We start from the raw sequence: 55,462 nt of genomic DNA on the forward strand, positions 1-55,462 counted from the left end.
CCCTCACCGCCGCGGAGAACCGGGCCAACCGCTCCAACGAGCGCGTCGACCTGGGCAACGTCCCGCCGGCCTCCTCGCTCGCCGCCGCCGCCCTCTCGGCCGCCCAGAGCAAGATCGGTTCGCCGTACGTCTACGGCGCGACCGGCCCGAGCTCCTTCGATTGCTCCGGCCTCACCTCCTGGGCCTACGCCCAGGCCGGCGCCTCGATACCGCGCACCTCCCAGTCCCAGGCGAACGCGGGCACGCGTCTGTCGATGGGCCAGCTCGCGCCCGGCGACCTCGTCATCTTCTACGGCGACCAGCACCACGTGGCCCTGTACGCGGGCAACGGCATGGTGCTGCACGCGCCGCGCACCGGCACGGTCGTGCGCTACGAGTCCATCAACAACATGCCGTTCCAGTTCGGCGTCCGGATCTGACCGGAAGCGCCGACGCCCGTTGAACCTATCGGGTGATCTCGTACGGTGACGGTCCGGCGGTGACCTGCGCAAGCGGAGTCCCGCCCGGCCGCCCGGCGGTACCCGGTCTTTGAACTCCCCGTGTCCGGCTGACTACTGTCAGTCGACGTGCCATCTCATCGACGCATCCCGCAGCCCGGCCGGGCCCCGCGTACCTCCAGGGCCACGGTCCTGACGGCGGCGGCCACCGCCGCCGCCGCGATGGCGGGCGCGGCCGGCACCGCGCAGACGGCCGCCGCCGACCCGGCGGACACCCCCGTCGATGTCGCGGCCCGTATCGACCACCTCTACACCCAGGCCGAACGGGCCACCGAGCAGTTCAACGCCGCCCGTGAGAACACCCAGCGGCTCCGGCGCGAGGTGGAGGTGCTCCAGGACCGGGCCGCGCGCGGCCAGGAGCGGGTCAACCGGCTCCGCGACGACCTCGGCACGCTCGCCGGGGCCCAGTACCGCGGCGGGGGAGTGGACCCCACCCTCGCCCTGCTGCTCTCTGCCGACCCCGCGACCTACCTCGACCGGGCCGCCACCCTCGACCGGATCAGCAGCCGTGGCGACGCGCGGCTGGGCGAACTCCGCTCCGCCCAGCGGTTCCTGGACCAGGAACGCTCCCGGGCCACCGAACGTCTCGACGAACTCGAGCGGGCCCGCACCAGCCTCACGGCCCGCAAGAAGGCCGTGCAGCGCAAGTTGATGGCGGCCGCCCGCCTGGTCAACTCCCTCTCCCCGGAGGACCGGGCCCGGCTCGCCCGCCGCCTGGAGGCCCGTGCCTCCCGTTCCGGCCGGATGGTCGACATCCCCGACCTCGGCCCCCTGTCCGTACGCGCCGCGACGGCCGTCGCCGCCGCGCGCTCCGCCGTCGGCTCCCCCTACGTCTGGGGTGCCACCGGCCCCGGCTCCTTCGACTGCTCCGGCCTGATGGTCTGGGCGTACCGCCAGGCCGGCGTGGGCCTGCCCCGCACCTCCCAGGCCCAGCTGCACGCCGGGCGGCACGTGCCGCTCGGCCAGGCCCGCCCCGGCGACCTGGTCATCTACCGCGGCGACGCCAGTCACGTCGCCATGTACGTCGGCGACGGCCAGGTCATCCACGCCCCCTACCCCGGCGCCCGGGTCCGCTACGACCCCGTCGCCATGCTGCCGATCTCGGCGGTGACCCGGCCCACGTGACCGCCCCCGCCCAGACCGTACGATCGGCGGCGTGGCCCTCTTCCGCTCGCCGACCCGCGCCGTGGCCGCCGCGCTGTGCTGCGCGGCGGTGCTGCTCGCGGGCTGCGGACCGGCGGGCGACGGGACGGCGGGCGACGGGACGGCGGAGCACGGGGGGCCCGGGGACCCGGTCGTAAGGCAGCTGCTGGAACGGCGGGCCGACGCGGTCCTGGGGCACGACGAGAAGGCGTACCTGGCCGATGTGACGCCCGCCCGGCACGCCGCCGAGCGCCAGGTCTTCCGCAACCTGGAGGAGCTCCCGCTCGCCTCCTGGTCGTACCGGCTGGTCTCCACCGAGGGCGCGGACCCGGTGACCGCCCGCGTCCAGCTGCGCTACCGCCTGGGGGGCTACGACAGCACCCCGGTCACCACCGACGAGTCCCTGCTGCTGCGCGCGGACGGCACCGGACGCTGGCGGGTGGCCGGCGACGGCGACCCGGGCGGCCTGCTGTGGGAACAGGGCCCGCTGCACGTCGTCCGCGGCAGCCACAGCCTCGTCCTCGGCACCGGCGACCGAACCGAACTGGCCGGGTACGCCACCGACGCGGACCGGGCCGTCCCGCAGGTGCGGCGGGCCTGGGGCGGACAGGGCTGGACCGGGCGGGTGGTGCTGGAAGTGCCGTCCTCGCTGCGGCGGATGGGGCAGCTCCTGGACGCCCCGGCGCAGACGTACGCGGGCGTCGCGGCCGTCACCACCGGGGAGGTCGGCGGCAGCGGGAGCGTGCCCGCCGGACGCGTCATCGTCAACCCCGAGGCCTTCGCGGGGCTGTCGGCCTTCGGCCGCCAGGTCGTGCTCACCCACGAGACCACCCACGTCGCCACGCGCGCCGCGACGACCTCCCGCACCCCGCTGTGGCTCTCCGAGGGCTTCGCCGACTGGGTCGCCTACCGGGACTCCGGCCGTACGGCGGCGAGCCTGGCACCCGAGCTGCGCCGGGACGTCACGGCCTCGGGGCCGCCCGGTCACCTCCCCGCGGACTCCGACTTCGCGCCCGGTGCGCCCGCGCAGGCCCAGGCGTACGAGGGCGCCTGGCTGGCCTGCCGGCTCATCGCCGACACCTGGGGCGCCGACCGGCTGGTAGCGCTGTACCGTTCCGGTGCGGATCTGCGCGGCACGCTCGGCATCGACGGGGACGCCTTCACCGAGCGCTGGCGGGCCTACGTCAAGGGGGAGTTGGGATGAGCGCCACGGACGGGGACTTCACGCCGGAGGAGACCGCGCGCGGCAGGGCGCTGCGCCGCGCGCAACTGCCCTTCCTGCTCGGCGGCCGCCTCGTCGGGCTCGCGCTGCTGCTCGCGCTGGGGCTGACCCCTGCGGGCGCCGCCCTCACCGGGCTGTTCGGCGACGCCTGGGCCTCCCGCGTAGCGGCCGGCGGCCTGCTGCTGGTGCTGCTCCAGCAGGCGGTCACCCTGCCGTTCTCCGCCCGGGTCCGCGTCGTCCGGCGCCGCTACGGGCTCGTCACCCAGGGCTGGGGCGGCTGGGCCGTCGACGTCCTGCGCGGGCTGCTCGTCTCCGTACCGCTCGTGCTGGCCGCGCTGTACGGCTACTACGGCCTCGGCTGGGCCTGGGCCGCCCTGGGTGCCGTCTGCGCGGCCGTCGTGCTGTCCTGGCTCGCCCCGGTCGTGCTGGAACCGCTCTTCAACCGCTTCCGGCCGATGGAGGACGGGCCCCTGCGCGACGGGCTGCTGGCCCTGGCCGAGCGCGACGGGGTCCCCGTGCGGGCGGTGCTCGTCGCCGACGCCTCCCGGCGGACGACCGCGCTCAACGCGTACGTCTCCGGCTTCGGTCGCACCCGGCGGATCGTCGCCTACGACACGCTGCTCGGCACGGCCCCGGCGGAGGAGGTCGAACTCGTCGTCGCCCACGAACTGGGCCACGTCAAGCACCGCGACGTACCGCGCGGCACGCTGCTCGGCGCCGTCGGCGCGGGGGCGGGCGTCTGCGTGCTCTCCGCGGTCATGGCCGCCTCCTCCTACGGCACCGGTGACCCCCGCGGGCTGTTCCTGCTGGCCGCGGTGGCCGCGGTGCTGTCGGCGTGCGCCGGGCCGTTCGGCTGCGCCCTGAGCCGGCGGATCGAACGGCGGGCGGACGTGCACGCGCTGGAACTGACCCGGGACGCCGAGCGGTTCATCGCCATGCAGCGCCGCCTCACCGTCACCAACGTCTCCGACCCCGACCCCCCGCGCGTGCTGCACGTCCTGTTCGGCACGCACCCCACCCCCGTCCAGCGCATCGCCGCCGCCCGCGCGTTCGCCTCCGCCACGGGGTAGCGCCCGGCGCGGCGCAGGCGCTCCGCGCGGAACGCGCGACCCTCGCGCCCGGCGCGGTCTGTGCCCGGGAGGTGGGGTCCGGGCGAGGCCTTCCGTGAGCCGTTCGCGGTCCGCGTGGGCCGTGGCACGGGGCACGTCCTGGCGGCGGGGGCCGTCCGCCTTCTCGGCGCGCACCGGTGGCAGGGAAGGACGCCGCCGCAGTTCGTCGTACGGGCGGGGCTGCGGGCACCGTGCGCCTCCCCGGCGGGGCGCCTCGATGCCGGGGCCTCGTGCGCGTCCGCGGGCGGCCCGGGCTCAGGCGGTGAGGTCCGCGAGGGCCTCCGTGAGCCATTCGCGCTCCGCGTGGCCCGTGGCGCGGGCTACGCGGAGCATGCCCTGGCGGAAGGGGTCGTCCGCCTCCTCGGCGCGCACCGGCCTGCCGCGGTCGTAGAAGAAGCTGGAGGGGGTCTCCAGGAACTCCAGCCGGCGCCGCAGCACGGCCGCCTGGGCCGTCGCGTCGGGCAGGTGCCTCAGGAAGGCGAGCACGGCGAAGAAGCGGGTGGAGTCGGTGATCTCGATCGGCTTGGGGTCGCGGAGCCGGGCGAGCAGCCGCGCGCGCCCGGTGTCGGTGAGCGAGAGCACGCGGCGCGGTGCGGCGCCGACGCCCGGCTCGGTGTGCTCGCTGACCAGTCCTGCGGCGGTGAGGCGGTTGATGGCCGGGTAGAGCGCGCCGTCGCTGACCGGGCGGACGTGGCCGTTGAGCGCGGCGATGCGCTCCTTGAGCTCGTAGCCGTGCAGGGATTCCTTGAACAGGAAGCCCAGGATCGTCAGCTCCAGCACCGTTCGCCACCTTTCCCGATCATGCGTTCGCACTTGCCCGTGTGGTGCCATGATGGTACCTCTAAACGTGGTATCTCGAATCGAGGTGCCAGACGGGAGGGGACCCATGACGCACCGCGCCCGGCTGGTCGCACTGGCCGGCCCGGTCTACCTGGAACTGCTCGCGGGTGTCGTCGCCGGGATCATCGACGTGCTGTGGGTGGCGCGGCTCGGCGGTGGGGGAGCGGCCGTCGCGGCCGTGGCGGTGGCCACGAACACCGAGAACGTGCTGCTCGGGGTGGTGCTGATGGCCGCGCAGGGGACGACGGTGCTGGTCTCGCGGGCCGCCGGGGCGCGGGACCCGGCGGCGGTCAGGGCGGCGGTGCGCGGCGGGTGGGCGCTGTGCGCGCTGCTGACCCCGGCCGTGGCCGTCGGCGGCTTCCTGTGCCGGGAGCCGCTGGCGGCGCTGCTGCTCGGTGCCCACGGCGACCCGGTGGCGGTCCGTCTCGCGGCCGGGTACTTCGCGGTCTCGCTCCCCGGCACCGCGGTGTTCTACGCACAGAACACCCTGGACGGGGTCTTCAAGGGGGCCGGCGACACCCGCACCCCGATGCGGCTCGCCCTGCTGGCGGGCGGGCTGATCCTGCTCCTCGACCCGTTCCTGATCCACGCCCTCGGGGTGCGGGGCGCGGCCGTCGCCACCGTCGCGGGCCGGGCCGCGGCCCTCGCCGCGGGGCTGGCGCTGCTGCGCCGCAACCCCCTGGTGCGGCAGGCCGCGCAGGTGCCGCCCGCAGAACCGGTGGCGGCCGCGCTGCGCCGTACCGCCGTGACCGGGGCCCCGATGGCGGCGGACTTCCTGGTCCGGATGGGCGGCACGCTGACCCTGGTGGCGATCGTGGCCCGGCTGGGCGTCGCCCAGGTCGCGGCGTACGGGATCGCGACCAAGGCGATGTACGTGGCGACGATGGGCTTCTACGCCGTGCGCCAGGCGGCCTCGATCCACACCGCGTACCACCTGGGCGCCGGCCGCGACGAGCGGTACGCGATCGGGCGCCGGGCCCTGCTGCTCGGCGGCGGGCTCGGACTCCTCGCGGCGGTCGTCCTGCTGCCCGCCGCGCCGTGGGTCATGGCCGCCTTCGGCGCGGAGCCCGGCGTGGCGGCGGCCGGGACGGTCTTCCTGCGCACCCTGGGCCCGTACCTGGTGCTGCTGGGGTGCTTCATCGCGCTGGGCGGTGTCTTCCAGGGCGGCGGCGGGGCCACCCTGCTGGTCCGGGTGACCCTGGTGGGCACGGCGGTGCAGTTGCCGCTGGCCTACGCGCTGGCGGGCCCGGCCGGGCTGGGGCTCGTGGGCGTCGGCGTGGCGCTGGCCGTCGCGGCGGGCTTGCAGTGCCTGGCCGTGACGGTGGTCTTCACCAGGTCAGCAGCTTCTCGGCGTCCTGGCCGTGCTCGGGCTCAGGCGTGGCCTGCGCCCTGCGCGCCCTCTCCGGCAGGCCCGTCGAAGCCATCCACAGCCGGCGGCAGGCGATGACGGAGGCGGCGACCAGCAGGCCGTTGCGGAGCAGCAGCAGGGCGATGCCGAGGTCGGTGCTGCCGACGACGTCGGCGAAGCGCACCGGGAACTCGTACAGGGTGAGCACCGTCGCCGCCAGCACCAGCACCGCGGGCAGCGCCATCACGCTGGCCCGCAGCGTGAGGCAGACGGCCGCCAGGCCGATCAGCCAGATCATGTACTGGGGGCTGATCACGCGGCTGGTCGTGGTGAACAGCAGCACCGCGGTGAACGCGGCGTCGAAGGGCGTGCTCGGGCCGTACGTCCGGGTCCGCAGCCGCCACAGCAGCAGCCAGGCGAAGGCCACCGCGGTCAGCCCGAGGGCGACGTCGCTGACCAGGCCCACGTAGGGCCCGAGGAACTCCACCGAGCCGTAGTTGAGCAGGACCTGCCCCTGCCAGCCGTGGTGCCGGGCGATGTGGAAGACCAGTGAACCCAGGGACTCCACCTCGGTGCCCCGCTCGCCCTGGAAGCGCAGGAAGGCGAAGGCCCCCGGCATCCACAGCCAGAAGCCCAGGGCGAGGACGCCCGCCCCGGCCACGGCCGCCGTCCAGATCCGGCGGTCGCGGACCCCGGTGAGCAGCAGCACCGGCCAGACCTTGAGCATCGCGCCGAACGCGATCAGCGCGCCCGCGACCCTGGGGCGGCGCACCGTCGCCAGCAGCGCGGCCATGGCGACGGCGGTGACCATCACGTCGTAGCGCGCGTACGCGGTCGGCCCGAGCAGTGGCACGCCCAGCACCCACACGTAGGCGCCGGCCACCCGCCGTCCCTCGCCGCGCGAACCGCGCAGCAGCAGCGCGAAGGCGACGAGGTCGGCGGCGCAGGCGAGCCAGAAGAACGCGGTCGCGTAGTCGAGGAACGGCAGCATCGCGGGGGCGAGCACCGCGAGCGCGGCGGCGGGCGGGTACTGCCAGGTGACGTCGTGGTGGGGGAAGGTGCCGGTCCGCAGGACCTCGTACCAGCCGTGGTAGATCACCGAGACGTCGGTGGTCACGTCCAGCGGGGACAGGGTGAGCACCTTGAAGACGTAGAGCAGCAGCACGACCCGGGTGGCCGCCCAGGCGAGGACCGGCCCGACCGGGAGCCGCTTGCCGCTGTCGCCTGCCATGTCCACCTCGTCGAATCGGTTCTGCTGTGATGATGCACGATGCCGGTCTCACCCGTGGACAGGCTGTGGAGCTTAGACGCGCGGGGGGCCGCGGTCGGTTGCCGCGGACCGCACCGGATACCCTCGGCGACGTATGGACAAGACCTTGATCGTCACCAACGACTTCCCGCCACGCCCCGGTGGCATCCAGGCGTTCGTGCACAGCATGGCGCTGCGCCTCGATCCCGGCCGGGTGGTGGTGTACGCGTCGACCTGGCGGGACGGCTCCGAGGTCGCCGCGTTCGACGCCGAGCAGCCCTTCCCGGTCGTACGTGATCGTACGACGATGTTGCTGCCGACCCCGAGGGTGACCCGGCGCGCCGCCGCGCTCCTGCGCGAGCACGGCTGCACCTCGGTGTGGTTCGGGGCCGCGGCCCCGCTCGGGCTGATGGCGCCCGCGCTGCGGAAGGCCGGGGCCCGCCGGCTGGTGGCGACGACCCACGGGCACGAGGCGGGGTGGGCGCAGTTGCCCGCGAGCCGCGGGCTGCTGCGGCGGATCGGCGAGGGCATGGACACGATCACCTACCTGGGCGAGTACACCCGGTCCCGGATCGCCCGGGCGCTGACGCCGCAGGCCGCCGGGCGCATGGTGCAACTGCCGCCGGGCGTGGACGAGAAGACCTTCCACCCGGCCTCCGGCGGCGAGGCGGTGCGCGCCCGGCTGGGGCTCACCGACCGGCCGGTGGTCGTCTGCGTCTCCCGCCTGGTGCCGCGCAAGGGCCAGGACACCCTCATCGAGGCGATGCCGACGATCCTGGCCGCCCAGCCCGACGCCGTCCTGCTCGTCGTGGGCGGCGGCCCGTACGCGGACGACCTGAAGCGGCTCGCCGAGCGGACCGGGGTGGCGGAGTCGGTGCGGTTCACCGGGGCCGTGCCGTGGCAGGAGCTGCCCGCGCACTTCGGCGCCGGTGACGTCTTCGCCATGCCGTGCCGCACGCGCCGCGGCGGGCTGGACGTCGAGGGGCTCGGCATCGTCTACCTGGAGGCCTCGGCCACCGGCCTGCCGGTCGTCGCGGGCGACTCCGGCGGGGCGCCGGACGCGGTGCTGGACGGCGAGACCGGCTGGGTGGTGCGCGGCGGGGAGCCCGCGGAGGCCGCCGAGCGGATCCTGGTGCTGCTGGGCGACGCGGAACTGCGGCGCCGGATGGGCGAGCGCGGACGCAAGTGGGTCGAGGACGCCTGGCGGTGGGATCTGCTCGCCGAGCGGCTCAAGGCCCACTTGTAAAAGACCATGAGCGCACGGTATGGGCGGAATCCGCCGTTCCGCCCATGATGCGCCCATGACAGCAAACCTGACGCGTCGTCAGATTCTGGGCATCGCCGCCCTGCAGACGGCATCCGTGATGGGTCTCACCCGCATCGGGCTCTCCCCGGCCGCCGCGGCGGACCGGGAGCCCGCCGGCTACGCGCCGGCCGTCGTCGTCGGCTCCGGCTACGGAGGCGCGGTAGCGGCGTTACGCCTGGCCGAGGCAGGCGTGAGCACCCTCGTACTGGAGATGGGGCGGGCGTGGGACACGCCGGCCCCCGACGGCAAGGTCTTCTGCAACACCGCCTCGCCGGACCGGCGCTCCATGTGGTTCCGCACCCGCACCGCGGCGCCCCTGGCCACCTTCCTCTGGCTCGACGTGGTCAACAAGGACATCACCCCCTACCCCGGCGTCCTGGACCGCGTCGACCACCCCGGCATGTCCGTCTACGTCGGCCGCGGAGTCGGCGGCGGCTCCCTCGTCAACGGCGGCATGGCCGTCACACCGGACCGCGCCTACTTCCGGGAGGTCCTCCCGCAGGTCGACGCGGACGCCATGTACGGCACGTGGTTCCCGCTGGCCAACCGCATGCTCGGCGTCAACACCGTCGCGCCCGACTGGTTCGAGGGCACCGAGTGGTACCAGTTCACCCGCGTCTCCCGCGCCCAGGCCGCCCGGGCCGGGCTCGCCACCACCTTCGTGCCCAACGTCTACGACTTCGGCCACATGCAGCGCGAGGCCGCGGGCACCGCCACCAAGTCGGCCCTGGCCCAGGAGGTCATCTACGGCAACAACTTCGGCAAGCGCAGCCTCGACCGGACCTACCTCGCCACCGCGCTCGGCACCGGCAACGTCACCATCGAGACGCTCAGCCACGTGAAGGCGGTCCGCCGCGACCCCGACGGCACCTACGTGCTCACGGTGGCGCAGACCGACCTCACCGGCGCCGTCGTCGCCACCCGCGAGGTCGGCTGCCGCGCCCTGTTCCTTGCCGCGGGCAGCCTCGGCACCACCGAACTGCTGCTGCGCGCCCGGGAGACGGGCGCCCTGCCCGACCTCAGCCCCGCCGTCGGCAAGGGCTGGGCGGGCAACGGCAACATCATGCTCGGCCGCGCCAACCACCTGTGGAACCCCACCGGCGCCCACCAGTCGACCATCCCCGTGATGGGCATCAACGACTGGAACAACGCCGCCAACCCGGTGTTCGCCGAGATCGCCCCGCTCCCCATCGGCCTGGAGACGTGGATCAGCCTCTACCTCGCGATCACCAAGAACCCCGAGCGGGGCACCTTCGTCTACGACCCGGCCACCGACGCGGCCGTGCTGAACTGGACCCGCTCCCAGAACCAGCCCTCGGTCGCCGCCGCGAAGACCCTCTTCGACCGTGTCAACCGGGCCAACGCCACCATCTACCGCTACGACCTGTTCGGCGGCAACCGGGTCTTCGCCGACGACTTCTGCTACCACCCGCTCGGCGGCTGCGTCCTCGGCAGCGCCACCGACGCCTACGGCCGCGCGGACGGCTACGACGGCCTGTACGTCGTCGACGGCTCGCTCGTCCCCGGCTCCGTCGGGGTCAACCCGTTCGTCACCATCACCGCCCTGGCCGAGCGCACCATGGCCAGGGTCCTGGCCCGGGACGGCATCACCTAGGAACGCCGGTGGCCGCCGTACGCCCGAGGGGTACGGCGGCCACCGTCGACGTGGGTGAGGGCCCGTCAGCGCGGGCTCACCTGCCGTAGATCGCGGCGATCTCGTCCGCGAAGTCCCGCAGCACCACGTTGCGCTTCAGCTTCAGCGAGGGCGTCACGTGACCGGACTCCTCGGTGAACTGCGTCGCCAGGACACGGAACTTCTTGACCGCCTCCGCCTTGGACACCGCGGCGTTGCCGTCGTCGATCGCCGACTGCACCTCGGCCAGCAGCTCCGCGTCCTCGCGCAGCTCCGCGACGGTGCTGCCGGACTTGCCGTGCTGCTGGGCCCAGCGGGGCAGGAACTCCTCGTCCAGGGTGACCAGCGCGCCGATGAAGGGCTTGCCGTCGCCGACCACCATGCACTCGGCGACCAGCGCGTGGGCCCGGATGCGGTCCTCGATCACGGCCGGGGCGACGTTCTTGCCGCCCGCGGTGACGATGATCTCCTTCTTGCGGCCGGTGATGGTGATGTAGCCGTCCTCGTCCAGCGTGCCGACGTCGCCGGTGTGGAACCAGCCGTCGGTGACGGCCTCGGCGGTGGCCGCCTCGTTGTTCCAGTAGCCCGCGAACAGGTGCTCGCCGTGGAGCAGGACCTCGCCGTCGTCGGCGATGCGGACCGTGGAGCCCGGCAGCGGCTGACCGACGGTGCCGATCTTGGTGCGGTCCCAGGGGTTGAAGGCGGTGGCCGCACAGGACTCGGTCAGGCCGTAGCCCTCCAGCACCGTGAAGCCGATGCCGCGGTAGAAGTGGCCCAGCCGCTCGCCCAGCGGGGCCCCGCCGGAGATCGAGTACTCGGCGCGGCCGCCGAGCACGGCGCGCAGCTTGCTGTAGACCAGCCGGTCGAAGACCTTGTGCTTGAACTTCAGGCCGAGCGAGGGACCGCCGGCCGAGTCCAGCGCGCGGCTGTACTCGATCGCCACGTCGGTGGCCTTGTCGAAGACCTTCCCCTTGCCGCCGGCCTGCGCCTGGGCGCGCGCGGAGTTGTAGACCTTCTCGAAGACCCGCGGCACGCCCAGCAGCAGCGTCGGGCGGAAGGCGGCCAGTTCGCCGGTGAGGTTCTTGGTGTCACTGACGTGCCCGAGCTTGATCGGCGCCATGATCGCGGCGACCTCGACCAGCCGGCCGAAGACGTGCGCGAGCGGCAGGAAGAGCAGGATCGAGGAGTCCCCGGTGCGGAAGAGCGGCTTCAGGCGCTCCACGACGTTGCCGCACTCGGCGAAGAACGCGCGGTGCGTGAGCACGCAGCCCTTGGGGCGCCCGGTGGTGCCCGAGGTGTACACGATGGTGGCGGGGGAGTCGGCCTTGGCCCAGGCGCTGCGCTCGTCCACGGTCGCCTCGGCGACGTCCGTGCCGGCCGCGCCGAGGGTCTCCACCGCGCCCGCCTCGATCCGCCACACGTGCTTCAGCTGCGGCAGGCGGTCGCGCACCGATTCCACGGACTTCTCGTGGGCCTCGGTCTCCACCACGGCCGCGACGGCGCCTGAGTCGCCGAGGATCCACTCGATCTGCTCGGCGGAGGAGGTCTCGTAGACCGGGACGGTGACCGCGCCCGCGCTCCAGATGGCGAAGTCGAACAGCGTCCACTCGTAGCGGGTGCGGGAGATCAGGGCCACCCGGTCGCCGGGCTGCACGCCCGAGGCGATCAGGCCCTTGGCGGCGGCGCGTACCTCGGCGAGGAAGGTGGTCGAGGTGACGTCGGCCCAGTCACCGGTCACGGTCTTCCGGGCGATGACGGCAACGTCCGGGTGCTGAGCGGCGTTGCGGCGGATGAGATCCGTCAGATTGCCGTCCGCGGGGACCTCGTAGAGAGCCGGAAGGCTGAACTCGCGCAAACTGCTGCTCCTCATCGGCGCCGGCGGCGGTGCTGGCTGCGTCCACTGCATGGTTGAGCGTGGAACGGACGGCCTGGACGTTACCCACCGGTAAAGCTTCAGCGGTAGGGGGTGCCGTGTAGATGTTTTGTGTGTCACATCGTCGTCACACGCCGCAGGCCCGCCGCGACACCGTGCGGATCCACTGGTCGGAAGCCTAGTCGAGGCCCCCGGTGACCCGCAGGTAACCGCAGCCCCGGTGTGCCCTCCCCAACCCCGCCCGGCGCGTCCTACAGTGATCGTCATGCGGGTCCATGTCGTCAGTGACGTCCACGGCGCCTCCGAGGCCCTCGCCGAGGCCGGTGAGGGCGCCGACGCGCTGATCTGCCTCGGCGACCTGATCCTCTTCCTCGACTACGCCGACCACTCGCGGGGCATCTTCCCCGACCTCTTCGGGGCCGAGAACGCCTCCCGCATGGTCGGGCTGCGCACCGCCCTGCGCTGGGACGAGGCCCGCGCCCTCGACCGCGAACTGTGGGCGGGGCTCGGCACCGACCGGCGCACCGCCATCGAGGCCGCCGTGCGCCGCCAGTACGCCGAGCTGTTCGCCGCGTTCCCCACCCCGACGTACGCCACCTACGGCAACGTCGACATCCCCGCGCTCTGGCCGGAGTACGCCCGGCCCGGCACCACGGTGCTCGACGGCACCACCACCGAGATCGGCGGCCTGGTCTTCGGCTTCGTCGGCGGCGGGCTGCGCACCCCGTACCGCACCCCGTACGAGATCGACGACGAGACGTACGCCGCCAAGGTGGCCGCCCTCGGCGAGGTCGACGTGCTGTGCTCGCACATCCCGCCCGCCGTCCCCGAGCTCTGCTACGACACCGTCGCCCGGCGCCTCGAACGCGGCAGCGAGGCACTGCTCGACGCGATCCGCCGGGTGCGCCCCCGCTACGCGCTCTTCGGCCACGTCCACCAGCCGCTCGTGCCGCGGATGCGCCTGGGCAGGACCGAATGCGTCAACGTCGGCCACTTCAACTCCACCCGGACGCCCTGGGCACTGCAATGGTGACCGCCCCGGCGGTCTCCGGCCGCCCGACCAGGCGGTAGCCTTCACCAGCAGACATACAACAGCAGGTACGACGCGACGTCCCGGAGGGGCCACGGCGATGGCGGAACACACCAGGTCGAGCATCACCATCGACGCGGCCCCGGCCGATGTCATGGGCGTCATCGCGGACTTCGCCCGGTACCCGGAGTGGACCGGCGAGGTGAAGGAGGCGGAGATCCTCTCCGCCGGCGGCGACGGCCGTGCCGAGCAGGTCAGGCTCCTCCTGGACGCGGGCGCCATCAAGGACGACCACACCCTCGCCTACACCTGGGTCGGCGACCACGAGGTCCGCTGGACCCTGGTCAAGTCCCAGATGCTGCGCACCCTGGACGGCGCCTACATCCTGGCCCCGCTGGAGGACGGCAAGCGCACCGAGGTCACCTACCAGCTGACCGTCGACGTCAAGATCCCCATGCTCGGCATGATCAAGCGCAAGGCCGAGAAGGTCATCATCGACCGCGCCCTCGCCGGCCTGAAGAAGCGCGTCGAGTCCCAGGGCTGACGTGCGCACGCTCCTGGTCACCGGCACGGGCGGCGCCGGGCGTACGACGGTCGCCGCCGCCACGGCCGTGGCCGCGAGCACGCCCGGGCGGCGTGTGCTGCTGCTCTCCACCGACCGCGACGCCTCCCTCGACGGGGTGCTGGGCCCGGTGCCGCCCCCGTCCGGGGACGGCGGCGGTCCGCAGCCGGACGGGACGGCGCCCCTGCCCATCGCGCCGGTCGGGTCCGTACCGGGTCTGTGGGCCGCGCGCGTCGACGCGGCCGCCGCCTTCCGGGCCGACGCCGGGGCCGTCCAGCAACGCCTGGGCTCCCTGCTCGACCTGCTCGGCGCGGCCCCGCTGGACCCCGAGGAACTGACCGAACTCCCCGGCGCCGACGCCTTCGCGCTGCTGCGCGCCCTGCGGGACACCGCCGGCGGCTGGGACTTGGTGGTCGTCGACCTCCCGCCGGTCCACGACGCCCTCGCCGCACTCGCGCTGCCCGCGCAACTGCGCCGCTACATCGCCCGGCTGGTCCCCCAGGAGCGGCAGGCCGCCCGCGCCCTGCGCCCCGTCCTCGCCCAGCTCGCCGGTGTGCCCGCGCCGGGCGCCTGGGCCTACGAGGCCGCCGCCCGCGCCGACCGGGAACTGGCCGGTGCCCAGGCCGTGATCGAGGACGCCGCCACGACCGTCCGGCTCGTCGTGGCCCCCGGCACGCACGCCGCCGACGCCGTGCGCCGGGCCCGCACCGGACTGGCCCTGTACGGCCACCGCCTCGAGGCCGTGGTCGCCAACCGGATGCTGCCCGCCGAGTCCCCGGACCCCTGGCTGACCGAACTGGCCGCCCACCGCCGCAAGGAAGTGCGCGCCCTGCGCGCGGAACTCGCCGGAACGCCCACCGCGCTCCACGAACTGCCCCACCTCGGCCGGGAACCGCGCGGCGCCGAGGACCTCGCCCGGCTCGCCGCGCAGCCGCCCGCCGACGCGCCCGAGGGCCCCGCCGCGTCGCCGTGGACCACCGAGGACCGGCTCGCCGCCGAGGGCCACTTCCTCTGGCGGCTGCCCCTGCCGGGCGCGACACGCGACACCGTCGACCTCGTACGCCGCGGCGACGAACTCGTCGTCGACGCCGAGGGATACCGCTGCATCCTCCCGCTGCCCTCCGCGCTGCGCCGCTGCACCGTGGCCGGTGCGGCGCTCCGCGACGGCGCGCTGCAGGTCCGGTTCGCCCCGGATCCCGGTCTTTGGCCCCGCTGAGCGCTGAAAGTGCCGCCCCCGTTCGGGTACCGTCGTGGGTATCAAGCCCGGAGCCTTACGGAGCCACCATGAGCGAATCCACGGACCGCGCGGGCCGCCCCGACACCGATTCAGACGCCTGGGCCAAGGCGAGCGCGGAGGACACCGCCGCGGAGAACGCCCGCCGGCGGCAGCAGAGCGGACAGACCCCCGGCAGTGCCGGCGAGGAGCTGCGGCGTCTCGCGGAAGCGGTCACCGACCGCCTGTCGATGCTCCGCACCCCCGCCGCCGAGATGGCGGCGCAGGGGCTGATCTCGCAGGTCAAGCAGGCGGTTGAGCCGATCGTCGAGCGCAACCCCGAGGTCTTCGACCACCTCGCCGCCGCGGGCGCCGAACTGCTGGCCGCCTACCGCGCCGCGGTGAGCGGGCAGGAACGACGCTGGACCTCCGGCGGGGACACGCCGCCCAGCGAACGCATCGACCTGGACTGAACGGCGCGACGCGGACCCGGGACGAGCATCGGGCCCGAACAGGGCGCGGGTCGCCCTCCGGTACGGTTGGACACAGCGGGGCTCGACCGAATACTGAGGGATACATGGGACTCACCATCGGCGTCGACATCGGCGGCACGAAGATCGCGGCCGGCGTGGTCGACGAGGAAGGCTCGATTCTCGAAATCGTCAAGGTGCCGACCCCGCAGACCTCGGAGGGCGTCGTCGACGCCATCGCGAGCGCGGTGCACGACGTCAGTGTCGGCCACACGGTCGAGGCCGTCGGCATCGGTGCCGCCGGCTACGTCGACGACAAGCGTGCCACGGTGCTCTTCGCGCCCAACATCCGCTGGCGCCACGAGCCGCTGAAGGACAAGGTCGAGCAGCGCGTCGGACTGCCCGTCGTCGTCGAGAACGACGCCAACGCCGCCGCCTGGGGCGAGTACCGCTTCGGTGCCGGCGCGGGCCACGACGACGTCATCTGCATCACCCTCGGCACCGGGCTCGGCGGCGGCATCATCATCGGCAACAAGCTGCGCCGCGGCCGCTTCGGCGTGGCCGGCGAGTTCGGGCACATCCGCATGGTGCCGGACGGTCTGCTGTGCGGCTGCGGCAGCCAGGGCTGCTGGGAGCAGTACGCCTCCGGCCGGGCATTGGTGCGCTACGCCAAGCAGCGGGCCGTCGCCCAGCCGGAGAACGCCACCCTGCTGCTGTCGCTCGGCGACGGCACGCCCGAGGGCATCCAGGGCCAGCACATCAGCCGGGCCGCGCGTGACGGGGACAAGGTCGCGATCGACTCCTTCCGCGAGCTGGCCCGCTGGGCCGGCGCCGGGCTCGCCGACCTGGCCTCGCTCTTCGACCCCTCCGCCTTCATCGTCGGCGGCGGTGTCTCCGACGAGGGCGAACTCGTCCTCGAGCCCATCCGCAAGTCCTTCCGCCGCTGGCTGGTCGGCGGCCAGTACCGGCCGCACGCCCAGGTACTCGCCGCCCAGCTCGGCGGCAAGGCCGGCCTCGTCGGCGCCGCCGACCTCGCCCGCCAGGGCTAGCCCCGGCGGTCACCCGCCCGGCACCGGTGCCCCCGTCACTCCCGGCGAAGGAGTGACGGGGGCGCCCGGCTTCCCGGCCGGGCACACGCCGCCCCCGCGCGACCGCGCCGCCGCTACAGTGAGCCCGTGAGCGAGGGCCCGCTGCCGGAGCTGCCGGCGTCCCGTACCGAGCCGGACGGCTCCGCCGTCGTCCGCGTGCTGAGCTACAACATCCGCTCCATGCGGGACGACACCGCGGCGCTCGCCCGGGTGATCCGCGCCTGCGACCCCGACCTCGCGCTGATCCAGGAGGCACCCCGCTTCTTCCGCTGGCGCAAGGCCGTCGCCCGCCTCGCCCGCGCCTGCGGCCTGGTCGCCGTCACCGGCGGGGCCAGCGCCACCGGCCCCCTCGTGCTGTCGTCCCTGCGGGTGCACGTGGAACGCGCCGAGGACGTCCTGCTGCCCCGCACACCCGGTCTGCACCGGCGCGGCTTCGCCACCGCCGTCGTGCGCGTCGGCGGCGCCCGCCTGTCCGTCGTCAGCTGCCACCTCTCGCTGCAGGCCCGCGAGCGCTACGACCAGGGCGGCATGCTGCTGGACCGGCTCGCCGCCATGGGCGAGCCGTACGCGGTCGTCGGCGGCGACCTCAACGACCGCCCCCACGGCCGCACCTTCCGCCGGCTCGCCGACGACCTCCAGGACGCCTGGGCGGCCCGGCCCTGGGGCGGCGAGTACACCTCCACCCCGTACGACCCGCACCAGCGGATCGACGCGATCTTCACGACCCCCGGCATCGAGGTCCTCGGCTGCGGGGTGCCGCACGGCCTGCCCGGCATCACCCCGTACGACCTGAGGGCGGCCACGGACCACCTCCCGGTCCTGGCCGCCCTCAAGGTGCCCGCGTCCGCCTGACGGCGGCGCCGGTCAGACCACGGCGCCGCCGCCCGGCAGGTCGTCGTCCTCGTCGCCGCCCGGACGCATGCGCGTCACCAGGGTGGCGAAGCCGCCGAGGAAGCCGCCGACGCCGACGGTGAGCGCCCACCACGGCATCGGCTCCTGGAAGAGGACGAAGCCGAAGATCAGCAGCGGGCCGCCCACGGCGGCCAGCCATGCGAACTTCGTCGTCACGTCCGCCTCCGGCAGCGGCGGCGGCTCCGGCGGCTCGTAGTGCCCCTCGTCCGCGTCCTCGTCGAGTGCGTAGTCACGGGGACCGGACAGCACGGGGTGGATGACGATGCGCGTCGCGTCCGGCGCCGCGGGCAGCGCGGACGGGTCCGCCGTGCCCTCGCTCCCGTCGCGCTCGCCGTCGGCCCCGCCCTCGCCGTCCCGCTCCGCGGCCGGGACGTCCTCGGCCTCGGGCCAGGAACCCGTCCCGGGCTCGGGGTCCTTCTCGTACGCCGCGACGATCTCGGCCCACGCCGACTCCTCGTCCAGCGGCGCGCGCTCCGGCTCGCCGCCCTCCGGCACCTGGCGGCGCTCCTCCTCGGGCTCAGCCACTGGCCGCGTCCTCCTTCTCCGCCCGCTCTCCCGCACCCGACAGCCGCTCGACGAAGGCGTACGACTCCTCGAAGACCGTCTCCGCGTCGTGGTCCAGCGTCGCGACGTGGTAACTGCGCTCCAGCACCGTCTCCGTGACGTCCGTCGACGACACCCGGCTCAGCACGACCGCCGAGTTCGACGGGTGCACCACGTGGTCGACCCGGCTGTGCAGCAGCAGGAGCGGCTGCGTCACCTGCGGCAGCTCATGGCGTACCAGCGTCCAGAAACGGCTCAGCGAGTGCACCGCCCGCAGCGGGGTGCGGTCGTAGCCCACCTCCTGCGAGCCCTCCTTCGCGATGTCGCTCGCGATGCCCGGCACGGTGGGGACGAAGTGGCGCAAGAGGGGAACGACCTTCAGCTGATGGCTGTCGGCCTTGACCGAGGGGTTGACCAGGGCGATGCCACTGACCGCGGCGCCGTGCTGCGCGGCCAGCCGCAGGGTCAGGGCCCCGCCCATCGACATTCCGAAGACAAACACGCGGTCACAGCGCTCGGACAGCGCGCGGAATTCCCGGTCCACCTCCGCGTACCAGTCCTCCCAGCCGGTCAGCTGCATGTCCTGCCAGCGCGTGCCGTGCCCCGGCAGCAGCGGTACGGACACGGTCAGGCCCCGCTCGGCCAGGTACTCGGCCCACGGCCGCATGGACTGCGGTGTGCCGGTGAATCCGTGGCACAACAGGACGCCGACCTTGCCGCCGTCGTGGCGGTAGGGCTCGGCTCCGGGCATCAGCGGCACCGTGCGTCTCCTGTTCGGTGGAATGCGCGAAAAGCGATACCTCACAGTACGCGGACGGCCGACACCGGGGGAGAGCACCGGCGGATCTGGCGTTAAGGTCTTCCCGTCAGACACAGGAGGTCATCGGTTGTTGTACGGCGTGATGAAGATCGCCATCGGGCATCCCCTGCGGGCCGCGTTCCGGCCGTGGGTGGAGGGGATGGAGCACATCCCCAAGCAGGGAGCGGCGATCCTGGCGAGCAACCACCTGTCCTTCTCGGACTCCTTCTTCCTGCCGGCCGTGCTCGACCGCAAGGTCACCTTCATCGCCAAGGCCGAGTACTTCACCACGCCCGGCATCAAGGGCAAGCTCACCGCCGCCTTCTTCAAGGGCGTCGGCCAGCTCCCCGTGGACCGCTCCGGCGCGCGCGGCGCCGGCGAGGCCGCGATCAACAGCGGGATAAAGGTCATCGAGGCCGGCGAGCTCTTCGGCATCTACCCCGAGGGCACCCGCTCGCCCGACGGCCGCCTCTACCGCGGCAAGCCCGGCGGCCTGGCCCGCATCGCGCTCGCCACCGGCGCGCCCGTGATCCCGGTCGCCATGATCGACACGGAGAAGATCCAGCCGCCCGGCCAGGTCATGCCCAAGCTGATGCGCCCCGGCATCCGGATCGGCAAGCCGCTGGACTTCACCCGCTACATGGGCATGGAGCACGACCGCTTCATCCTGCGCTCGGTCACCGACGAGGTGATGTACGAGATCATGAAGCTCTCCGGCCAGGAGTACGTGGACATCTACGCGACCGCCGCCAAGCGGCAGATCGCCGAGGCGGCGAAGAAGCAGCAACAGCACGGCGAGTCCTAGCCGGACGCGCCCGGGGGAAACGGGGGGACGGCCCATGGCCGGGGAGAAGACCGGCGCGACCGGGGGGAGACCCGGCGGGTCCGCCGCCGCGCGGCCCGCACGCGTCGCCCGCATGTCCGTCGAGCAGCCGCTGTGGCGCGCCCTCACCGGCTACCGGCTGCTGACTGCGGCGTACGCCATCGGGCTCTACGCCGCCGCCTACCACGAGCACGCACACCCCCTGGCGGGCGCGGCCTACATGGCGGTGCTCGCCGTGTGGACGCTGGCCACCGTCGGCAAGGTGAGCTCGCCCCAGCGCTGCACCAGGCCCTTCCTCATCGTCGACCTCGGTGTCGCGATCACCGGCATCCTCATCACCCCGGTCGTCGAGGCGCACCAGCGCATCCTCGACGGCGGGCCCACCCTCCCGTCGATCTGGACCGCCGGCTCCGTGCTCGCCTTCGCCATCAAGGGCGGCTGGCGCTGGGCGGCCGCCGCCTCCTGCCTCGTCGGCGGCGCCAACCTCGTCGAACGCGGCGCCCCGGCCCGCGACACCCTCCACAACGTGCTGCTGGTGGCCATCGCCAGCATCGCCATCGGGTACGTCGTCGAGGTCGCCCGCGCCAGTGAACGCACCCTCGCCCGCGCCCTGCAGATCGAGGCCGCCACCCGCGAGCGGGAGCGCCTGGCTCGCGACATCCACGACAACGTGCTGCAGGTGCTCGCCATGGTGCAGCGGCGCGGGGCCGAGATCGGCGGCGAGGCCGAGGCCCTGGGCCGCATGGCGGGCGAACAGGAGGCCGCCCTGCGCGCCCTGGTCACCGACGGCGCCGCCGCCCTGCCGTCCCCCCGCGGTGCCACCGGCACCGACGCCGACGCCGACGCCGACGCCGAGGCCGAGGCCGGCGCCGGCCAGGACCCGGACGCGCCCCGCGACCTGCGCCCGCTGCTCTCCCCGTACGGCAGTGCCCGGGTCACCGTCGCGGCCCCCGGCACCCCCGTCCTCGTCCCGGCCCGCGCGGCACGTGAACTCGCCGCCGCCGTGGGCGCCGCCCTGGAGAACGTCCGCCGGCACGCCGGTGAGGACGCCCACGCCTGGATCCTGGTCGAGGACGAACCCGAGGCCGTACTGGTCAGCGTCCGCGACGACGGCCCCGGCATCCCCGAAGGCCGCCTCGCCGCCGCCGAGGCCGAGGGCAGGCTCGGGGTCGCCCAGTCCATCCGCGGCCGGCTCCGGGACCTCGGCGGCACGGCGGAACTGGTGTCGGTGCCCGGGCAGGGGACAGAAGTCGAGTTGAGGCTCGCGAAGTGAGGGAGGAGATTGGGGTCATGGCGGTGAAGGTGATGGTGGTCGACGACCACCCCATGTGGCGGGACGCGGTGGCCCGCGACCTCACCGAGGCCGGATACGTGGTGGTCGCCACCGCCGGCGACGGTCCGGAGGCGGTACGGCGCGCCAGGGCGGCCATGCCCGAGGTGCTCGTCCTCGACCTCAACCTCCCCGGCCTGTCAGGTGTCCAGGTCTGCAAGGACGTCATCGCCGACAACCCCGCTCTGCGGGTGCTGGTGCTCTCCGCCAGCGGCGAGCACGCGGACGTCCTGGAGGCCGTGAAGTCCGGCGCCACCGGCTACCTGCTGAAGTCCGCCGGCCGCGAGGAACTCCTCGACGCCGTCCGCCGCACCGCCGTCGGCGACCCCGTCTTCACCCCCGGCCTCGCCGGCCTCGTCCTCGGCGAGTACCGCCGCCTCGCCTCCGACCCCGCTCCCGTCGCGGCCGACACCCCCGAGGCGCCCCGCCTCACCGACCGCGAGACCGAGGTCCTGCGGCTCGTCGCCAAGGGGCTCAGCTACAAGCAGATCGCCGAACGGCTGGTCATCTCCCACCGCACCGTCCAGAACCACGTCCAGAACACCCTCGGCAAGCTCCAACTCCACAACCGCGTCGAACTCGTCCGCTACGCCATCGAACGCGGACTGGACGAGGAATAGCCCCGACGCCGCCTTCGGGGGCGCGCCCGTTCCAGTGCCGCGCGCCGCCCGGAAGGGTGAAATCGGCGGACCAACATCCCCGCGGATCAAGGGATTTCACCGAACGGCCCATCCCACCTGTGACGCCGGTCACGCTAGCGTCGTGGACGCAGGCAAATGGTGCGAACGGGAAGGGATGGATCATGCGAGTTGGCGTGCTGACCGGCGGCGGAGACTGCCCCGGGCTCAACGCGGTCATCCGTGCCATCGTGCGCAAGGGTGTCCAGGAGTACGGATACGAGTTCACCGGTTTCAGGGACGGCTGGCACGGTCCCCTCGAGGGCGACACCGTGCCGCTCGACATCCCCGCCGTGCGCGGCATCCTCCCGCGCGGCGGCACGATCCTCGGCTCGTCCCGCACGAACCCGCTCAAGGCGGAGAACGGCGTGCGCCGCGTCAAGGAGAACCTCGCCAAGTACGAGGTCGACGCACTCATCGCGATCGGCGGCGAGGACACCCTAGGCGTCGCCACCGCCCTGTCGGACGAGTACGGCGTCCCCTGCGTCGGCGTGCCCAAGACCATCGACAACGACCTGGCGGCCACGGACTACACTTTCGGCTTCGACACCGCCGTCAACATCGCCACCGAGGCCATCGACCGCCTCCACACCACCGCCGAGTCGCACATGCGCGTCCTCGTCGTCGAGGTGATGGGCCGCCACGCCGGCTGGATCGCCCTCCACTCGGGCCTCGCCGGCGGCGCCAACGCCATCCTCATCCCCGAGCAGCGCTTCGACGTCGACCAGGTCTGCGCCTGGGTGGAGAGCCGCTTCAAGATCCGCTACGCACCCATCGTCGTGGTCGCCGAGGGCGCCATGCCCAAGGACGGCGACATGGTGCTCAAGGACCAGTCGCTCGACTCCTTCGGCCACGTCCGGCTCTCCGGCGTCGGCGAGTGGCTCGCCAAGGAGATCGAGAGGCGCACGGGCAAGGAGGCCCGCACCACCGTCCTCGGCCACATCCAGCGCGGCGGCACCCCCAGCGCCTTCGACCGCTGGCTCGCCACCCGCTTCGGCCTGCACGCCATCGACGCGGTCCGCGACCAGGACTGGGGCAAGATGGTCGCCCTGCGCGGTACGGACATCGTCCGCGTCCCGCTGCGCGACGCGACGGCCCAGCTCAAGACGGTCGATCCGCGGCTCTACACCGAGGCGGCGGTCTTCTTCGGGTAAACACGGCGTTTCCCCGGCGCCGTCTGCGCTTTCCCCGCTTGCCATGGGCGATCACGCGGCCGTACATTCCCTGCACCCGGCTTGTCCGGCCGCTTCGTTTATCCCCCTTGAGCACATGAGGAGCGCCCGGCATGACGGGTGTACTGGCGGTCGCAGGCGGCACCGCATCCGGCAAGTCCACCCTTGCCGAGGCCCTGTCGCTGCAGTGTCCCGAGAGCATCGCACTGGTCCATCTGGACGACTACTACGTGCCCGCGCACGATCCCCTCAGGGGCGTGTGGACGGTCAGCGCCGGCGGGCACGCCATCCTCGACTGGAACCACCCCGGCTCCATCGACGAGGCCGCCGTCAGCGCCGCGATCGACGCGGCGCTGACGCGGCCCGGCGTGCGCCTCGTGGTGGTCGAGGGCCTGTTCGCCCTGACCCTGCCGTCGGTGCGGGAACGGGCGGACTGGCGGGTGTACGTGGACGCCCCCGACGACGTCCGGCTGGCCCGCAAGATCCTCCGCAAGATCGAGGTCCAGCGGCAGGACCCGCGGCTGTCCCTGCTGAACTACCTGCAGAGCGGGCGGGACCGCCACGTCGCCCACGTCGCCCCCTCGCGGGCGCTGGCCGACCTCGTGGTGGACGGCCTCAACGAGGGCCCCGACATGGTGGCGGCGGTCCTGGGTCTCATCGGCCCGCTCCTGTCGCCCGTCCCCGCGCCCGTGCCCGACCCGGTCCCCGCCGCCCGCCCCCGCCGGCCCCGCGCGGTCACCCCGCGGACGCACCAGCTCCCGGCGGCCGCGGTCTGACCTGCCGGGGCCGCGTGCGGGGCGGCGGGTCGCGGGCGTCAGCCCGCCACCGTGACCCCCGCCAGGAGGTCCGCCACGATCGCCGTGCCGCCCAGCGTGAGCACGGACTCGGGGTGGAACTGGACGCCCGCGAAGCCCGGGCCGCGCAGGGCGTGGACGTCGCCGGTGGCGGGGTCGCGGCTCAGTTCGATGCGGTGCATGGCGAGCTCCTCCGCCGTGGCGTCGTCGCAGCGGGCGGTGAAGGAGTTGTAGAACCCCACGGTCTCCGCCTTCCCGAACAGGTCGACGGATGTCTGCGCGCCCTGGAAGGGGACGTCCTTGCGGACGATGTCGAGGCCGAGTTCGGCGGCGATCAGTTCGTGGCCGAGGCAGACCCCGAGCAGGCCGTGCCGGTGGCCGCGGACGAGTCCGGAGGCGAGGCCGCGCAGGAGGGCCATCTTGGGGTCGCCGGTGTCGGACGGGTCGCCGGGGCCCGGACCGAGGACGACCGGGCCCTGGTGCGCGAGGGCGGCCTCGTGCAGTCCCGGGGCGTCGAAGCGGCGCACGGTGACCTGCAGCCCGGACGACCTCAGCACGTGCGCGAGCATCGCGGTGAAGGTGTCCTCGCCGTCCACCACGAGGGCGTGCCCGGTCAGCGTGCCGGGCTGCTCCGCGGTGCGCATGCGCAGCCAGAACGGGGCCAGGTTCCGGCGGCGTCCGTCCAGCGCGGCCCGCACCCGGATGTCGTCGCCGAGCGGTGGCCGGTCCGCAGCCTGGCCCTGCGCCCGTCCGGGCCGGACCCCCAGCGCGGCCAGCACGGCCGCCGCCTTCGCGTGCGTCTCGGCGACCTCCGCGTACGGGTCGGAGCGCCGCACCAGGGTCGCGCCCACCGGGACCTTCAGGCCGCCCGCGGCGTCGACGTCCGCGGTGCGGATCAGGATGGGCGAGTCCAGGGTCTGTGCCCCGCCGGCGTCCCGCCCGATCAGGGCGAGGGCGCCGGCGTAGTAGCCGCGGCCGCCCGGCTCGTGGCGCTCGATCACCCGGCAGGCGTTCTGCACCGGCGAGCCGGTCACCGTCGCGGCGAACATCGTCTCGCGCAGCACGTCCCGCACGTCCATGCTGCTGCGGCCGCGCAACTCGTACTCGGTGTGCGCCAGGTGCGCCATCTCCTTCAGGCGCGGGCCGACGACGACGCCGCCGAGGTCGCCGACGGTGCACATCATCTTCAGTTCCTCGTCGACCACCATCGTCAGCTCCTCCACCTCCTTGGCGTCCCGCAGGAAGGCGAGCAGCCCCTCCGCGTCCGGCCCCTGCGGGGGGTAGCGGTAGGTGCCGCTGATGGGGTTCATGACGACCGTGCCGCCGGCCATCCGCACGTGCACCTCGGGGCTCGCGCCGATCAGGGTCCGCTCCGGGGTCCGCACCACGAACGTCCAGTAGGCGCCGCGCTCGCCGTCGAGCAGCCGGCGGAACAGGGCGAGCGCGTCGGCCGCCGCGAACCCCGGGACCTCGCCGCGGAAGGTGCGCCGGATGACGAAGTTCGCGCCCTCGCCGCGCCCGATCTCGTCCTCGATGACGCGCTCCACGATCCCGGCGTACGTGTCGTCGTCGACGTCGAAGGCCCCGCCCTCCACGCGCACCGCGTGCGCGGGCAGGGCCGCCATGAGCTCGGGGAGCGGCAGCTCGTACGCCTCACGGGGGCGCAGCACGACCAGCGGCGTCCCGTCGTCGCGCACGTCGAAACCACGCTCCCTGATCTGGCGGTACGGCACCAGCGCCAGTGCGTCCACCGCGGGGCGCTCCCCTTCGGGTGCCCCGGTCGGCAGCGCGATGTCGGTCAGCCGCTCCGCCGTCGTGACCGGGCCGAGCAGCACTTCGACGGTGTCCGTGTCCCGGCCGGGCGCTCTGCGCCTGAGCAGCGCGAAGGGCGGGCACGCGGGGTCCAGCAGCCGTTCGACGAGCGCGGCGGCGGGGGGTGCGGCGGCGGGATCGTGGTTCTCCACGGCGGTTCCTTCCGGTCTTCGGCGAGGGAAGGGACGGCCGCGCAAACACCGAAGGCCGCCCCTCGGGCGGCCTGAGCGTCTGGCTGTGCGTACGCGCTGCTAGTGGGCCGCCGGATCCGCGGTCCACCACCACTGCAGGTGCGTCTGCTGCGCGTACATGTTCCGCACCCTAACGCATCCGTCCACGACGCGGCGGCCGCGTCTCACGCTTTCGGGGCATCGTGGGGACGTAGGGCCCCGGTACTCTCGGGGATGCGTCCGGAATCCCGTCCATGGGAGGAACCATGACCGCCGAACCGCTGCCGGCCTGGGCGATTCCGCCGCGTGGCGGCTTCACCTCGGACGACCTGGACCGCATTCCCGACCTCCCGCCGCACACGGAGTTGATCGACGGGAGCCTGGTGTTCGTGAGCCCGCAGAAGAGCTTTCATTCGCTGGCCATGTATCTGCTGGAGCAGGGCTTGCGAGCGGCGGCCCCGGAGGACCTGCGGGTGCGGCGGGAGATGAGCGTCGTGCTGAACCGGCGCAACCGGCCCGAGCCGGATCTGGTGCTGGTGCGGGCCGAGGCCGCGAGCGACGGCGCGGACGAGACGGGGTACCAGGCGGCCGACGCCGTGCTCGTCGTGGAGGTGGTCTCACCCGACTCCGAGGAGCGGGACCGCAAGCGCAAGCCGCAGCTGTACGCCGAGGCGGGCATCCCGCACTTCTGGCGGGTCGAGAAGGGCGAGGGCCGGCTCCCCGTCGTCTACGTCTTCGAACGGGAGCCGGCCACCGGCACCTACGTCGCCACCGGCATCCACCACGAACGCCTCAAGGTGTCCGTGCCGTTCGCCGTGGACATCGACCTCGCGGAGATCGAGCGGCTGTAGCCGCCGCCCCTCACCTCACCAGCCGCCACAGGGACGCCCACTGCCTCGCCGTGAGGTCCTTGGGGAGGGCGTGCGGGGGGACGCGTTCGGCACGTAGCCAGTCGCGCAGCGCCGTGCGGTCGAAGTGGCCGGTGCGGGCGAGGACTTCGCGCAGGCCGCGGCCCGGGCCGGTGAACACCCGCTGGACGAAGGCCTGGTAGGCCCGGCGGTCGCCGGTGACGAGCGGCTGCGGGCGCCGGGTCATGGTCAGCAGTCCGCCGTCGACGGAGGGTGCCGGGCGGAAGGCGCGGGCGGGGACGCGGGAGTGGAGGGTGAAGTCGTACCAGGGCCACCAGGAGGCGGTGAGCATGCTGGCGCCGCCGACGCCCGCGCGGCGGCGGGCGACCTCCCACTGGACGAGCAGCACCGCGCACTCCCACCGGTCGGCGGCCAGGACGCGCCGCATGATGGTGGTCGTCAGGTGGAAGGGCAGGTTGCCGACGATCACGTGCGGTTCGCGCGGGAAGCGGTAGCGCAGGACGTCGGTGGTGACGACGTGCGCGCCGCGCGGGAGCCGCCGCCGCAGGCGCTGTGCACGCCCGGGGTCGATCTCCACGGCCGTGAGGGGGCGGCCGGTGCGGCTGAGGGGGAGGGTCAAGGCGCCGTCGCCGGGGCCGATCTCGACGATGGGTCCGCTGGTGGCGGCGACGAGGGCCTCGATGGAGGCGATGACGGTGCGGTCGGTGAGGAAGTTCTGGCCGAGCTCGTGCCGGCCGCCCACCATGGACCGGTGGTGAGGCATGGGTGTGCACTCCGCGACATGAGAGGTTCCGACGATGGACCCGATGCCGCGGCGAAGAGCGCCGCGGCTATGCCCGGCGCAGCCTGATGTAGTAGGTGCAACCCATGGCCGCACGGTATCCCGGCCCCGTTCGCTTCCGCACGCGGTTTTCCGCGCTCTCCGTGTGGACGCGCGCGTATGGGACGGAGCGTCCGGGCCATGTTCCGTCTCACCGGGCGCGGCTTCACTGGTCGCATGACCTCCCGAGACGCCGTCCTCGTCGCGGCCACCATCGCCGTCGGCCTCATGGCCGGGCTCTTCTTCGCCTTCTCCGTCGCCGTCATGCCGGGTCTGGCCAAGGCGGCCGACCGTACGCTCGTCGACGCCATGCAACGCATCAACGTCGCCATCCAGAACGGCTGGTTCCTGCTGGTCTTCGGCGGTTCGCTGCTGCTGTGCGCCGCCGCGGTGGCGCTCTGCCTGCGCGACGGAGGCCGCGGTCCGCTCCCGTGGGTGATCGCCGCGACCGTGCTCTACCTGGGGGTGCTCGTCGTCACCTTCGGCGTCAACATCCCGTTGAACGACCGGCTGGACGCGGCGGGCGACCCCGGGAGCCTCGCCGATCCCGCCGCCGTGCGCGAGCGGTTCGAGGCGGCCTGGGTCCGCTGGAACCTGGCGCGCACGCTCCTGTGCACGGGGGCGCTGGGCTGTCTGGGCCAGGCGCTCGTCCTCAGCGGCCGCGCCGCCGTGGAAGCGGCGCGTCGCACAGGGCGCATGTGAAGTCGTCGTCCTTGACGAGGTTGCGCTCGCCGCACCGCGGGCAGTGCCGGAAGACGACCGCCCGGGTGAACCAGCCGGGGCGGGTGAGCCCCGCCCGGTCGAGGGCTTCCGCCAGCGCGGGCCAGGACGCCTCGGGGTCGGGGCAGTAGCCGGTCGACTGGTTGCCGACCTCGGTCACCTCCCACCCGCCGTCCTCCCGCGCGGCGAACGTGATCTCCCCGGCGGCCGGCACGGGCCCGCCCCCGGCGCACGCCACGTGCTCGCTGCGGCGGGGCGCCAGACGGAGCGTGCCGGTCGGGTCGACGACGTAGGTGAAGGGCTCCTCGCGTTCGGCGGCGGCGGTGCCGTCCAGCCACTCCCGGACGCCGTCCGGTGACCGCACCGCCCGGCCCGCCGCGTCGAACCGCACCACGGCGGCGCGGATGTCGTCCGGTCCCACGTACGTGAACGCCTCCGGCGGTGTCGGCATGACGGCGGCCCCTCCTGTCCGGGCTTCGGTGTGCGGGCCGAGCGTATGACCCCGGGCGCGGGCCGTCTCACTGGGTGGACTCCGCGGTGGTGGCGTGGGCCGCACGCGCCGTCGCCGTACGCCGGGCGGCGCCGGCGCGCGGGGCCGGGGAGGGCTCGCCCTCCGGGCCCCGCGGGCCTGCACCGGGCGGGTCGGACGGGGCTCCGAGGGGGTCACTCAGTCGTCTCATCCTCTGGTCCGATGCGCAAAGGAACGGACACGACCACGTAATGTGGGCTGCGTGACCGTGAACGCTGAAACCCACGCCGGGCGCCAGACCTGGCGCTCACTGCCCGCGGCGCAGCAGCCTGAGTACCCCGACCCCGAGGCTCTGCGCGAAGTGATCGCGGACCTCGAGTCGTATCCGCCGCTCGTCTTCGCAGGCGAGTGCGACCAGCTGCGCGACCGCCTGGGGGCCGTGGCCCGTGGTGAGGCGTTCCTGCTGCAGGGCGGCGATTGCGCGGAGGCCTTCGACCAGATCGGGGCCGACCAGATCCGCAACAAGCTGAAGACGCTGCTGCAGATGGGCGCCGTCCTCACCTACGCCGCGTCCGTGCCGGTCGTGAAGGTGGGCCGGATCGCCGGTCAGTACAGCAAGCCGCGTTCGAAGCCGACGGAGACCCGGGGCGGGGTGACCCTCCCGACCTACCGCGGCGACTCGGTCAACGGCTTCGAGTTCACCGAGGCGGCCCGCGTGCCGGACCCGGAGCGGCTCAAGCGCCTGTACAACGCGTCCGCCGCGACGCTGAACCTCGTCCGGGCCTTCACCACCGGCGGCTACGCCGACCTGCGTCAGGTGCACGCCTGGAACCAGGACTTCGTGAAGTCCTCGCCGTCCGGGCAGCGCTACGAGGCCCTGGCCCGGGAGATCGACGGCGCGCTGAACTTCATGCACGCCTGCGGCGCGGACCCCGAGGAGTTCAAGACCGTCGAGTTCTACGCCTCGCACGAGGCGCTCCTGCTCGACTACGAGTCGGCGCTGACCCGCGTGGACTCCCGCACCGGCCGGCTGTACGACGTGTCCGGCCACATGGTCTGGATCGGTGAGCGCACCCGTCAGCTCGACCACGCGCACATCGAGTTCGCCTCGAAGATCCGCAACCCGCTCGGTGTGAAGCTCGGCCCGACGACCACGCCCGAGGAGGCGCTGGCGCTGATCGACCGGCTGGACCCGGACCGCGAGCCCGGTCGGCTGACCTTCATCACGCGCATGGGCGCCGGCAAGGTGCGCGAGCTGCTGCCGAACCTGGTGGAGAAGGTCACGGCCTCGGGCGCGCAGGTCGCCTGGGTGTGCGACCCGATGCACGGCAACACCTTCGAGGCGGCCTCGGGTCACAAGACGCGCCGTTTCGACGACGTGCTCGACGAGGTCAAGGGCTTCTTCGAGGTGCACCACGGCCTCGGCACCCACCCGGGCGGCATCCACGTGGAGCTCACCGGCGACGACGTGACCGAGTGCGTGGGCGGCGGTGACGAGATCTTCGTCGACGACCTGCACCAGCGCTACGAGACGGCCTGCGACCCGCGGCTCAACCGCAGCCAGTCGCTCGACCTGGCGTTCCTGGTGGCGGAGATGTACCGCGGCCAGTAGCGGCGGCCGTCCCTGCGGACCCTGAGAGGGGCGCGGATCACATCGATCCGCGCCCCTCGTCGGTTTTCAGCCACTCGCCCGGCGGGTAAGGTTAGGTTAACCTCAGGCCGGGATCGAGAGAGAGGGGAACCGCGTGTACGTCTGCTCATGCTTCGGCATCACCGAAGAGCAGGTCAAGCAGCATGCGGACGCCGGCCGCTGCACCCCTCGCCAGATCGCCTCCGCCTGCAAGGCGGGCACGGACTGTGGTTCCTGCGTGCGCCGGATACAGGCGCTTCTCGGCCGCGGCGACGGCTGTGCCACCCGTACGAAGCTCGACACGGCGAAGCCCGGAGCGCCCGCGGAGCCCCTCGGCGCCCCCGCGCCGGCCTCCCTGCCAGTCCCGCCCGCACTGCCGGTCGTGGTCCCGCTGCCCGCGGCGGCCAGCGCCGCCTGAACGGCTGCGGCCCGGCCGGCGGCCGTCAGCTGTCGGGCTGCTCGACGAGCTGGGCGATGTACAGCGGCTCCCCGAGCTTATCGATGAGTTCGAGCTGGGTGTCCAGGTAGTCGATGTGGTGCTCCTCGTCGGCGAGGATGTCCTCGAAGATGTTGGCCGACGTGATGTCGCCCTTCGTCCGCATGACCTCGATGCCGCGCCTGAGGCGGTCGATCGCCTCGACCTCGACCTGGCGGTCGGCCTGGAACATCTCGGTGACGGTCTGCCCCACCCGGACGTGGAAGAGCCGCTGGTAGTTCGGCAGTCCGTCGAGGAAGAGGATGCGGTCGGTCAGCACCTCGGCATGCTTCATCTCGTCGAAGGACTCGTGCCGCGTGTACTTGGCGAGCTTCGTCCAGCCCAGGTTCTCCTGCATCTTGGCATGCAGGAAGTACTGGTTGATCGCCGTCAGCTCGCCCGTCAGTTGCTCGTTCAGGAACTCGATGACCTCGGGGTCGCCCTGCATGGCAAGCCCGTCCTTTCCGGAGGAATCCACACGATGGGCGCATCTTCGCACCGCCGGTGGAAGCGATCCAGTAAGTTCACACTTACTCCGGTGGCCCGGGTTGTCATACTTTGACCTGGTGCTGGTCGGTGGCACTGCATCCGGTCTGTCACCATGGACGCATGGGTCAGTCCGAACGCCGCGAAGGGGAGCTTCCTCCCGGACAGCGGCTCCAGCGGGGCTGGCCGGTCACCCACTACGGTCCGGTGCCCAGGTTCAAACCCGAGCGCTGGGAGTTCCAGGTCTTCGGCGCCACGGCGGACGGCGGCAAGCGTGCTTGGGGCCACGAGGAGTTCGCCGCGCTGCCGTACACGACGGTCACAGGCGACTTCCACTGCGTGACCAAGTTCAGCATGCTCGGCGTCGAGTGGGGCGGTGTCTCCACCGGCGAGATCCTGCGGCTGGCGCCGCCCGCGCCGGACGTCACGCACGTCATGGTGTGGGCCGAGTACGGCTTCAGCTCCAACCTGCGGCTGGCGGACTTCGCCGACCCCAAGTCGATATTCGCGACCCACCGCGGCGGCGAGCCGCTGACCGCGGAGCACGGCTTCCCCGCCCGGCTCGTCGTGCCCCACCTCTACGCCTGGAAGGGCCCCAAGTGGGTCAGGGGCGTGGAGTACATGACGTCCGACCGCCGCGGCTTCTGGGAGGAGCGCGGCTACCACAACCTCGGTGACCCCTGGAGCGAGCAGCGCTACTCGTACCAGGAGGAGCCCGGCGACGGGCCTGAGCTGTAGCCGCCGGGCCTCCGCCGCGGGTCAGTGGTACCGGTGCACGACCGCGTGTCCCTTGCCGCGGCCGATCATCCACTTGTTGACGGGTGTGGTCACCAGGAAGGCGACCACGAAGGCCAGCGCGAGGCTGATCCAGAACAGCGCGTCCGACAGCGTGGCGTCCATCGCGCCCGGGAACAGCAGGATCGTCCCGTTGTCCGCGAGTTCCATGAAGACGATCGAGACGGTGTCGGCGGCGAGCGCCACCCGTACGGCGCTGCGCAGGTCCAGGCCGGCCCGCAGGACGCCGCGCATGGTGAGCGAGTAGCCGAAGACGAAGGCCAGGACGATCGCCAGGGTCATCGTCGGGACGTTGTGCCAGCCGAGGGCCGTGCCGATCAGCATGCCGAGGACCTCGCCGATCGCACAGCCGGTGAGGCAGTGCAACGTGGCCTGGACGGCGGTGCCCCAGGAGGCCGGGCCGGTGTGGTGGGCCGCCGTGTGGTGCTCGTGCTGGGACGGCTCGTGGTGGGACTGATGCCGTTGGGAGTGCTCGACGTGCTGCATCCTGTGTCCCCCAGGGATGAGTGCGGGTGTCGTGCGTGCTGGAGCCTCAACGCAGTACCCCCCGGGGGTATTCCCGCCGATCCGGTCAGGCCGGACGCAACGACTTCAGCACGGCCACGTCCGTGGCCATCCCGGTGCCCTTGGGGCCGCCGTTCGGCGTCTCCACGACCAGCGGCACGCCCTGCGTGGCGGGGTGCCGGAACAGCTCCCCGAAGGCGGTGGCACCGATGTGACCGGCGCCGATGTTCTCGTGGCGGTCCTTGTGGGCGCCGGCGACGTCCTTGGAGTCGTTGGCGTGGACGAGCTTCAGCCGCCCCTCGCCGACCGTCGCCACCAGCTCGTCCAGGACGGCCTTGACCCCGCCGGCCGCCGCGAGGTCGTGCCCGGCCGCGAACACATGACAGGTGTCCAGACAGACCCCCAGCCGTGGGTGGTGGTCCAGGGCGTCGAAGTACGGGCCCAGGTCCTCCACCAGCGAGCAGAGCGAGAAGCCCTGCCCCGCGGTCGGCTCCAGCAGCAGCCACGGGTCGTCGTCGTGCGTCAGCTCCTCCAGCAGCGGCAGCATCCGCTGCCGTACCTGCGCCAGCGCGGTGGCCCGGGAACGGCCGCCGGTCGCCGACCCGGTGTGCACGACCGTGCCCAGGGCGCCGATCGCCCGCCCGCGGCGCAGCGAGTGACGCAGCGAGTCCACCGAGTGGTCGACGGTCGCCTCGGTGTGCGAGCCGAAGTTGATCAGGTACGGCGCGTGGACGTACGCGGGGAGTCCCCGCGCGGCGCAGCGCTCGCGGAACTCCTCGTCCTGGCGCGGACTGCCGGGCGGGGTCGCCCACCCGCGGGGGTTGGCGACGAAGACCTGCACGGTCTCGGCGCCCATCCGCGCGGCCTCCGCCAGCCCGGTGGTGGCCAGGCCCCCGGCCACGGCGACATGGCCGCCGACGGGGTTGCGGAGCGCGGCGGCGGCGCCGCCATCGGACGTGACTATCGCACCCACAGTGTGATCGTGCTGCCCTTCGGTGCCTCGGTGCCGCCGGCGGGCGACTGGTTGTTGACCTGGCCGGTGAAGAAGAACTGGATGACGCGCACGTCGAAGCCCGCGGCCTCCAGCTTCGCCTTCGCCTTGTCGACGTCCAGGCCCTGCACGTCAGGTACCACGACCATCTCCTGGCCCTTGGAGACCTGCAGCGTGACCGTGTCCCCGGCCGCCAGCCGCGTGTTCGCGCCGGGCGTCTGCCCGGCGACCGCGCCCTCGTCCGCCTGGTCGGAGTAGACCTGCCGCGGGTCCACCTTGACCCGCAGCCCGGCGTCCTCCAGCTGCCGGCGGGCGTCCTCCAGCGGCTGCCCGACCACGTCGGGGGCGTCGACGGGCGCGCCCTTGCTCACCACCAGCGACACGGCCGAGTCCGGCCGGCGGCTCGCGCCCGAGCCGGGGTCGGTGGAGATCACCCGGCCCCGCGGCACCTCGTCGCTGAACTCCCGGGAGACCGTCCCCGGACTCAGTCCGGCGGCCTTCAGGCGTCGCTTCGCCTCCGCCAGCTCCTCGCCCACCACGCCGGGGACCTTCACCCGCTCCGGGCCCTTGGACACGGTGATCGTCACCGTGCCGTTGTCGCGGATGCGCTCGCCGGTGCCCGGGTCGGTGGAGGCCACCTTGCCCTTGGTCATGGTGGGGTCGAACGCCTCGACGACCTCGACCCGCAGCCCGGCGTCGCGCAGCTGGCGCTCCGCCTGCGCCTGCGGCAGCCCGACGACGGCGGGGGTCCGGGTGAACTGGCCGTCGTTGATGTACCAGACGCCCGCGCCGACGCCGAGGATCAGCAGCAGGGTCGTCACGACGGCGATCGCCCCGGGACGCCGCCGGGGCCGGGTCGCCGTCCGGGACGCCGCCCGGGGCTGCTGCCGGGTCGGCTCGGGCGAGAACTCCAGGCGCGCGGTGCGGTGCACCACCGTCGTCGGTTCCTCGGCGCCGGCCGGTGCCGCGGGGGCGTGCGCGGGGGTCCGCGCGCCCGGCGGCACCAGGTCCAGCTGCTCGGGCGTCATGCCCTGGCGCACCGCGTGCAGCCGCCGCAGCAGCTCCGCGGCGTCGGCCGGACGCCGGGCGGCGGCACGCGCGGTCGCCTCGGCCACCAGCGCGTCCAGCTGCGGGGGCAGCCCGGGGGAGGCGGCGGACGGGGCGGGCACGTCCTCGTTCAGCAACTGGTAGACCACCTGCACGGGCGTCCCGCCGGTGTGCGGCTTGCGGCCGGTGAGCATCTCGTAGAGCAGCACCCCGCACGCGTACACATCGGTGCGCTCGTCGGTCGTGGGGCTCTCGACCTGCTCCGGCGCCATGTAAGAGACCGTGCCGAGGACTCCGCCGGCGGAGGTGTTGGTGTGCGTGCCCGCGATCCTGACCAGGCCGAAGTCCGCCACCTTGACGCGGCCGTCGTCGCCTATGAGGACGTTCTCCGGCTTCATGTCGCGGTGCACCAGCCCCGCGCGGTGCGCCGCGCCGAGCGCGGCCAGGACGGGCTCCAGGATGTCCAGCGCGGCGCGGGGCGGCAGGGCGCCGCGGTCGCGCAGCACGTCGCGGAGGGTGCAGCCCGCGATGTACTCCATGGCCAGGTAGACGTAGGTGCCGTCGGCGCCCTGGTCGTAGACCTGCACCACATTGGGGTGGTCGAGGCGCGCCACCGTCTTCGCCTCGCGGATGAAGCGCTCCACGAAGCCGGGCTCGGCGGAGAGGGCGGGGTGCATGACCTTCAGGGCCAGCACCCGGTCCAGGCGGGTGTCCAGCGCCCGGTACACCGTCGCCATGCCGCCGACCGCGATCCGGGACTCCACCCGGTAGCGGCCGTCGAGCGTCTGCCCGACGAGCGGGTCCTGAAGCGTCGTATCCACGAAGGTGCAGTTTACGGTGCCGACATGACCCTTCTGGGCTAAGCCGCCCAAGTTGTACCTCACCCGTGCGGTACCGCGACCGCCCCATGACCCGCGCTGCCGTGTGCCACGGGGCGGGAGCGGCCCCGGTCCGGCGCGGGCCCCGCAGGTCGTGGCACGGTGCCCGGGCCGGGGTCAGCAGGCGCCGAAGGCGGGGCGCTCGGGGTCGAACGTGGCGAGTCCCACAGCCGGCGAGGACGCGTTCGCGTGGTGGCGGCGGGGGATGCGCCCCGCCCGGTAGGCCAGGCGCCCGGCGTCGACGGCGTGCCGCATGGCCTCGGCCATGAGCACCGGTTCCCTCGCCCGGGTGACGGCGGAGGCCAGCATGACGGCCGCGCAGCCCAGCTCCATCGCCAGGGCCGCGTCCGAGGCCGTCCCGGCACCCGCGTCCAGGATCACCGGCACCGTCGCCCGCTCGACGATCAGTTCGAAGTTGTGCGGGTTGCGGATGCCGAGCCCCGATCCGATGGGCGAGCCCAGCGGCATGATCGCCGCGCAGCCCGCGTCCTCCAGCTTCCGGGCGAGCACCGGGTCGTCGTTGGTGTACGGCAGCACCGTGAAGCCGTCGTCCACGAGGGTCTCCGCCGCGTCCAGCAGTTCCACCGGGTCCGGCAGCAGGGTGCGCTCGTCGGCGATGACCTCCAGTTTCACCCAGTCCGTGCCCAGCGCCTCGCGCGCCAGGCGGGCGGTGAGGATGGCCTCGCCCGCGGTGTAGCACCCGGCGGTGTTCGGCAGCACGCGGATGCCGTGCCGGGCGAGCACGGACAGCACGGAGCCCTTGACCGTGGGGTCCAGCCGCCGCATGGCGACCGTGGTCAGCTCGGTGCCGGAGGCCAGCAGTGCCTGCTCCATCACCTCCAGGCTGGGCGCCCCGCCCGTGCCCATGATCAGCCGGGATCCGAAGGCGGTGCCGCCGATGGTGAGCGGGTCGTCGGCCATGGGGGTCAGCCTCCCTGGACTGCGGTGAGGACCTCGACGCGGTCGCCGTCGCGGAGCGGGGTCGCCGGCCACTGGGCGCGGGGGACGACCGTCTCGTTGAGCGCGGCCGCCACTCCGGACGGGGCGACCGTCAGGGTCGCGACGAGGCGGTCGAGGGTGACGCCCTCGGCGACCTCCCGCGCCTCGCCGTTGACGGAGACGGACAGAAGGAGGGGCGCGGTCATGCGTGCTGCTCCTGGAGGGTGAAGCGGTCGGGGGAGAAGGGCCGGGCCTGCGCGGGGACTTCCGACCCGGTCAGGACCTCGGCCATCACGTCCCCGGTCAGCGGGGTCAGCAGCACGCCGTTGCGGTGGTGGCCGGTGGCCAGCACCAGGCCGTCCAGCGCGCCGCGGCCGAGCACCGGGGCGTTGTCGGGCGTGCCGGGGCGCAGGCCCGCCTGCGTCTCGGTCAGCGGGAGTTCGGTGATGCCGGGGATCAATTCGTGGGCGTCGCGGAGCAGTTCGTACACCCCACCGGCGGTGACGGTGGTGTCCCAGCCCATCTCCTCGCTGGTGGCGCCGACGACCAGCTCGCCGTTCTCGCGCGGCACCAGGTAGACGTGACCGCCGCGCACCACGGCCCGTACCGTCCGCGACAGGAACGGCGCGTACGCCGCCGGCACCCGAAGCCGCAGCACCTGCCCCTTCACCGGCCGTACGGGCGGCAGCGCCCGTGCGGGCAGCCCCTCGACCCGGCCGCTGAGGCTCCCGGCGGCCAGCACCACCTGCCCGGCGGCGATCCGGGTCCCGTCCTCCAGGACCACCCCGCGGGCGCGGTCGCCCGTGACGTCCACCCGTGCCACCCGCGACCGCCGGAACTCCACCCCGGACAGCTCGCAGGCGCGCACCAGCGCCGCGGCCAGCCGCCGCGGGTCGATCTGGTGGTCGCCGTCGACCCGCAGCCCGCCGTGCACGCCGGGGGCGAGCATCGGCTCCAGGCGGCGGCACTCGCGGCCGCTGAGCCACTGCGACGCCAGGCCCAGGGACTCCTGGAAGGAGTGGAGTTCGCGCAGCTGCGCCCGGTCGTCGGCGTCGAGGGCGACGGCGAGGGTGCCGCACGTGCGGTAGCCGAGGTCCAGCCCCGTCGTCTCCTCCAGCTCGGCCACGAAGGACGGATAGCGGCGGGCCGCCGCGAGGTTGAGCTCCAGCAGCGGCTGCTCGCCGTACTGCACCTCCGTGACCGGTGCCAGCATCCCCGCGGCCACCCGGGCGGCCCCGCCGCCCGGTTCGGGGTCCGCGACCGCCGTGCGCAGGCCACGCCCGCGGGCCCGCCACGCGGTGACCAGTCCGATGATCCCGCCGCCGACCACGACGACGTCATGACGGTGCATGATGTTCCCGCTCCTCCCTTCGCCGGCATGACCCGGATCAGGTTCGTACGGTCGGCGGCCGCTCCAGCCGCCCTCTCAGCCCGGTGCGCCGGGCTCCCGCGAGTGCTCCTGAACCACCTTAGTACGCGCCATCCACGGCGAGTAGGGCACCGGTACCGGCGGGCGCCGCCCCCGCGGCGTTACGGTGATCGCGTGACCAGCAGCGAGCAGCGCGTCGTCGTCGTCGGGGCCGGGATGGCCGGAGTGCAGACCGCCGTGTCCCTGCGCGAGCAGGGCTGGGGCGGGACGATCACGCTGATCGGCGCGGAGCCGCACGCCCCCTACGACCGGCCGCCGCTGTCCAAGGGCGTGCTCTTCGGCGCCGAGGAGGGCCCGGCGCTGGACGTCGACTTCGCCGGGATCAACGTCGAACTGCTGCTCGGGCGGCACGCGAGCGCCCTGCGCCCCGGGGAGCGGCAGGTCCACACCGACGCCGGCCCGGTCGGCTACGACAAGCTCGTCCTGGCCAGCGGCGCCGAGCCGGTCATGCTGCCGGGCAGCGAGGGCACGCCGGGCGTGCACGTGCTGCGCACCCTGGACGACGCCACCGCGCTGCGCCCGGTGCTGGAGAACCGGCACCGGGTCGTGGTGGTCGGTGCGGGCTGGATCGGCGCCGAGTTCGCCACCGCGGCCCGTCACGCCGGGTGCGAGGTGACCGTCGTCGAGGCCGCCGACCACCCGCTCGCCGGGGTGCTGCCCGAGCACATCGCCGAACGGATGCGCGGCTGGTACGCGGAGGAGGGCGTGGAGCTGCGCACCGGCGCGGTCGTCTCCTCCGTCGAGCCGGGCGCGGTGCGCCTGGCCGACGGCAGCGTGCTCGCCGCCGAGGCGGTCGTCATCGGGATCGGCGCCCGGCCCGCCACCGGGTGGCTGGCCGGCTCCGGCGTCGAGCTGGGGCCGGACCGCTCGGTCCTCGCCGACGACCGGCTGCGCACCTCGGTGCCGGACGTGTACGCGGTGGGGGACTGCGCCTCCTTCCCGTCGGCGCGGTACGGGGAGCGGCTGCTGATCCACCACTGGGACAACGCGGTGCAGGGGCCGCGCACGGCCGCCGCGAACATCCTGGGCGGTGACGAGCCCTACGACCCCGTCCCCTACTTCTGGTCGGAGCAGTTCGGGCGGTTCGTGCAGTACGCCGGGTACCACGTGGACTCCGACCGCATGCTGCTGCGCGGGGACCCGGACGGGCCCGCCTGGTCGGTGCTGTGGCTGCGCGACGGCCAGCTGGTCGCGCTGTTCGCCGTGGGCCGGCCCCGCGACCTGGCGCAGGCCCGCAAGCTCATCGCCCGCGGCGCCCACCTCGACGACACCCTGGCCGCCGACCCTGCGGTGCAGCTGCGGGCGGCGGTCGTCTGACGCCCGTGGTGGTGCCGGAGGCGTAGCGGACCCGTCAGGACGGAGCAACGGGTGGCCTGAGCGGTTCCATGGTGTCGGTCCGGGATGGCACGCTTGTCCTGTGACCGAGATCGACGCAAAGATTGACTCCCTCGTCCCCTCCTGGCTGTACGTCCCCGACGTCGCCGAGCGCCTCGGCGTGGAGGTGACCCGGGTCCGCCAGCTCATCAAGGAGGGCCAGCTCATCGCCGTGCGCCGTGGTGAGAACCGGGTGCTGATGGTCCCCGCCGACTTCATCGGCGAGGAGAAGATCGTGAAGGGCCTCGCGGGTACCCTCACCCTGCTCAAGGACGACGGGTTCAGCGACGAAGAGACCCTGGAGTGGCTGTTCACCCCGGACGAGAGCCTGCCCGGCACCCCCGTCCAGGCGCTGCGCGACAACCGCGGCACCGAGGTGAAGCGCCGCGCCCAGGCACTCGCCGTCTGACCGAACGACCCGCCACCGCCGCAGCCACCCGAGGGGGACCCGCCCGTATGAGCACGAGCACGAGCACCAGCACGGGCGTCCGCGCCCAGCTCGCCGACGCCCGGCTCTACCTGTGCACCGACGCGCGCAAGCGCCACGGCGGCCTGGCGGAGTTCGCGGCGTTCGCGGACGCCGTGCTGGCCTCCGGGGTCGACGTCGTCCAGCTGCGCGACAAGAGCCTGGAGGCCCGCGAGGAGCTGGAGTACCTCGCGGTCCTCTCGGAGGAGTGCGGACGGCACGGCAGGCTGCTCGCGGTGAACGACCGTGCCGACATGGCGCACGCCGCCGGGGCGGACGTCCTGCACCTGGGCCAGGGCGACCTGCCCGTGCCGGCCGCCCGCGCGATCCTCGGCGACGAGGTGGTCATCGGGCGGTCCTGCCACTCCGAGGCCGAGGCGGCCGCGGCCGCCGTGGAGCCCGGTGCGGACTACTTCTGCACCGGGCCGGTGTGGCCCACCCCGACCAAGCCCGGCCGGCCCGCACCGGGCCTCGGCCTGGTCCGGTACGCGGCGGGCCTGGGCACGGACCGGCCGTGGTTCGCGATCGGCGGGATCGACCTCTCCAACGTGGAGCAGGTGCTCGACGCCGGGGCCCGCCGGATCGTGGTCGTACGGGCCGTCACCGAGGCGGCCGACCCGGGTGCCGCGGCGGCCGAGCTGGCCAAGCGGGTGCGCTCCTACGAGGACTGAGCGAGGACCGGGCGAGGACCGGACGACGGCGCAGCGGCGGGCCGCAGGGGGGCGGGCGCCGTGCGGGGCCGTCTCGCGCCGCGAGCGCGGGATGTCCAAGGGGTGGACTTTTGGGCGTCGTCTGTTGGGACGGCCCAGTCCTCGCCGATAGCCTGAGGCCCATGGCCCTCGGAACCGCCTCCACCAGGACCGATCACGCGGTCACCATCCGTGAGCTGCTGGCCTCCGGCGAGCGCTCGTACTCCTTCGAGTTCATGGCGCCGAGGACCGAGAAGGGCGAGCGGACCCTGTGGAACGCGATCCGCCGCATCGAGGCGGTGGGCCCCACCTTCGTCTCCGTCACCTACGGCGCGGGCGGCAAGTCCCGCGAGGGCACGGTCCGGGCGACCGAGCGGATCGCCTCCGACACCACCCTGACCCCGGTGGCCCACCTGACCGCGGTCGACCACTCCGTCGCCGAGCTGCGCAACATCATCGGCCAGTACGCCGACGCGGGCATCCGCAACATGCTCGCGCTGCGCGGCGACCCGCCCGGCGACCCCATGGGGGAGTGGCTGCGGCACCCGGAGGGCGTCGACCACGCCTACGAACTGGTCCGGCTCATCAAGGAGTCGGGCGACTTCTGCGTGGGTGTCGCCGCCTTCACCGAGATGCACCCCCGCTCGACCGACTGGGAAAGTGATACGCGTCACTTCGTCGAGAAGTGCCGGGCGGGCGCGGACTACGCCATCACCCAGATGTTCTTCAACGCCGAGGACTACCTGCGCCTGCGCGACCGCGTCGGCAAGGTGGGCTGCGAGACCCCGATCATCCCCGAGATCATGCCGGTCACGAACGTGAAGCAGATCGAGCGCTTCGCCCAGCTCGGCAACGCGCCTTTCCCGCAGGAGCTCGCGGACCGTATCCTCGCGGTCAAGGACGATCCGGCCGCGGTGCGGGCGATCGGGGTCGAGTACGCGACCGAGATGTGCCGGCGGCTGATGGCCGAGGACATCCCGGGGCTGCACTTCATTACCCTTAATCACTCCACGGCGTCGTTGGAAATCTACGAGAATCTGGGACTGCACCAGAGGTCGTGAGGGCGGACCCGCCGCCCCAGTGGGCCGACGACGGTGAACGGTGAGGAAGTGCGCTCATGGCCTACACAGTGCTCTACATCGCCTTCGGGGTGGTCGCGCTGTGGCTGCTCGGTGAAGTGCTCCTGCAGTACAAGGCGCGGCTGAGGTGGCGACTGCTGGCCTTCGCGGGGTTCCTTGGTGTCGTCCTGGGCGTCTACCTGCCCTCGGTCCTCGTCATCGTGGCCGGTGCCGTCGCCTTCGGCGCGGGCCAGACGTTCGTCACGCTCTCCTACCGCCGCGGCTTCGTCGAGGGTTGGGCACTGCGCTCCCCCAATGAGGGCGCCGACGACGAGGACGACGAGGAGGCGCCGCCGCTGCCACGCCGTGCCGCCGGCCGCCGCGGCCGGGGCGCGGAGCGCGACGAGCTGCCGGACGACGGCCTGGCGACGCCGTACGAGGAGCCCGCGGGCGAGACTCAGGCCGGTGCGGGCGTCGGGCAGTCCTACGACAGCTACGCCGCCGCCGGCCCGGCCGCGGCGGCACCGGCAGGGATGGACTCCACGCAGGTCTACCAGCCCATGCCCATGCACGAGGACAGCGGCGAGTACCCGATGTACAACGGGCAGCCGAACTACGCCCAGGACCCGTACGCGGGCGCCGGTTACCAGGACTACGCCACCACCGGCTACGGCGACTGGAACGGCGGCCAGCAGCAACAGCAGCCCGCCGCCGCCTCGTACGACGCCTACGGACAGCAGCAGACCGGCGGCTGGGAGCAGCAGCAGACGGCGGCCTACGGCACCTACGCGGGCGGCTACCAGGACCCGTACCAGGGGCAGAGCCAGGGCCAGGGCACCCAGCAGCAGTACGGCTACGACACCCCGGCGGGCGGCGTGTGGGTGCCGCAGCAGGGCGGGGAGCAGCAGCAGCCCTACGTCCCGCAGCAGCAGAACACGTACGACCAGCAGGGCCAGCAGCAGGGGCAGCAGCAGGGCCAGTACGACCCGTACGACCCCTACCGCTACAGCTAGCGCCCACGGGCCGCGGACCCGTCAGCCGAAACCGACCCGCTCCAGCCGGAAGTCCAGCAGCCCGGCGTCACCGAGGACCTCCACGTCCGCGGCGGCGACGGGCTGCCGCCGGTGGACGAGGGGCAGGAGTCCGGGCAGCGGGCCGCGCACCGCGACGGCCGCGTCGGTCCGCGCGCGCGGCGCGGAGCACAGACGGTAGGGGACGCCACCGGTGTCCGGGCGCGGGACGCGTGCCTCAGCGGCTGCCGCCGGGACCGCCCGCTATGAGGTCGGCGGCGATGGCACCGGACATTCCGGTGTGGGCGAGGCCGCCACCGGGGTGGGACCAGCCGCCCACCAGGTACAGACCGGGGACGAGCAGCCGGTTGCTGGGGTGCAGATGAGCCCCGTCCGCGCCGGCCAGGGCGGGGCGGGGGAGCCGGCCGCCCGGGGTGCCCGTCTCCTCCTCGGTGTCGGCGGGCGTGTGCACGGTCCGCCACAGCAGGCGGTCCGTCAGATCGGGCAGGACCGCCGCCGCTGCCTCCTGCGCCGCGTCCGCGACGCGCTCGGCCGTACCCGGCGCCCGCCAGTCCACCCCCGAGGGGCCGTGGGGCGGGACCGTGACGCTCAACGTGACCGACTCCGAGGCGTCGTCGGGCCGCAGGGTGTCGTCGTCGGGGCGCAGCACCGTGACCGTCGGGCGGTCGTACAGCTCGCCCCGCCCCAGTGCGGCCGCCTCGGCCTCCAGGTCCGCGGTGTGGACGACCGTACGGTGCACGGCGTCCGAGGGCCGGGCCCCGCGCAGCGCCAGGCAGACCGTGAGGCGCCCGGGGCCCTCGCAGCGGGGGCCGGGACCGATGCCGTCCCACACCCCGTCGTCGGGCCGGACGCCCCCGGCGCCGTGCGCCAGCAGCGGGGGCAGCAGCCACGGGGCGACACCGGCGACGACCGTGTCGGCCTCCACCCTTGTGCCGTCGGCGAGTTCGAGACCGGCCGCACGGCCGTCCTTCTCCACGATCCCCGCGACCACGGTCCCGAAGTGGAACTCCACCCTCCGCGCCACGCACCGTGCGTGCACGGCGTCGGCCAGCGCCCGCATGCCGCCGCGTACGTACCAACTGCCGAAGGTCTGCTCCATGTACGGCAGCACGGTGGCGCTGCCGGGCGCGGTGCGGGGGTCGAAGCCGTACGCCAGGGCATAGGAGCCGAGCAGCGCGGCGAGCCGCGGATCGTCCAGTTCGCGCCGGGCGACGTCGGCCAGGGTGGGCGCGCCACGCCGGAACAGCCCCCGTCGCACGGGAGGAGCCGGATACGGATCGCGGCCGAGCGCGGCCGGGTCGCCGGCGAACGCGTCCTCCAGCAGGGGGCGGCGCGTGGCGTCCCACACCTCCCGGGCCCGCACCAGCAGCTCGCTCCAGCGCTCGCCCGCGCCGGTGCCGAGCGCCGCGTCCAGGGCCGCGACGACCCCGCCGCGGGACGCGTTGGGCAGCGACACGGACGTGCCGTCGGAGAAGAGGTGGCGGCTCGCCGGGTCGACCTGGCGCAGCGCGACGCTGTCCTCCAGGCTCTCCCTGCCGGTCTTGACGAACAGGTCGCGGTAGACGGCGGGCAGGTGCAGCAGGCCCGGGCCGGTGTCGAACCCGAAGCCCGCGCGCTCCAGCCGCCGCACACCGCCCCCGTGGGTGCCGGCCCGCTCGTACACCGCCACCCGGTGCCCGCCGGTGGCGAGCCGGGCGGCGGCAGCCATGGCGCCCATCCCCGCGCCGATCACCGCAATCCGTGCCATGAACGGGACTCTAACCCCAGCCACCGACAACGCCGCGACCGGCCTTGCGGCGTTCCCTGCGGGCCTTCCAGCGCTGCCAGGCACGGCGGATCCGCGACAGTATGAAGATCACGGTGATGACGCCCAGCACGAGCAGCACGGCCGCGATGCTCGCCGCGGCCACCGGGTGGAAGAGCGCGAAGACGATGATCGCGGCGACGCCGACGTCCTCCGCGAGGCTGATCACGATGTTGCTCACGGGCTCCGGCGAGGTGTTGACGCCCATGCGGAGCCCGGCCTTCACCAGATGGCTCACCAGCGCCGTCGTCCCGCCGACCGCGCCCGCGGCGAGCTGCGGCAGCGAGCCGTCCTGCCCGGCCAGCAGGGCCGCCACCACGCCCCCGGCGACCGGCCGGATCGCGGTGTGCACGGCGTCCCACGTGGTGTCGACGTAGGGGATCTTGTCCGCGACCGCCTCGCAGAGGAACAGGATCCCCGCGGCGATCAGCACGTCGGTGCGCTCCAGGGCGGGCGGCACCTGGTCGCTGACGCCCGTGGCGCCCATCAGGCCCAGCAGGAAGACCACGGCGTAGGCGTTGATCCCGCTCGCCCAGCCGCTGGTGAACACGAGCGGAAGTACCGACATGGGCCGTGATGCTACCGAAGCCCTGGAAAACCACCGCGGCCTTTGAGCGATACGACCCGGTCATGAGTACCTGTACTCAGACCCCCACTTGAGTACCCGCACGGATGAGCGCGGGGCGGCCCGGACGCCAAGGTGGAGGCAACGGAAGGGCACGGCACCGGCACCGCCGACACGGGGCGGCGGAACGGCGCTGCGCCCGGCCGGAGCGGGGGTGCACGGGGGAACGCCGTCCCGGAACGGCCCGACGGGGGATCGGGCCGCGCCGGGGCGGCGCGCCGTCGTACGGCGCTCAGGCTCTGGCGTGCCCCGCGACCCGTCCCTGCAGGAGCCGCGACAGGGCCGCGTGCACGTCGTCGATCGAGCGCTCGGGCTGGAAGGACAGCCAGTCCAGCGCCGCGACGAGCACCATCCCGAAGAGGGCGGCCGCCGTGAGCGGCACGTCGATCTCGTCGCTGAGCTCGCCCGCCGTCACCGCGTCGTGCAGCGTCTGCTCCACGACCGCGACCGCCTCCTTGCGCAGCACCATGAGCGTGTTCTGCCAGGCGCGGTTGGTCCGCCACAGCTCGGCCACGTACAGCTGCGTGAAGGACGGGTACTCGGCGATGAAGGCGAGCCCGGCCCGGATCATCGCGTCGATCGCGTCCACGTGGCTGCCGCCGCGGGCGGTGACGCCCGCCCCCGCCTCCCGCAGGGAGGCCGTCAGCAGGCCGACGCCGTGCCGCAGCAGCTCCTCGAAGAGCTCGTTCTTGCTGGCGAAGTTGTAGTAGACGGTGCCCTTGGCCACCCCGGCGCGCTCGGCGATCTCGTCGACCGTGGTGGCGGAGAAGCCCTGCTCGGCGATGAGCGTGACCGCGGCCTGGAAGAGCTTCTGCCGGGTGGCCTGCCGTCGTGCACTGTTCATGACGACGATTGTCTACGGTCCGGGCGCCCGGTTTCGTGCGGCCTCACAGGGACAGCTCCGGATGCAACCGGTCCAGCGTCCACACCTGCTTGCGGCGGGCCGCCACCGCGGTCAGCGCCAGCGCGCCCGCGGTGAAGGCGAGCAGCACCAGGACCGCCCGCCACACCGGCCAGAGCCCGCCGCCCGTGATGAGGTGACGCAGCCCCTCGACGACGTAGGTCATCGGCAGGAAGGGGTGGATCGCGTTGAAGAAGCCGGGGCTGGTCTGCACCGGGTAGGTGCCGCCCGCCGAGGTGAGCTGCAGCATGAGCAGCGCCAGCACCAGCACGCGTCCCGCCGGCCCGAAGCGGGCGTTGAGCCACTGCACGATGGCGGCGAAGCAGGCGGTCACCAGCACGAGGAAGCCGACCGTCCCGGCCGCCCGCACCATCTGCAGGCCGATCGCCCAGTGCAGCACCGCCATCAGGGCCAGTGTCTGCAGCACCCCTATGGCGAGCACCGGCAGCCACCCGGCCACCGCGATCCGCCAGGCGGGGGCGCCCGCGGCCATGGCGCGCCTGCTGAGCGGCGGCAGCAGCATGTAGGCGACCATCGCGCCGACCCACAGGGACAGCGGGATGAAGTAGGGGGCGAAGCCCGTCCCGTAGTTGGGCGCCTTGTGCAGCGACTGCGCGGCGAGCCGGACCGGGTCGGCCATCACCTCGGTGCGGTCGGCGCGCTCGGCGCCGTCGTAGTCGGGGATCCGGGACGCGCCGTCGTGCAGGCCGTCGGCGAGCTGCCCGCTGCCGTCGGTGAGCCGGGTCAGACCGGTCGTCAGCTGGTTGCTGCCGTCCGACAGCCGGTACATCCCGCCCGCCAGGGTGTCGGCCCCGGAGGCCAGGTCCCGGAGCCCGGCGTCGAGGGCGCCCGCGCCGTCCGACGCCGTCCGCAGCCCCTTCGCCACCTTGTGGGCGCCCTCGTTGAGCCGGTTGACGCCGTCGACGGCGTTCTGCAGCTTCGTGGCGAGCGCCGGGTCCGACAGCGCCACGGCCGCCGAGTGCAGCGTGCCGAGGTCGTCGCGGAGGTCGTCGAGGGCGACGGAGTGCCCCTGCACGTAGGTGTCGAGACGGGCGGCGACGCCCGCCACCTCGTCGGCGGCGTCGACGGCCTGCTTCAGCGTCCGGCACTGCGGGGTGACGGCGCCCAGGGGGCACTGCTCGGCGTAGGCGTCGTGGATCCCGGCGGCGGCCGCCTCGGCGTCGCGGGCCGCCCGCGCCGACTGCCGCGGCAGGTCGCCGATGCCGTCGCGGGCGGCCTGCGAGCCACGGGCGACGACCCGGGCCACCGCGTTGATCTCCTTGACGTGCTGCTTGACGAAGGTCAGTTCGTCCGAGGCGCCGTTGACCTTGTCGGCCAGTGCCTGGGTCCCCGAGGCGACCTGGCCGGCGCCGCTGTCGAGCGCCCCCAGCCCGCCGGCCAGCGAACTGCTGCCCTTCTTCGCCGTGTGCAGGCCGCCGGCCAGCCGGCGCGCGCCGTCCTCGGCGGTGGAGATGCCGTCGCCGAGCCTCTTGGATCCGGTCCGGGCCGAGCCCGCGCCCTTGGTGACGTCGTCCGCGCCGTCGGCGGCCCTGACCGTCTCGTCGTGGAGGTCGGAGAAGGCCACGAAGATGCGGTCGTAGAAGTCCCTCGACGCCTTGATGGAGGCGGCGGACCGCACTTCGGAGAAGACCGTGCGGGAGATCTGCCCCACGACGTAGTTGTTCGCGTCGTTGGTGCGCACCTGGAGCGCGCCGGTACGCGGGTGGTCGCCGGAGCTCGACGCGACGCGCGCGCTGAAGTCCCGCGGGACGGTCAGCGACAGGTAGTACGTGCCGTCCTCGACGCCCTTGGCCGCCTCGGCGGCACTGGTCTCGCGCCAGTCGAAGGTGGCGCTCTCCCGCAGGCCGTCCACGATGGAGTCGCCCGCGGCGAGCCGTTGCCCGTTCACGGTGGTGCCCTGGTCGGCGTTCACCAGGGCGACGGGGATCTTGTCCAGCCGCCCGTACGGGTCCCAGAAGGACCACAGGTACAGGGCGCCGTAGAGCAGCGGCAGGAGCAGCAGCGACACCATGGCCGCGCGCGGCAGCCGCCCCCTGCCGAACTTCCTCAGCTCAAGCGCTGCCAGCCTCGGCGTGCGCATCGGCCGCCCCCTCCTCGTCGTCGGTCTTCGCGTCGGTATGCGAGTCGGTATGCGTGTCGGTCTCCGCGGCGGCCGGCCGGGTGCGCGCCACCACGGCGTCCCCCGGAGCCTGGGAGCACACCGCCAGCACCGTCGTGCCGCCCGCGGCGACGGCCCGCAGCATCGCCCAGGCCTCCTCGCGTTCCGCCGGGGCCAGCTTGTGGTCGGCGTCGTCCACCGCAAGCACCTTGGGGCGGCCCAGCAGCGCGAGGGCGGTGCCCAGACGCAGGGCCTCGAGCCGCTCCAGGTCCCGGGCCGCGGTGCGCTCGGCCTTGGGCAGCGTCGACAGGTCCAGCCCGGCCGCCGTCAGCGCCCCGTCGACGCGCGCCCTGTCCGTCGTGCCGGGCCGCACCAGTTCGCGCAGCGAGCCGCCGAACCGCCGCTGCAGCAGCACGCGTTCCCGAAGGTGCTCGCCGACGGTGAGGGCCGGGTCGAGTTCCGCGACCCCCGTGACGGGGCCGAGCGCTGCGACGCGGCGGACCGCGGCGAGCTGTTTGGGCAGCGTGAGCCCGGCCACCTCGGCCCGGCCCTCCGTGGCGCGCATGCGCCCGGTCAGCGACAGCAGCAGACAGGTGCGGCCCGAGCCGGAGGCACCCTCGACGGCGACCAGACCGCCCGCCGGCGCGGTGAAGGTGACCTCCCGGAACACCCAGCCCCGGGGCCCCTTGAGCCCGAACCCCTCCGCGGTGATCACTCGCCCGCCCCCATTCTTTGAACTGACCAGTCAGTGCAAAAACTCTAACGCATCGTGCCACCGGACCGCGAATCCCGGGACGTTGTCCGGTCACCGCGACCGTTTGTGCAGGTCAGCGCGATTGTCAGAGGTGTGCTTCACGATGAGTGCTGAAGGTCAGGAACTGTCGGACACGTCATGCGAAGACAGGAGGAATGTGATGACCGTGCCAGCCCGCAGGGCCGCCGTCTCCGGCGGCAGTGCCACCGACGTCCACCCCGTGCTGCGCAAGGCCACCGCCCCCGCGGCCGCCCTCGACCTGCTCGTCCAGGCCCGGCGGGGGCTCGATGAGGCCGCCGTCCTGGAGACCCCCAACGACCGTTTCGCCACCGCACACTTGGCCGCCCTGCGCACCGCGGCCGCCGTCCTCGCCGTGCGCGGCCGCCCCGAACCCACCAGGCGGCGCCGGCAGCGGATACGCAGTGCTTGGGAGGTACTGCCTGAGGTCGCGCCCGAACTGGCCGAGTGGAGCGCCCTGTTCGAGGCGGGAGCCCGTCAGCGGGCGCGCGCCGAGGCCGGCATCCAGGGCGCGGTCAGCCCCCGGGAGGCCGACGACCTCGTCCGTGCGACGAAAATGTTCCTGCGGCTCGTGGAGCGCCTGCTGGTGCTGCAGCCCGTGCTGGACCGGCCGCAGACCGGCCGTCCCGCTTGATCGGCCGCCGGGCGGCAGCCCACTAGAGTGGGTCCCAGGCCGGGTCGACCGGTCCCCTGCCCCGTCCGTCCGCGAGGAGCCGTCCGCATGTCCCGTCCAGGAGGGGCCGAACCGCTGCGGCCCCGCGCAGCCCTGCGTACCGCCGTGGTCTGGGAGGTCCTGCGCGATGCGCTGGACCGGCAGGCCAAGGCCGCCGGACGGGACGTCCTCGACGTGCTCGACACCGGTGGCGGCACCGGCAACTTCGCGGTACCCGTGGCCAGTCTGGGCCACCGGGTCACCGTGGTCGACCCCAGTCCCGACGCGCTCTTCGCCCTCGAACGCCGCGCGGCGGAGGCAGGCGTCACCGAACGTGTCCGCGGGGTGCAGGGCGACGCCCACGGACTGCTCGACGTCGTGCCGGCCGGCAGCCACGACGTCGTGCTCTGCCACGGCGTGCTGGAGTACGTGGACGACCCCGCCGAGGGCGTGCGCAACGCCGCGGGCACCCTGCGCGCCTCCGGCGCCCTCAGCCTGCTCGCCGCCAGTCGTCACGGGGCCGTGCTCGCCCGGGCGCTCGCCGGTCACTTCGGCGAGGCCCGGCACACCCTGGACGACCCCGACGGCCGCTGGGGCGAGGGCGATCCGGTGCCCCGCCGCTTCACCGCGGGCGAGCTGACCGCGCTGGTCGCCGACGCCGGGCTGCGGGTCGGATCGGTGCACGGTGTCCGGGTCTTCGCCGACCTCGTCCCCGGCGTCCTGGTGGACACCGAACCGGGCGCGATGGACGCCCTGCTGAGGCTGGAACTGGCCGCCGCCGAGCAGCCCGCGTTCCACGCCGTGGCGACCCAGTTGCACGTGCTGGCCGAGCGCGGCTGAGCCGGAACCGGGGGCGACGCCCCTTGCCTCTTCCGGTCACCCACCGGGAGGAGTCCGTCACACGCCCCCCGATTCCCGGTTCAGGGCCTTATGCTGGCATGACGTGGCGTTCGACGGGGAAAACACCCCCCGTCGGATTGGCGTAGTGGGGCGGGTTTCACGGGGGCGATTCCCTGCCTATCCTGGAAGGGTCGTACCGGTCGCTCCCCCGCGACCGACGAGGAGGAGGACTCCGTGCCGCTCTCGGAGCACGAGCAGCGCATGCTCGAGCAGATGGAGCGAGCGCTGTACGCCGAAGATCCCAAGTTCGCGTCGGCGCTTGAGGGAAGCGGGCTGCGCACCTACACCAGGCGGCGCGTCTACCTGGCTGTGGCGGGCTTCCTGGTGGGCATCGGGCTGTTGATGGGCGGCATGATCGCCCAGCAGCCCTGGATCAGTGTCGTGGGCTTCCTCGTGATGCTCGGTTGTGCCGTTCTCGCCGTCACCGGCTGGCGCCGTGCCGCCAAACCGGGTGCGGCCCCCGCTCCCGCGGGGAACTCCCCGCAGGGTGCCGTCGGACGGGGCCGTCGCCACCAGCCGCGGCGCAAGATGATGGACCGGATCGAGGAGCGCTGGCAGCGGCGCCGCGACGAACAGGGCCACTGACACACAGACCAAGACGAAGGGGGCGGGGTTCCGGTCGGAACCCCGCCCCCTTCGCCATGCCGTCCTCTGGGCCGACGGGGGTGCGGCGTGCGGCCCGCCGACAGGTCGGCACCGCGTACCGCCGCGCGCCGCTCGTGGGGACCGGACCCCTGGGGGCCGGCCGACCGGCCGGCCGGCCCCCAGGGGGCCTCAGGAGCTCCGGCGCTGCCGCAGCGGTCGCATCACGGCATCGCCCGCACCGCGCAGCCTGGCAGAGAAGCGGGCCGAGGCCGCCGACCAGCGCTCCGCGGACCGCCAGACGACCCGGACCGTGGAACGCGGCAGCAGCACGGCACGGATCCGCGTCATGCCGTCCGCGTTCCTGCGCAGCCCCTCCCGCACCAGTTGGACGTCCTTCGCCGAGCCAGTGGTCGTCGGCGGCCGCGGCGAGAACAGGGCCTGCTCCACCGAGGTCGCCAGACGCTGCGCCGCCTCCGCCGAGGGCCCTTCCAGCCCGCCGTCGCGGACGAGGCGCGCCGCGACCCGGCGCGGGGTCTCGGACTCGTCGGGCCGCAGACCGTAGTCCCAGGCGGTGTCGATCAGCTCCAGCCAGGCCGCCAGGGTCCGGGCACCGTCCCGGGCGCCCATGGCGTCCAGCTCGCCGGCGGTCAGGCCCTGCGATGCCCCGCCCTGCCCGTCGGCTCCCGCCGTGCCCCGGGCACGCCCGGTGAGCTCCAGCCATGCCGCCAGTGCCGCCGGGTCCTGGCCGCCGCCGCGCAGCCGCTGGAAACGCTGCCTGCGCCGCCAGAGCAGCGGCAGCAGCAGGACCAGGACCACCAGCGGCACCACGGCCCAGGCGAGGACGCGCAGCGTCCACGTGACGATCCGCGGCCACAGCCGCTCGTCCTGCGTGCCGACGCCCGAGGCCTGCCCCAGGGGGTCGCAGTTGCCGAGCTGGGCGTCCTTGCCCAGGCAGGACGGCGAAACGGTCGGGCCGGTGCTGGCCCCGGCCCCCGCGGACTGCTCAGGGGTGTCGGGCGCCGTGGGCCCGGAGTCGGAGGTGGCCGCCTCCTGGGTGTAGCCCGGCAGGGTGCCGCGGGTCGGCGTGGGCTCGAACCGCGTCCAGCCGACGCCCTCGAAGTACACCTCGGGCCAGGCGTGCGCGTCCTTCAGCCCCACCGCGTACGCACCGTCCGACTCCGAGGTGCCGGGCGTGAAGCCGACCGCCACCCGCGCGGGGATGCCCAGGGTCCGCGCCATCGCCGCCATCGTGAAGGCGAAGTGGATGCAGAACCCTTCCTTGTTGCGCAGGAAGCGGGTGATGGCCTGCACACCGGTGCCGGAGCGCACCGAGGTGTCGTACGAGAAGGCGCCCGAGGTGAACCACCGCTGCAGCGCGAGGGCACGCTCGTAGTCGTTGGTGGCGTCCTTGGTGACCTCCAGGGCCGTCTGCGCCACCACCGGGGGCAGCGAGTCCGGCACCTTCGTGTACTCGGCCCGCAGCCGGGCGTCGGCAGGCGGCGCGCTCGCCAGCTGCTCCGCGGTCGGCTCCAGCGCCAGGCTGCTGACCTGGTAACGGGTGTCCGAGGTGGTCTGGCCCCGGTCGCCGATGATGGTGCGGCCCGTGGGCTCGAAGCGCCAGCGCCCGTCGACCTGCACCTGTGTGGCCGGGTACGGCAGCGGCAGCCACATCTGGACGTAGCTCTTGTCCGCCGCGACCGAGGTGGCGACCTCGGTGGCCTTCACGTCGGGACCGAGCCCCTGGGGGCTGGGCAGCACCTTGGGCACGCCGGTGAGGGAGCGCTGCGCGGGCTCCCACTTGTCACCGGTGAAGCGGTCCAGCGCCACGATCCGCAGGTACATGTCCGCGTTGGAGACGGCGTTCGTCCGGTACCGGAGAACGACCCGGTCATCGGGCTGGTTGAGGTTGTCCTGGAGCGCGACCACGGGGTTGACCGCGGAGATCGTGCCGCCGCCGCGTCCGTTGCCCGTGCCCGAGCCCCCCGTCGGCAGCAGCCCGACGCCCATCGAGGGCAGCGCCGCCGGCGCCACCAGGGCGATGCCGAGCGCCATCGCCCCTATGCGGCGCCCGGTCCGTACCGGGGCCACCGCCCCGGTAGGTCCTCCGTACCCGGCGCGCGCGCCGGACCCGACGCCGCCGAAGACCCGGCCCCAGCGCGAGATCCGGTCCCGGCCCTCGGCCAGCAGGAGCAGCAGGTAACCGACGGCCGCCAGCAGGAAGTACGGCCAGCGGGTGCCGTCGCCCCCGGCCAGCCCCGCCGCGATCGAGTACAGGGCCAGCAGCGGCAGTCCGGCCGGGGCCGCGCTGCCGTAGGTCACCGCCAGCGCGTCCACGGTCAGCCCGATCAGCAGCACGCCGCCGAGCAGCAGCAGCCGGATGCCCGGGGTGACCGGCGCCGGGATGGCGAACTGGGTCACGTCCTGCATCGCGGCCGTCAGCAGGTTGCCGAACTGGGTGAACGCCGCGGGCCCCGGCAGGAACCCGAGCAGGGCCTGTTCGCCGGCGAACATCAAGGTGAGCACCAGCAGCGTGACCACCGCCTGCGCCAGCACGGTCAGCGGGCGGGCCAGCGGCACCCGCCGGGCCAGCGCGCCCACCCCGGTCTGCAGCGCCACCAGGAAGGCGGCCTGCAGGATCCACGAGTTCGGCGTCGCCAGCGGCAGCAGCGAGCAGGCGGTCATCAGCGTCGCCGCCGCCGCGCAGACCGCGAGCCGCCCTCGTCCGCTCATCATCGCGTCCCCGCCTCCTCACGCGACCGGTACCGGTCGGCGCGCTGCCACAGGTCGGGCAGCCCGTCGCCGGCGGCGGCCGGGAGCACCGTCCAGCCCGCCTCGTGCAGCATCCGCACGGCCCGGGCCGAGCCGTCCTCCGGCGCGTCCGCGTCCGTGCCCGTCCGCGGCGCCTCGGGCCGTCCCGTCCCGTCCTCGTCCAGCGCCCCCCAGGCGGCGCTGTCCAGGACGAAGGCGACGGCGGCCCCCGCCCGCTGCCTCATCCGCCCCGCCATCGCGGCCTGCTCCTCGTCGAGGTCCCCGAAGAACGCCACCAGCAGGCCCTCGCTGCCCGTGCGCAGCACGTCCAGCGCACGGGAGAGCCCGGCGCCGTCCGAGTGGTCGACCACCGCCAGGGTGTCCAGCAGGGTGCCGGCCGCGTCCGAGGAGTCCGTGCCGCCGAAGCCGTCGTTCCCGGGCACCGTGGTGCCGGTGTCGGTGAGCAGCCGTACGGAGTAGCCGCGCTCCAGCATGTGCATCGCCACCGAGGCCGCCCCGGACACCACCCACTCGAAGGCCGAGTCCGGCCCGGCGCCGAAGTACGCCACGGCCCGGGTGTCCAGCAGCACCGTGCACCGGGCGCGGTGCGGCTGCTCCTCGCGGCGCACCATGAGCTCGCCGTACTTGGCGGTCGAGCGCCAGTGCACCCGGCGCAGGTCGTCGCCGTGGCGGTAGCCGCGCGGGATCACGTCGTCCTCGCCCGCCAGGGTCAGCGCACGGGTGCGGCTCTCCCCGTAGCCGGAGGAGTCGCCCTTGAGCTTGACCGGCGGCAGCGGCTCCACGCGGGGCACCACGGTCAGGGTGTCGTACGCGCTGAAGGAGCGGGTCAGCTCGCACATGCCGAAGGGGTCGGTCAGCCGCAGCTGCAGCGGCCCCAGCGGGTAGCGCCCGCGCAGGTCGGAACGGACCCGGTAGGACACCTCGCGGTGGCCGCCGGGCTCCACCCGGTCCAGGATGAAGCGGGGCCTGGGCCCCAGCACGTAGGGCACCCGGTCCTGGAGCATCAGCAGGCCGGTGGGCAGCCGCGACACGTTGTCCACCCGCAGGTGCACCCGCGCCTCGGACATCGCCGGCACGCGCGAGGGCGACAGCCGGCGGCTGCCGGCGACGCGGTAGCGCGTGCGGTGGAGCACGGCCACGCAGACCAGCGGCAGCACGGCCAGCAGCAGGCCGACCCGCAGCAGGTCCGGCTGCCCCAGGACGTAGGCGCAGACGGCCGCCGCGATCCCCGCGGCGAGGAACGAGCGGCCCCGCGTGGTGAGGCCGCCCAGGGCGGCCCGGAAGCCGCTTTCACGCTCGGTCACGCGGCACCTCCAGCGTCCCCGTCCGTCGTCCGGGTCACCGGCTGCCGTACGGGTCGGGGACCGGCGTGCGCTGCACGATCTCCGCGACGACCTGCTCCGGGGTGCGCCGGTTCAACTGGGCCTGTGCGGTCGGCAGCAGACGGTGCGCCAGCACGGCGCCGGCCAGCGTCTGGACGTCGTCGGGGAGCACGTAGTCCCGGCCGTCCAGGGCCGCCGCGGCGCGGGCGGCGCGCACCAGGTGCAGCGTGGCGCGTGGGGAGGCGCCGAGTCTCAGGTCCGGGTGGTCCCGGGTGGCCGAGACCAGGCTCACCGCGTAGTGCCGCACGGCCGGGGACACGTGCACCGTCCGTACGGCTTCGACGAGTTTGACGATCTCGTGCGCGTGGGCGACCGGCTGCAGGTCGTCCAGCGGGCTGACGCCCGCGTGCACGTCGAGCATCTCCAGCTCGGCCTCCATGCTGGGGTAGCCGATGGAGACCCGGGCCATGAAGCGGTCCCGCTGCGCCTCGGGCAGGGGATACGTCCCCTCCATCTCCACCGGGTTCTGGGTGGAGATGACCATGAAGGGGCTCGGCAGCGGGTAGGTGCTGCCGTCGATGGTGACCTGCCGCTCCTCCATCGACTCCAGCAGCGCCGACTGCGTCTTGGGCGACGCGCGGTTGATCTCGTCGCCGACGACGATCTGCGCGAAGATCGCGCCCGGCTTGAACTCGAAGTCGCGGCGCTGCTGGTCGAAGACGCTGACC

55 protein-coding genes and 1 riboswitch (1 of these 56 cut by a window edge) are annotated in these 55,462 nt (G+C 73.7%); of the genes, 31 read left to right on the forward strand and 24 right to left on the reverse strand.

Annotated features, from left to right (window positions below; translation table 11 throughout):
• The 4 genes from ACFYYN_RS10885 to ACFYYN_RS10900 all read left to right on the forward strand — a co-directional run.
• On the forward strand, nt 1-419 hold a 419-nt coding region (locus ACFYYN_RS10885; protein ID WP_500545494.1), incomplete at its 5' end, for a C40 family peptidase.
• Between the two features lie 147 nt (nt 420-566).
• Nucleotides 567-1,622: a C40 family peptidase gene (locus ACFYYN_RS10890; RefSeq protein ID WP_500329911.1), complete on the forward strand. Its 1,056-nt coding sequence runs from the start codon at nt 567-569 to the stop codon at nt 1,620-1,622.
• Nucleotides 1,623-1,653: 31 nt separating this feature from the next.
• Nucleotides 1,654-2,844, forward strand: a complete 1,191-nt coding sequence (locus ACFYYN_RS10895) for a hypothetical protein (protein ID WP_500545496.1) — start codon at nt 1,654-1,656, stop codon at nt 2,842-2,844.
• Nucleotides 2,841-3,932 carry a M48 family metallopeptidase gene (locus ACFYYN_RS10900; protein ID WP_500545497.1) on the forward strand — a complete coding sequence of 364 codons (1,092 nt, stop codon included), beginning with the start codon at nt 2,841-2,843 and terminating at the stop codon, nt 3,930-3,932. The genes ACFYYN_RS10895 and ACFYYN_RS10900 overlap by 4 nt, the downstream gene beginning before the upstream one ends.
• 294 nt (nt 3,933-4,226) lie before the next feature.
• Here the strand turns inward: ACFYYN_RS10900 and ACFYYN_RS10905 are convergent, their stop codons facing one another.
• Nucleotides 4,227-4,751, reverse strand: a complete 525-nt coding sequence (locus ACFYYN_RS10905; protein ID WP_500329907.1) for a PadR family transcriptional regulator — start codon at nt 4,749-4,751, stop codon at nt 4,227-4,229.
• 106 nt (nt 4,752-4,857) lie between these two features.
• Here ACFYYN_RS10905 and ACFYYN_RS10910 point away from each other — a divergent pair, with 106 nt between their 5' ends.
• Nucleotides 4,858-6,258 (forward strand): MATE family efflux transporter, encoded by a 1,401-nt coding sequence (locus ACFYYN_RS10910; RefSeq protein ID WP_500545498.1) that lies wholly within the window; start codon nt 4,858-4,860, stop codon nt 6,256-6,258.
• Here ACFYYN_RS10910 and ACFYYN_RS10915 read toward each other — a convergent pair.
• Complete coding sequence (locus ACFYYN_RS10915; protein ID WP_500545500.1) at nt 6,140-7,390, reverse strand: glycosyltransferase 87 family protein; 1,251 nt, start codon at nt 7,388-7,390, stop codon at nt 6,140-6,142. The two genes, ACFYYN_RS10910 and ACFYYN_RS10915, sit on opposite strands and share 119 nt — an antisense overlap.
• 133 nt (nt 7,391-7,523) lie before the next feature.
• Between ACFYYN_RS10915 and ACFYYN_RS10920 the strand changes: the two genes are divergently transcribed.
• Together ACFYYN_RS10920 and ACFYYN_RS10925 are read left to right on the forward strand one after the other, a co-directional pair.
• Complete coding sequence (locus ACFYYN_RS10920; protein ID WP_500545501.1) at nt 7,524-8,654, forward strand: glycosyltransferase family 4 protein; 1,131 nt, start codon at nt 7,524-7,526, stop codon at nt 8,652-8,654.
• 55 nt (nt 8,655-8,709) lie between these two features.
• On the forward strand, nt 8,710-10,329 hold the full coding sequence (locus tag ACFYYN_RS10925; protein ID WP_500545503.1) for a GMC oxidoreductase: 1,620 nt from the start codon (nt 8,710-8,712) through the stop codon (nt 10,327-10,329).
• 76 nt (nt 10,330-10,405) lie between these two features.
• On the opposite strand, the gene ACFYYN_RS10930 is transcribed toward ACFYYN_RS10925, so the two are convergent.
• Entirely contained in the window at nt 10,406-12,202 is a 1,797-nt protein-coding gene (locus ACFYYN_RS10930) for an AMP-dependent synthetase/ligase (RefSeq protein ID WP_500545504.1), read from the reverse strand.
• 283 nt (nt 12,203-12,485) lie between these two features.
• Here ACFYYN_RS10930 and ACFYYN_RS10935 point away from each other — a divergent pair, with 283 nt between their 5' ends.
• From ACFYYN_RS10935 to ACFYYN_RS10960, 6 genes are all read left to right on the forward strand, one after another.
• Entirely contained in the window at nt 12,486-13,253 is a 768-nt protein-coding gene (locus ACFYYN_RS10935) for a metallophosphoesterase family protein (RefSeq protein WP_499511406.1), read from the forward strand.
• 97 nt (nt 13,254-13,350) lie between these two features.
• Nucleotides 13,351-13,794, forward strand: coding sequence for an SRPBCC family protein (locus ACFYYN_RS10940; RefSeq protein WP_499511405.1), 444 nt, complete (start codon nt 13,351-13,353; stop codon nt 13,792-13,794).
• A 1-nt stretch (nt 13,795) separates the two neighbouring features.
• On the forward strand, nt 13,796-15,028 hold the full coding sequence (locus ACFYYN_RS10945) for an ArsA family ATPase (RefSeq protein ID WP_500545505.1): 1,233 nt from the start codon (nt 13,796-13,798) through the stop codon (nt 15,026-15,028).
• Nucleotides 15,029-15,096: 68 nt separating this feature from the next.
• Nucleotides 15,097-15,498, forward strand: coding sequence for a DUF5304 family protein (locus ACFYYN_RS10950; RefSeq protein WP_500329896.1), 402 nt, complete (start codon nt 15,097-15,099; stop codon nt 15,496-15,498).
• Between the two features lie 104 nt (nt 15,499-15,602).
• A complete protein-coding gene (locus ACFYYN_RS10955; RefSeq protein ID WP_500329895.1) occupies nt 15,603-16,544 on the forward strand; it encodes an ROK family glucokinase in 942 nt (313 codons plus the stop codon).
• 126 nt (nt 16,545-16,670) lie between these two features.
• The gene (locus ACFYYN_RS10960) at nt 16,671-17,435 is read left to right on the forward strand and encodes an endonuclease/exonuclease/phosphatase family protein (RefSeq protein ID WP_500545506.1); all 765 of its coding nucleotides are present in this window, start codon (nt 16,671-16,673) and stop codon (nt 17,433-17,435) included.
• 12 nt (nt 17,436-17,447) lie between these two features.
• Here ACFYYN_RS10960 and ACFYYN_RS10965 read toward each other — a convergent pair whose 3' ends face one another.
• Together ACFYYN_RS10965 and ACFYYN_RS10970 are read right to left on the reverse strand one after the other, a co-directional pair.
• Nucleotides 17,448-18,020 carry a hypothetical protein gene (locus ACFYYN_RS10965; RefSeq protein ID WP_499511400.1) on the reverse strand — a complete coding sequence of 191 codons (573 nt, stop codon included), beginning with the start codon at nt 18,018-18,020 and terminating at the stop codon, nt 17,448-17,450.
• The gene (locus ACFYYN_RS10970) at nt 18,013-18,798 is read right to left on the reverse strand and encodes an alpha/beta hydrolase (RefSeq protein ID WP_499511399.1); all 786 of its coding nucleotides are present in this window, start codon (nt 18,796-18,798) and stop codon (nt 18,013-18,015) included. The genes ACFYYN_RS10965 and ACFYYN_RS10970 overlap by 8 nt, the downstream gene beginning before the upstream one ends.
• 127 nt (nt 18,799-18,925) lie before the next feature.
• Between ACFYYN_RS10970 and ACFYYN_RS10975 the strand changes: the two genes are divergently transcribed.
• The 5 genes from ACFYYN_RS10975 (at nt 18,926) to ACFYYN_RS10995 (ending at nt 23,615) form a co-directional block, all read left to right on the forward strand.
• Nucleotides 18,926-19,642 (forward strand): lysophospholipid acyltransferase family protein, encoded by a 717-nt coding sequence (locus tag ACFYYN_RS10975; protein WP_500545507.1) that lies wholly within the window; start codon nt 18,926-18,928, stop codon nt 19,640-19,642.
• A gap of 34 nt (nt 19,643-19,676) precedes the next feature.
• Complete coding sequence (gene macS, locus ACFYYN_RS10980; RefSeq protein WP_500545508.1) at nt 19,677-20,933, forward strand: MacS family sensor histidine kinase; 1,257 nt, start codon at nt 19,677-19,679, stop codon at nt 20,931-20,933.
• Nucleotides 20,934-20,950: 17 nt separating this feature from the next.
• Nucleotides 20,951-21,610, forward strand: coding sequence for a response regulator (locus ACFYYN_RS10985; protein WP_500329889.1), 660 nt, complete (start codon nt 20,951-20,953; stop codon nt 21,608-21,610).
• Between the two features lie 182 nt (nt 21,611-21,792).
• Nucleotides 21,793-22,821: a 6-phosphofructokinase gene (locus tag ACFYYN_RS10990; protein WP_499511397.1), complete on the forward strand. Its 1,029-nt coding sequence runs from the start codon at nt 21,793-21,795 to the stop codon at nt 22,819-22,821.
• Between the two features lie 131 nt (nt 22,822-22,952).
• Nucleotides 22,953-23,615 carry a uridine kinase family protein gene (locus ACFYYN_RS10995; RefSeq protein WP_500545509.1) on the forward strand — a complete coding sequence of 221 codons (663 nt, stop codon included), beginning with the start codon at nt 22,953-22,955 and terminating at the stop codon, nt 23,613-23,615.
• Nucleotides 23,616-23,653: 38 nt separating this feature from the next.
• On the opposite strand, the gene ACFYYN_RS11000 is transcribed toward ACFYYN_RS10995, so the two are convergent.
• A complete protein-coding gene (locus ACFYYN_RS11000; RefSeq protein ID WP_500545510.1) occupies nt 23,654-25,597 on the reverse strand; it encodes an anthranilate synthase family protein in 1,944 nt (647 codons plus the stop codon).
• Between the two features lie 284 nt (nt 25,598-25,881).
• Between ACFYYN_RS11000 and ACFYYN_RS11005 the strand changes: the two genes are divergently transcribed.
• The gene (locus tag ACFYYN_RS11005) at nt 25,882-26,466 is read left to right on the forward strand and encodes a Uma2 family endonuclease (RefSeq protein ID WP_500545511.1); all 585 of its coding nucleotides are present in this window, start codon (nt 25,882-25,884) and stop codon (nt 26,464-26,466) included.
• Between the two features lie 10 nt (nt 26,467-26,476).
• On the opposite strand, the gene erm is transcribed toward ACFYYN_RS11005, so the two are convergent.
• A complete protein-coding gene (erm, locus tag ACFYYN_RS11010) occupies nt 26,477-27,229 on the reverse strand; it encodes a 23S ribosomal RNA methyltransferase Erm (protein ID WP_500545713.1) in 753 nt (250 codons plus the stop codon).
• Nucleotides 27,230-27,481: 252 nt separating this feature from the next.
• Here erm and ACFYYN_RS11015 point away from each other — a divergent pair, with 252 nt between their 5' ends.
• Complete coding sequence (locus ACFYYN_RS11015) at nt 27,482-28,006, forward strand: anthrone oxygenase family protein (RefSeq protein ID WP_500545512.1); 525 nt, start codon at nt 27,482-27,484, stop codon at nt 28,004-28,006.
• Here the strand turns inward: ACFYYN_RS11015 and ACFYYN_RS11020 are convergent.
• On the reverse strand, nt 27,957-28,475 hold the full coding sequence (locus ACFYYN_RS11020; RefSeq protein WP_500545513.1) for a hypothetical protein: 519 nt from the start codon (nt 28,473-28,475) through the stop codon (nt 27,957-27,959). The two genes, ACFYYN_RS11015 and ACFYYN_RS11020, sit on opposite strands and share 50 nt — an antisense overlap.
• Before the next feature lie 280 nt (nt 28,476-28,755).
• On the opposite strand from ACFYYN_RS11020, the gene ACFYYN_RS11025 reads away from it, so the two are divergent.
• Nucleotides 28,756-30,105, forward strand: a complete 1,350-nt coding sequence (locus ACFYYN_RS11025) for a class II 3-deoxy-7-phosphoheptulonate synthase (RefSeq protein ID WP_499511392.1) — start codon at nt 28,756-28,758, stop codon at nt 30,103-30,105.
• A 133-nt stretch (nt 30,106-30,238) separates the two neighbouring features.
• A complete protein-coding gene (locus ACFYYN_RS11030) occupies nt 30,239-30,541 on the forward strand; it encodes a (2Fe-2S)-binding protein (protein WP_500545514.1) in 303 nt (100 codons plus the stop codon).
• Nucleotides 30,542-30,566: 25 nt separating this feature from the next.
• Here ACFYYN_RS11030 and bfr read toward each other — a convergent pair whose 3' ends face one another.
• The gene (gene bfr / locus ACFYYN_RS11035; protein WP_500545714.1) at nt 30,567-31,046 is read right to left on the reverse strand and encodes a bacterioferritin; all 480 of its coding nucleotides are present in this window, start codon (nt 31,044-31,046) and stop codon (nt 30,567-30,569) included.
• 161 nt (nt 31,047-31,207) lie between these two features.
• Between bfr and ACFYYN_RS11040 the strand changes: the two genes are divergently transcribed.
• On the forward strand, nt 31,208-31,822 hold the full coding sequence (locus ACFYYN_RS11040) for a sulfite oxidase-like oxidoreductase (protein WP_500545515.1): 615 nt from the start codon (nt 31,208-31,210) through the stop codon (nt 31,820-31,822).
• A gap of 21 nt (nt 31,823-31,843) precedes the next feature.
• Here the strand turns inward: ACFYYN_RS11040 and ACFYYN_RS11045 are convergent, their stop codons facing one another.
• From ACFYYN_RS11045 to thiO, 6 genes are all read right to left on the reverse strand, one after another.
• Nucleotides 31,844-32,365: a DUF4396 domain-containing protein gene (locus tag ACFYYN_RS11045; protein WP_500545516.1), complete on the reverse strand. Its 522-nt coding sequence runs from the start codon at nt 32,363-32,365 to the stop codon at nt 31,844-31,846.
• 85 nt (nt 32,366-32,450) lie between these two features.
• Nucleotides 32,451-33,356: a deoxyribonuclease IV gene (locus ACFYYN_RS11050; RefSeq protein WP_500545517.1), complete on the reverse strand. Its 906-nt coding sequence runs from the start codon at nt 33,354-33,356 to the stop codon at nt 32,451-32,453.
• Complete coding sequence (gene pknB / locus ACFYYN_RS11055; RefSeq protein ID WP_500545518.1) at nt 33,344-35,242, reverse strand: Stk1 family PASTA domain-containing Ser/Thr kinase; 1,899 nt, start codon at nt 35,240-35,242, stop codon at nt 33,344-33,346. The genes ACFYYN_RS11050 and pknB overlap by 13 nt, the downstream gene beginning before the upstream one ends.
• A 174-nt stretch (nt 35,243-35,416) precedes the next feature.
• Complete coding sequence (locus ACFYYN_RS11060; protein WP_500545519.1) at nt 35,417-36,220, reverse strand: thiazole synthase; 804 nt, start codon at nt 36,218-36,220, stop codon at nt 35,417-35,419.
• 5 nt (nt 36,221-36,225) lie between these two features.
• Entirely contained in the window at nt 36,226-36,444 is a 219-nt protein-coding gene (thiS, locus tag ACFYYN_RS11065; RefSeq protein WP_500329873.1) for a sulfur carrier protein ThiS, read from the reverse strand.
• A complete protein-coding gene (gene thiO, locus ACFYYN_RS11070; protein ID WP_500545520.1) occupies nt 36,441-37,589 on the reverse strand; it encodes a glycine oxidase ThiO in 1,149 nt (382 codons plus the stop codon). Before thiO ends, thiS begins: the two co-directional genes overlap by 4 nt.
• A riboswitch (TPP riboswitch) is annotated at nt 37,586-37,699 on the reverse strand. It overlaps the preceding gene by 4 nt.
• Before the next feature lie 82 nt (nt 37,700-37,781).
• Here thiO and ACFYYN_RS11075 point away from each other — a divergent pair.
• The 5 genes from ACFYYN_RS11075 (at nt 37,782) to ACFYYN_RS11095 (ending at nt 42,267) form a co-directional block, all read left to right on the forward strand.
• Nucleotides 37,782-38,984, forward strand: coding sequence for an NAD(P)/FAD-dependent oxidoreductase (locus ACFYYN_RS11075; RefSeq protein WP_500545521.1), 1,203 nt, complete (start codon nt 37,782-37,784; stop codon nt 38,982-38,984).
• 100 nt (nt 38,985-39,084) lie between these two features.
• Nucleotides 39,085-39,450, forward strand: coding sequence for an Rv2175c family DNA-binding protein (locus ACFYYN_RS11080; RefSeq protein WP_500329869.1), 366 nt, complete (start codon nt 39,085-39,087; stop codon nt 39,448-39,450).
• A 47-nt stretch (nt 39,451-39,497) separates the two neighbouring features.
• Nucleotides 39,498-40,178: a thiamine phosphate synthase gene (gene thiE / locus ACFYYN_RS11085; protein WP_500545522.1), complete on the forward strand. Its 681-nt coding sequence runs from the start codon at nt 39,498-39,500 to the stop codon at nt 40,176-40,178.
• A gap of 161 nt (nt 40,179-40,339) precedes the next feature.
• Nucleotides 40,340-41,257, forward strand: a complete 918-nt coding sequence (gene metF / locus ACFYYN_RS11090) for a methylenetetrahydrofolate reductase [NAD(P)H] (RefSeq protein ID WP_500329866.1) — start codon at nt 40,340-40,342, stop codon at nt 41,255-41,257.
• A gap of 56 nt (nt 41,258-41,313) precedes the next feature.
• A complete protein-coding gene (locus ACFYYN_RS11095) occupies nt 41,314-42,267 on the forward strand; it encodes a hypothetical protein (protein ID WP_500545523.1) in 954 nt (317 codons plus the stop codon).
• A gap of 21 nt (nt 42,268-42,288) precedes the next feature.
• Here ACFYYN_RS11095 and ACFYYN_RS11100 read toward each other — a convergent pair whose 3' ends face one another.
• The 6 genes from ACFYYN_RS11100 to ACFYYN_RS11125 form a co-directional block, all read right to left on the reverse strand.
• Nucleotides 42,289-42,417: a hypothetical protein gene (locus tag ACFYYN_RS11100; protein WP_500545524.1), complete on the reverse strand. Its 129-nt coding sequence runs from the start codon at nt 42,415-42,417 to the stop codon at nt 42,289-42,291.
• Between the two features lie 85 nt (nt 42,418-42,502).
• Nucleotides 42,503-44,032, reverse strand: a complete 1,530-nt coding sequence (locus tag ACFYYN_RS11105; RefSeq protein WP_500545525.1) for a phytoene desaturase family protein — start codon at nt 44,030-44,032, stop codon at nt 42,503-42,505.
• Between the two features lie 10 nt (nt 44,033-44,042).
• Nucleotides 44,043-44,657 (reverse strand): DUF4126 domain-containing protein, encoded by a 615-nt coding sequence (locus ACFYYN_RS11110; protein WP_499511376.1) that lies wholly within the window; start codon nt 44,655-44,657, stop codon nt 44,043-44,045.
• Between the two features lie 289 nt (nt 44,658-44,946).
• Entirely contained in the window at nt 44,947-45,558 is a 612-nt protein-coding gene (locus ACFYYN_RS11115) for a TetR/AcrR family transcriptional regulator (protein WP_500545526.1), read from the reverse strand.
• Between the two features lie 43 nt (nt 45,559-45,601).
• Nucleotides 45,602-47,716 (reverse strand): YhgE/Pip family protein, encoded by a 2,115-nt coding sequence (locus tag ACFYYN_RS11120; RefSeq protein WP_500545527.1) that lies wholly within the window; start codon nt 47,714-47,716, stop codon nt 45,602-45,604.
• Entirely contained in the window at nt 47,688-48,449 is a 762-nt protein-coding gene (locus ACFYYN_RS11125; protein ID WP_500545529.1) for an ATP-binding cassette domain-containing protein, read from the reverse strand. Before ACFYYN_RS11125 ends, ACFYYN_RS11120 begins: the two co-directional genes overlap by 29 nt.
• Nucleotides 48,450-48,648: 199 nt before the next feature.
• On the opposite strand from ACFYYN_RS11125, the gene ACFYYN_RS11130 reads away from it, so the two are divergent.
• The 3 genes from ACFYYN_RS11130 to ACFYYN_RS11140 all read left to right on the forward strand — a co-directional run bounded on the left by ACFYYN_RS11130 (nt 48,649) and on the right by ACFYYN_RS11140 (nt 50,643).
• Nucleotides 48,649-49,140, forward strand: a complete 492-nt coding sequence (locus ACFYYN_RS11130; protein ID WP_500545530.1) for an SAV_6107 family HEPN domain-containing protein — start codon at nt 48,649-48,651, stop codon at nt 49,138-49,140.
• A gap of 87 nt (nt 49,141-49,227) precedes the next feature.
• Nucleotides 49,228-49,998, forward strand: a complete 771-nt coding sequence (locus tag ACFYYN_RS11135; protein WP_499511371.1) for a class I SAM-dependent methyltransferase — start codon at nt 49,228-49,230, stop codon at nt 49,996-49,998.
• A gap of 234 nt (nt 49,999-50,232) precedes the next feature.
• Nucleotides 50,233-50,643 carry a DUF3040 domain-containing protein gene (locus tag ACFYYN_RS11140; RefSeq protein ID WP_499511370.1) on the forward strand — a complete coding sequence of 137 codons (411 nt, stop codon included), beginning with the start codon at nt 50,233-50,235 and terminating at the stop codon, nt 50,641-50,643.
• A 189-nt stretch (nt 50,644-50,832) separates the two neighbouring features.
• Here the strand turns inward: ACFYYN_RS11140 and ACFYYN_RS11145 are convergent, their stop codons facing one another.
• The 3 genes in view from ACFYYN_RS11145 to ACFYYN_RS11155 are tightly spaced (at most 34 nt apart) and all read right to left on the reverse strand, a layout consistent with a single transcriptional unit that may run on beyond the window.
• Nucleotides 50,833-53,373 carry a transglutaminase TgpA family protein gene (locus ACFYYN_RS11145; protein ID WP_500545716.1) on the reverse strand — a complete coding sequence of 847 codons (2,541 nt, stop codon included), beginning with the start codon at nt 53,371-53,373 and terminating at the stop codon, nt 50,833-50,835.
• On the reverse strand, nt 53,373-54,716 hold the full coding sequence (locus ACFYYN_RS11150) for a DUF58 domain-containing protein (RefSeq protein ID WP_500329855.1): 1,344 nt from the start codon (nt 54,714-54,716) through the stop codon (nt 53,373-53,375). Before ACFYYN_RS11150 ends, ACFYYN_RS11145 begins: the two co-directional genes overlap by 1 nt.
• Nucleotides 54,717-54,750: 34 nt before the next feature.
• Nucleotides 54,751-55,462 carry the 3' portion of an AAA family ATPase gene (locus ACFYYN_RS11155; RefSeq protein WP_500545531.1) on the reverse strand. Its footprint extends 266 nt past the window's final position, so the window shows 712 of its 978 coding nt (coding positions 267-978); its start codon lies off the right edge, out of view; the stop codon is at nt 54,751-54,753.

It is taken from the genome of Streptomyces sp. NPDC001902 (assembly GCF_042891295.1).
GTDB lineage: Bacteria > Actinomycetota > Actinomycetes > Streptomycetales > Streptomycetaceae > Actinacidiphila.

Excerpts from the sequence above, each read along its gene's own strand:
- ACFYYN_RS10900 (WP_500545497.1), top strand. The coding sequence starts at position 2,841 with ATGAGCGCCACGGACGGGGACTTCACGCCGGAGGAGACCGCGCGCGGC.
- ACFYYN_RS10910 (WP_500545498.1), top strand. The coding sequence starts at position 4,858 with ATGACGCACCGCGCCCGGCTGGTCGCACTGGCCGGCCCGGTCTACCTG.
- ACFYYN_RS10915 (WP_500545500.1), bottom strand. The coding sequence starts at position 7,390 with ATGGCAGGCGACAGCGGCAAGCGGCTCCCGGTCGGGCCGGTCCTCGCC.
- ACFYYN_RS10920 (WP_500545501.1), top strand. The coding sequence starts at position 7,524 with ATGGACAAGACCTTGATCGTCACCAACGACTTCCCGCCACGCCCCGGT.
- ACFYYN_RS10925 (WP_500545503.1), top strand. The coding sequence starts at position 8,710 with ATGACAGCAAACCTGACGCGTCGTCAGATTCTGGGCATCGCCGCCCTG.
- ACFYYN_RS10935 (WP_499511406.1), top strand. The coding sequence starts at position 12,486 with ATGCGGGTCCATGTCGTCAGTGACGTCCACGGCGCCTCCGAGGCCCTC.
- ACFYYN_RS10940 (WP_499511405.1), top strand. The coding sequence starts at position 13,351 with ATGGCGGAACACACCAGGTCGAGCATCACCATCGACGCGGCCCCGGCC.
- ACFYYN_RS10950 (WP_500329896.1), top strand. The coding sequence starts at position 15,097 with ATGAGCGAATCCACGGACCGCGCGGGCCGCCCCGACACCGATTCAGAC.
- ACFYYN_RS10955 (WP_500329895.1), top strand. The coding sequence starts at position 15,603 with ATGGGACTCACCATCGGCGTCGACATCGGCGGCACGAAGATCGCGGCC.
- macS (WP_500545508.1), top strand. The coding sequence starts at position 19,677 with ATGGCCGGGGAGAAGACCGGCGCGACCGGGGGGAGACCCGGCGGGTCC.
- ACFYYN_RS10985 (WP_500329889.1), top strand. The coding sequence starts at position 20,951 with ATGGCGGTGAAGGTGATGGTGGTCGACGACCACCCCATGTGGCGGGAC.
- ACFYYN_RS10990 (WP_499511397.1), top strand. The coding sequence starts at position 21,793 with ATGCGAGTTGGCGTGCTGACCGGCGGCGGAGACTGCCCCGGGCTCAAC.
- ACFYYN_RS10995 (WP_500545509.1), top strand. The coding sequence starts at position 22,953 with ATGACGGGTGTACTGGCGGTCGCAGGCGGCACCGCATCCGGCAAGTCC.
- ACFYYN_RS11005 (WP_500545511.1), top strand. The coding sequence starts at position 25,882 with ATGACCGCCGAACCGCTGCCGGCCTGGGCGATTCCGCCGCGTGGCGGC.
- erm (WP_500545713.1), bottom strand. The coding sequence starts at position 27,229 with ATGGTGGGCGGCCGGCACGAGCTCGGCCAGAACTTCCTCACCGACCGC.
- ACFYYN_RS11015 (WP_500545512.1), top strand. The coding sequence starts at position 27,482 with ATGACCTCCCGAGACGCCGTCCTCGTCGCGGCCACCATCGCCGTCGGC.
- ACFYYN_RS11020 (WP_500545513.1), bottom strand. The coding sequence starts at position 28,475 with ATGCCGACACCGCCGGAGGCGTTCACGTACGTGGGACCGGACGACATC.
- bfr (WP_500545714.1), bottom strand. The coding sequence starts at position 31,046 with ATGCAGGGCGACCCCGAGGTCATCGAGTTCCTGAACGAGCAACTGACG.
- ACFYYN_RS11040 (WP_500545515.1), top strand. The coding sequence starts at position 31,208 with ATGGGTCAGTCCGAACGCCGCGAAGGGGAGCTTCCTCCCGGACAGCGG.
- ACFYYN_RS11045 (WP_500545516.1), bottom strand. The coding sequence starts at position 32,365 with ATGCAGCACGTCGAGCACTCCCAACGGCATCAGTCCCACCACGAGCCG.
- ACFYYN_RS11060 (WP_500545519.1), bottom strand. The coding sequence starts at position 36,220 with ATGGCCGACGACCCGCTCACCATCGGCGGCACCGCCTTCGGATCCCGG.
- thiS (WP_500329873.1), bottom strand. The coding sequence starts at position 36,444 with ATGACCGCGCCCCTCCTTCTGTCCGTCTCCGTCAACGGCGAGGCGCGG.
- thiO (WP_500545520.1), bottom strand. The coding sequence starts at position 37,589 with ATGCACCGTCATGACGTCGTCGTGGTCGGCGGCGGGATCATCGGACTG.
- thiE (WP_500545522.1), top strand. The coding sequence starts at position 39,498 with ATGAGCACGAGCACGAGCACCAGCACGGGCGTCCGCGCCCAGCTCGCC.
- metF (WP_500329866.1), top strand. The coding sequence starts at position 40,340 with ATGGCCCTCGGAACCGCCTCCACCAGGACCGATCACGCGGTCACCATC.
- ACFYYN_RS11095 (WP_500545523.1), top strand. The coding sequence starts at position 41,314 with ATGGCCTACACAGTGCTCTACATCGCCTTCGGGGTGGTCGCGCTGTGG.
- ACFYYN_RS11105 (WP_500545525.1), bottom strand. The coding sequence starts at position 44,032 with ATGGCACGGATTGCGGTGATCGGCGCGGGGATGGGCGCCATGGCTGCC.
- ACFYYN_RS11110 (WP_499511376.1), bottom strand. The coding sequence starts at position 44,657 with ATGTCGGTACTTCCGCTCGTGTTCACCAGCGGCTGGGCGAGCGGGATC.
- ACFYYN_RS11115 (WP_500545526.1), bottom strand. The coding sequence starts at position 45,558 with ATGAACAGTGCACGACGGCAGGCCACCCGGCAGAAGCTCTTCCAGGCC.
- ACFYYN_RS11120 (WP_500545527.1), bottom strand. The coding sequence starts at position 47,716 with ATGCGCACGCCGAGGCTGGCAGCGCTTGAGCTGAGGAAGTTCGGCAGG.
- ACFYYN_RS11130 (WP_500545530.1), top strand. The coding sequence starts at position 48,649 with ATGACCGTGCCAGCCCGCAGGGCCGCCGTCTCCGGCGGCAGTGCCACC.
- ACFYYN_RS11135 (WP_499511371.1), top strand. The coding sequence starts at position 49,228 with ATGTCCCGTCCAGGAGGGGCCGAACCGCTGCGGCCCCGCGCAGCCCTG.
- ACFYYN_RS11145 (WP_500545716.1), bottom strand. The coding sequence starts at position 53,373 with ATGAGCGGACGAGGGCGGCTCGCGGTCTGCGCGGCGGCGGCGACGCTG.